This is a genomic window from Oscillatoria salina IIICB1 (genome assembly GCF_020144665.1).
Classification (GTDB): Bacteria; Cyanobacteriota; Cyanobacteriia; order Cyanobacteriales; family SIO1D9; genus IIICB1.
Window position 1 is genome coordinate 1 of the sequence record NZ_JAAHBQ010000014.1, and the last position, 57,671, is coordinate 57,671.

The window sequence follows — 57,671 nt, forward strand, 5'->3', positions numbered from 1 at the left end:
TGCAGGAGAGGGGTTGGGGGAGAGGTTAACGATGTACTCGAATGCGCTTACTTGGATTTTGTTTTCTAATCCAAGAAAGGAATTTTTGCATTTGTGGTTCGCTTTTCAGTTTTTCAATTGTATTGAGGTTTTGGGCTAAATATTTATTATCAAAAAGAGCGTGGATTTGTCGATGACAAGCCGAGCAAATATCCGTAGTTGGACCAGCATTAGCTTGTTTGCGTTTGACGCTTTGTTTTGGGACAAGGTGATGGACTGTCAAATTGTCCGTTTTTCTTTCGCATAACTCGCACTTCATCATTAAAAATTTTATATATATTTTTCTATTATAGCTCATTTGACGAGCCAAAAATTTAAATTTCTGTCAAAATAAAAATGACTTGTGACCAAACCGAGCTAGAGCGAAATTTATTTTCAAGATTGGTAAATTTAACCAGAGTTAAGGACGATTTCGTACTGAAGCTAAATAGAAGTTTGAATTAAACTAAAGACAATTAATAAATAAAATCCCGATCCTGTAACTAAAAATGTATCAGGCGATCGCTGTTAGTCGGGATTGACCCTATCATGAGGAATAAATATTAAAGCGTTTTCTCAGATGGCTCATAAAAATCATTTACTAGCAATCCTGACAGAGCAAATGTACGATACACTAGCTCCTAATTTACACCAAGTTTCACTAAATCGCGGCGATATGCTGCATTTACCAAACGAAACTATTAACGAACTTTATTTTCCGATTGATTGCTTGCTTTCGATAACAATTACCATGTCAAATGGTGCGACAGCAGAAACAGGGGTAGTCGGCAACCGGGAAGTGATTGGAATAAATGCTTTTATGGGTGGAAGAGAAACCACCCAAACTGAATATGTAGTTCAGATTGCCGGAACTGCGATGAAGATCGATGCGGAAATAATGCGTCGAGAGTTCCAGAAAAACCAAGAATTGCGCGACGTAATGTTGCGTTATACCCAAGCTTTCATTGCACAGATTTCCCAGAGTGTTGCTTGTAACCGCCTTCACCAGATCGAACAAAGACTTGCGCGTTGGCTGTTAGAAGTACAAGATCGTATTAATTCGGACGAGCTTATTTTAACCCAAGAATTAATTAGTAATATGCTGGGCGTGCGGCGTTCTGGTGTCACCCAAGCTGCGCAAAAACTTCAGGAGGAAGGTTTAATCAGTTACAGTCGCGGTCATATTCAGATCCTTAACCAACAGAAACTAGAAGCAAAATCTTGTGAATGTTTTGAGGTGGTAAGGGATGAATACGATCGCTTGCTGGGAAGAAAAAACAGGGGTAAAAAATGAGTGTTCCACAAGAGAAATTAAAAATTTTGCTGATTGAGCCAGATGAAGAAGTGCGATCGCTATTAGTCGAAAATCTCAGACTCAAAGGCTATCATGTTTTCCTAGCGATCGACGAAGAAACAGCCCTAGCCCGCACCAGAGATGGATGCGAACGCCCCGATTTAATTTTACTCAATCAGGTAGGCAAAACTATCGACGAGTACATGGAAATGGGTATCCGCATCCGCGAAAACGCTCAGGTATCGGTACTCACGCCAATTGTTGTTATAGCGGAAAAATATGGCATAGAGTTAGAAGGTAGCGATATCAAGGTTGGCGAGAATAAGTACGTTACCTACCCAGAAGATGCCGAACAATTAATGAATCTGCTAGATCGGCTCTGTAATCCATCTTAGAATTGGTAGAGACGCTGCAAGCAACGTCTCTAGATCGCATCTGTGGGAATTTTTATGTGGTAGTTGTTTCCACAGGAGGTAAGATAACTTGGACAGTGTAGTCCTCGAAATCCGAGTCACCTAAATTCGGTAAATCTTCAAAACCAAACGTATTATCTCCTAACAAACGAATATGGTCAGAATCATCCGGGTTAGCATCCAAGAAGGGGAAGTAAGCAACCGGAATTCCCTCTAGGAGTTCATTACCAGGATTTTCATCCAAGAATTCATCCCTGGTACCACCAGCAATAATATAAGGTGCGAGCAAACCTTGTAGAGGTCCGGGTATAGCTTCTTCATCCTCAAAGAAGCGAACCGTATTATTAGCGATCGCTGCTTCAGCGTAACCTTCATCTCCTGGTTCGAGTCCGCTAATTAAAGTTCCATCAGTGTCAGCGACAATATAGAAGCCAATCGTATTATCCAAAGCCGCAAAACTATTCAGGTCAAATTCCGCTTCCACTGTTTCTGGCGATCGCAAATCGATCAATTCAACAATTCCTTGGGGTCCAGTTCCCCTGGGTGCGGGTAAATCGTTCGCCACCTCTACTTCCATCAGCACATCGTTAAAATCTTGGTCACCACCACCTAATAAGTCTTCCCAAGCGAAAGTAAATTTCTCCTCTCCTGCTTCGGGAACGTCGAAGTGAGGGGAACCATCGAGATTAGCTTCCGGAATCGCAAAGAAGACATCAGCCGTTTCTCGTCCCGCATCTAAATCTTGGCGTACTTGGTCGATACTACCATCAGACACCAGGAAGAAAACAATATTTGCACCACCATCAAACGTAATTTGGCGAGTAGATTGCAAATCTTGCAGTACAGTGCGCGGTAAAGCGGTGAAAATCGACCGTCCTTGGTTAATCGCCGCCCGGACATATTCTTCCGAACCCGGAGAAATTCCATTAATCGTTCCTTGTGAGTCATCAGCAATAACATAACCAATTTCATTGACATGGTTCGCATTGCGTTCGGTAAACGTAAACAACAGTTGAGTTTCCCCAGCTTCCTCAGAGATAAAGAAGAGATTATTATCAGTGCGGTTGAAAATTTGGTCATCATCAGTGACTTCCACTTCAACCTGAGTAGGTTCGACTTCTAAATACTCTTCCGCACTACCTTCAGCCACCGTATGAGTAATAATCCGAGTACGATTTCCTTCAGGTTCATTGTCATTTTCCACACTTACACTAATCGTGCGTGGTTGGTCAAAATTTTCCGGAGTAAAGACAATCTCATTACCAGAAGCGCCTTCAATTTCCACCTCATCATCGTCAGCACTAAGCTCAATAGTCACATTAGCACTAGGACGATTAGAAAGAGCCAGGGTATAAGTATCGCCATCACCACCCTCAACAACTTGAGTATTGTTGTCAGATTCATTAACAATCAAACCAAAGTCATTATCGGTGACATTAACAGTAATCTCTTGAGTCGAGACACCATCAACAGCGATCGCCTCATTAGTATAGCGATCGTCACTGCTGCTAACCATGTGCAGAATTGTACTGGTATGTTCGCCTTCTACTTCCTCATCATCTACTCCAGTCACATTCACCACTTGCGGTGTATCAAAGTTCTCCTCGGTAAACACCAGCGAAACCTGATTTCCGCCACCATTACCTAAATCCGTCTCCTCATCCGGGTCAAGAATTACCGTCACTTCACCCACCGGTGCAGTAGTTAAGACCACTGAATAAGTATCGCTAGTACCACCTTCAGCAACGCTAGTATTACCGCCAGTTTGGCTAATCGCCACACCCGCATCATCATCGAGGATATTGACAGTTAATTCACCCAAATTCTCGCCATCAATATTAATCGGGACATCATTGTTGTTATAGTCAGGGTCATCACTACTGAAACTAAACGAAACCGTACCCGTGTGGGAACCTTCAACTAGCGAATCATTGAGCGCCCGCACGGTAAACTCCTGAGAGAAGAAAGCATTATTCGGCGTAAACGTCAGCGTCAGCGTTCCATCTTCCCCTGCATCAACCAGTTCCACCTGGTCATCGGGCGTAACCGTTACCGTCACCTCACTGACAGGAACGCTATTTAACCGCAGCGAGAATGTATCCGTGTCGCCACCTTCGACCACAGTAGCATTACCATCCTCTAAGGCAACGTTCAAAGCGGCGGTATCATCATCGCTGATTTGAACATTAATATCGGGAATCTCAAAATTTTGATATTGAGGGTCATCGCTAGTGACGCGATGGAAAAGAGTAGCACTTCTGTCTCCCCGATTGGTTTGGTCATTCGGGAAAGCTGCCACATTCACCGTTTGTGGGTCAAGGGCGCTTGCGTCATCCTCAAATGTAAGCGTAACTGGTTGACCTGCGCCGTTTCCCAGGTCTACTTGGGCGTTACTAGGAGTGACAGTAACGTTAACTGCGGCTTCAGGAATCGTATCCAGACGAACCGTATAACCATCAGTTTCGCTACCTTCGACAACAGCAATACTTCCAGACTCTGGAGAAGCAATAATTCGCGCCGTATCGTTATCTTGGATTGTTACCGACGCATCATCGATACTAATGTTGTTGAAGCGAGGGTCGTTACTAGTGACAGTATGAGTAATCCGAGAAATTCGTTCGGCGTTGTCTTGAGCGATGTTGTCGTCAAAAGCTCGCACCGTAACCGTTTGCGGATTTAAAGCATTTTCCGGGGTAAAGGTGAGCGAAACAGGTATTCCCGGACCGCGTCCGAGGTCGAGTTCGTCGCTAGGTGCAACCGAGATAGTGACATCATCTTCGGGAACAGAATCGAGGCGAAGTTCGTAGGAGTCAGTACCACCACTTTCGCTGACGATAATTCCTTCGGTTCCCGAACCTACTAAGGCGTTAATAATTACATCGCCAGTGTCATTGTCTTCGATATCAACAACGAGTTGGTTGGTTTGTTCGGAGATTGGTTCACCTTCATCGTCATTTTCCCCGGTAAAGACAGTAAATTGTACATCCGCACCATTGTAGTCAGGGTCTGAGGAATTAACTCGGTGGATAATTGTTCCGGTGTGGTCGCTTTCTAAATCATCGTCCTCGATCGCTTGAACGGTGACAACTTGCGCTTCGTTAAAGTTTTCTGGGGTAAACGTGAGGGTAAGGGCGACCCCAGCACCGTTACCGAGGTCGATTTCTTCGTCGGGGTCAACAGTAACGCGGACGTTAGCGGTAGGTTGACTGTCGAGGCGAATTTCGTAGATGTCAGTATCGCCAGCTTCGGAAACTTCAGTATTACCGAGGGTTTGAATAATACTGACACCAGGAGTATCGTTATCAGCGATCGCTACTTGCAATTCGTTGGTGTCTTCACCATCGACGCTGATATCTACTTCTTCTCCTGAGTAGTCGGGGTCGCTACTCTCGACTTCATGAATTAGTCGCCCAAAGTGGGGTGTATCTTCGGCTAAAGAGTCATCAAATGCGCTGACGTTAACGGTTTGGGGAATATCCCAATCTTGGGGAGTGAATGTTAGCGTCAGGATACCATCATCGTTTGCCCCTTCTAAGAGTAATTCTTGGTCGGGGGTAATTGTAACTGTTACTTCGGCGATCGGTTGACGGTTCAAAACTACGTCATAAGTATCAGTTTCACCTGCTTCTGAAACTTCGGTACTTTCGTCAGTTTGAGTAATACTGACACCAGGAGTATCGTTATCTTCGATTTCAATCTCGAATTCGTTAACTCGTTCGCCATCGATCGTTTGACCGATCGCTACTCCATCAACGCTAATGGGAATTGTACTACGAAGATATTCCGGGTCAGTGCTAGTTACTGTCACGCTGACGATTCCAGGATCGGGATTATCTTCATCCTCTCGTTCCGTATCGTCAAACGCTGTCACTGTAACGATTTGCGGTTCGTCGAAGTTTTCCGGCGTGAAGAATAGCGCCAGAGGATTATCTACTCCTTCACCGAGACTAATTTCGCCATTAGGGTCAAGAGTAACAGTCACATCAGCGATCGGTCGCTTATCGAGGCTAATTTCAAACGTATCAGTCGCCCCATCTTCAGTAATCAGGCTACTTCCTTCAGTTTGGAAAATACTGACACCAGCAACATCGTTATCGCGAACGTTAACCTGAAGTTCCCCAAAAGATTGTCCTTCGGTAGGTTCGCCATCAATCAGGATCGGAGTTCCACTGCGGTTTCCACCAACGATCGCCGTTTGGTAATCTGGGTCATTACTAGTAACAGTATGAACTAAAGTGCTGAAGTGGGGACCTTCTTGTTCTTCATCGTCTACCGCTTGAATATTAACTGCTTGGGGACTATCGAAGTTATCCGGGCTAAACGTGAGAATGATTAAATTACCCGGACCATCACCGAGGTTAGTTTCCTCATCCGGCTGAATCAAGACAGTGACATCATCTGTCGGTGCTGCACTGAGACTAACAAAATAGGTATCCTCTAGCCCATTTTCCGACACATTCGTGCTGCCATCAGTTTGTTCGATCAGTACCGCCGGATTAGTATCGTCAATATTAACCGTGAGCAGAGGAGTAGCCGCACCATTAATTAAAATTGGCGCTACACCCAAGTTATAATTTGGGTCATCGCTACGGAAAGTATGGATAATCGTCCCCGTATGTGGACCCTCAAACTCCTCATCAGCGATCGCCCGCACCCGAACATCTTGGTTGATTAAGGCATTATCGTTAGTAAAAGTAAATGTTACCGGATTACCAGCCCCAGCAAATTCCTCTGTCGCTGGGTCGAATAACTCAATTTCGTTATTCGGATTCAGAGTAACTTCTACCTCAACTTCACTGGAATCATCGCGTCGCGGGAAAGTCGCCAAACGAATCGAATAAGTTCCTTCACTACCCTCATTAATATCCAGTTCTGGATCTTCAGTGATAATTACAGCCGGTTCGTCGTCATCCTCTTGACGCAACTCAATCGTCGGAATTGGCGTATCTTCATTGTTATAATTCGGGTCGCTAGTATATGTCACCGAGACACGGAAGCGATCGATTAAACCATCGCGATCGCGATCGAATGCTCCGACATCTCCATCGTCAATAAAGTCGATCGGTGCATCAAAGTCGAAATCATCGATTGGGAACAGCCAATCAGCAGTTTCAGCGAGAATTGCTTGTTGAAGATTTTCGGGATCGATCTCCGTAAGTCGGACGATATCGTCATCATCAACAGCACTAAGGATAAAGCTATCAAACGTATAGAAAAGAGTCCTTGCTGTCGAAATCGGGTGAAAAAGGAGACTAATCAAATCGCCTTCGTCGCGATTATCCTGCGGTCCTACAGTTAAAGGAATATTCTCTGGTAGTAAAGCCGCCGAACCACGAGGAATAATTCGGTCTACCGGGTCGCCAAAACCAGGATTAGCAGCATTAAGGATATTTTCTACTTCACCAGTTACAGGATCTTCGCGACGAAAGATCGTTTCTGTAAGTCCAGGTAAAAATGCTGATTGTGCTTCTACAAGTTCTCCGGTTTCCGGATTAATAGTTAGGTAGGGTAAATCGATCCGAGTATTTTGATTACTGGGGATGATGCTGTAGAAAAAGTATCCGTCACTATCCCCATCAATGATGGGAATAGTTTCCAGACGAACATTATAGGAACCGCTATTGCCTTCGCTAATAATCAGACTACCATCGGGAATCGAAGTATCGACGGTGGCAAAATCATCATCGAAAATATTGACTGTGAGGCGATTACTGATAGTACCATCTTCAAAGACGATCGGTAGATTTGATAAAGCCGGATTGTTACTGGTGACTGCGTGCTGGATAACGCTGATTCGGTCTGGGGGATTAGGTTCACCTGGTTCTGGGTCAACGTTTTGGTCGATTTCGTCGTTCGATGCGAGGACGTTAATCGTTTCGATGAGGTCATCCGCAGTAAAGGTCACTTCCACTGGTCTACCCAAACCACCGCCGATTTCCAGGTTCGGAAATGAGGTAGGAAATTCGGGGAAAGGATCGAATTGATCGCTTCTACTGGCGACTACACTGACGGTTTCTCCAGGTTCTAAGTCAGCGTTAACCAGTCGGAGACGGTAGCTGAGTAATTCTCTTTCACCGAGATTGACTTCGTTGGTGGAAATTTCTTCAACAATGATTCTCGCTTCGGTGTCGTCGTCGAGAATTTCGACATTGAGAGTATTGCTCAGATTGCCATTAATACTGACTTTACCTTGAGACGCTCCACTAAAGCGGGGATCGGCACTACTGAGGGTTTGGACTAAACTGACAATTTCGTCTTCTTGGTCGGGATCTTCTACTCCCGTGAAAGTAACGGTTTGCGGTGTATCGAAGTTATCCGGGGTAAAGGTAAGGTTGAAAGGAACGCCAGCACCGTTACCTAAATCGATAGCGTCGCTGCTAGGTGTGACGGTGAGAGTAACGTTAGCAGTTGGTTGTAGATTCAGCCTTACTTGGTAACTACCAGTGTTGTCACCACCTTCAAGCACGGCGACATCGGGGTCTTCGGTGGTAATTACTGCTCCGGCATCATTATCGGTGATGTTAACTGTAATGTCACTTACCTGATTGCCGTTAATCAGGAATGGAACCCCCGGACCGTAGTTTACATCAGGAGAAAAAGACGCGATGGAAATGGTGCGGACGCGATCGCCCTCAAGCACGTTATCGTCTTCTGCACTCACCGTCACTGTTTGCGGTTGGTCGTAATTTTCTGGGGTGAAGGTGAGTGTAATTGTTTCTTCTACTCCATCACCAACATCAATTTGAGCGCCGGGAATGAGATCGATTTGTACTTCGTCATCGGGAATTGTAGCTAATTGGATCTCGAAAGTGTCGGTGATTTCGCCTTCAACGATGTTAACGGTTTCACCTGTTTGAGTAATGATGATTCCCGCTTCGTCGTTCTCTTCAATATTGAATCTGACTTCGTTCGTGGTTGAACCATTGACAATGAATGGGACATTTGCTCCTGGTGCGTAGCGAGGATCGGTCAGTATGTTATCCGGAGTAGTAATTTCGTGGGTAATTAACCCAATATCTTCTGGGTCAATAGTGGCATCGTCAAGAGCCGTAACAACCACAGGTTGGCTGAATTGAGCGTTATCAGTAGTAAACCTGAGTCTGATTGCTTCGCCCGGATTAGCCCCATTGAGGCTAATTTCTTCGTTGGGAGTCAGCGTAATAATAACGGTAGCGTCGAGATTGTCATCGCGACGGGGGAAGGTAGCAAGGCGAACAAAATAGGTAGCTGAGTTTCCACCTTCGGTGACAATGCGCTCGTCTTGAGTAATTGTCACTGCGGGTACATCGTTATCTAATTGAGTTACTTCGATTGTGGGAACTAACTCGTTATCGATCAGATCGTCTTGTAGATAGTAGTTGGGGTCAGATTGAATTGTAGTGCTAGCAAGGACTTGGTCTGTGAAACCATCACCATCCCGGTCAAATCTTTGTATTTCATCGGGAGTAATCACAAAATCAATGATGGTTTCATTAATAAATTGATCGATTAACTGTTCAGTGCGCTGGATAATTTGCTCTTGAGGAATTTCTGCATTATCACCGAGGATTTCTCTTAATTCCGCGATCGCTTCGTCTCTAAATCCATTGTCGTTTACTTCTATTTCCTCGGTAAATGTAGCTTCTGGCAAAAAGTCATGAAAAATCCTGGCGATCACTTCGCCTTCGTCGCGCAGGTCGTCTGGTCCGACGCTTACGGGTATAATTCTGGGGTCGAGAATGCCATTTCCCCCGAAGGCTAAATCCTCTGTACCGAGAATTCTCAGAATCCCACCACCAAGAAGATTTTCGGTTCCAGCAATATCAACTACTTCACCAGTTAATAAGCTGATACGCTGATCTGCGACACCAACACCAGTTTTTTGATTGTTAATGTCGATCCTCATGAATATAGGAGCAATGGGAATTGTTTCTAGCCGGATTTGATATTCTCCATTCCCATTTTCATCCAGGACAATTACACCTTCGGGTGGAGAGGTATCTATCTCTGAGAAGTCGTCATCGAAGAAATCAATATTTACTTGACGATTCTGCGTATTTTCAATAAAGATATCTGCGTTAGAGATAGCAATATTAGTGTCAATAATTTCAAACGTTAGCGTTGCAAAACGATCTGGCTCGCTAATATCGTCAAAAATATTATCGATATTCCGGTCAATATCGTCATTGAAATCAAAAATCTTGAGCGTGCGTGTCTGGGAAATATCCTCTGTACGCGAGTTAAAATCATCAATTCGGAAACTAAAATCTTCTCCCGGTCCCGCACCAACATCAACAAAATCAGAATTATTGTTAATCCTAATATCAACAAATTCACCTTCTGCGAGGTCGATATCTTCGATACTGACTTCGTAAGTTAAAACCTGACCTTCATTGAGGTTGATATCGGAACCTAAAAGTAGATTGGAAGTGATACTGTTAATTCTTACTTCAGCCATGATGAGATTTCCTTAGTTAATAGGTGGTAGATGATGGTCAGTTACCAGTTATCAGTTATCAGTTATCCGTTCTTTGTTGGTTGTTGGTTGTCGGTTGTCGGGTGGTGGATAGTTAAGACTCGTCAATAATCGATCGATCTAAGAGTTCCCAATCCGCGATCCGCTGTTACCAATCTCTAGTTCAGTTTATTACTTTCGGTATATTTTCTTGCTCTTGACCTGTTGGTTCATAGCAACCTCGACTTAGCAGTGAGCAATGACAGAGGGGTAAATCTGCCCCAGTTTACTATTTAATAACCAAGCTAGCTAGCTAGTTTTCCGCTCGTCTGGACAATAACTTGAGGTTCGTCGGGGTAAGTCAGCCTCAGTTTACTGTTTAACCACTAAGCTAGCAAGTAAGCTAGTTTTCCGCCCGTATCTACAATAACTTGAGGTTTGTCAAAACAGTAAAATAATTTAAGTGTATCAATTTTAACTTTTTCTGGGAAATGTCAACAACTCACTGTTGGCTTCATTGAACATATTTTTACATTTTTGTCAATGCTGCTGAAGTAAGATATAATAATCTTCAAGCAAAAATGAGCAAGCCTCCCCAGGCTTAAAAACAATTTTTTGTTAGCAAAAATCCGATGAGCGCCTTAATTCCTGATGATATTCTCCAAGCAGCCCGAATGACAGAGGCTGAACTAATAATCGAAGTAGCTATTATGCTTTATAAACAAGAAAAAATTAGCAGTGGAAAAGCTCGTGCTTGGACGGGATTAAGTGTAATTGAATTTCAAGAAGAACTTGCTAAACGTGGACTCACCATTAATTATGATGTTGAGGATTTTCAAGAAGATTTGAAAACTTTACAGTATCTAGATTTGTTGTGATTGTAGTTAGTAATACATCACCAATAACTAATCTAGCAGCTATAAATCAGCTACAGTTGCTACGAGAACTCTACGAGAATATAGTAATTCCAACCGCAGTATACAATGAAATGGTTGGTTTAGATAAGTTAGTACCAGGTGCGGTAGAAGTTTAAACTTCAGACTGGATTCAAATTCAAACAATTGCAGATCGTAGCCGACTTATAGAAGTAGGGGAAAATATAGATTTAGGTGAAGCTGAAGCAATTGTTTTAGCTTTAGAACTAAAAGCTGATTTATTACTAATAGATGAGCGTCGAGGTAGAGAAGTAGCAAAAGCTAATAAACTGAATGTAGTCGGTATATTAGGTATTTTACTACAAGCAAAACGCAATGGCGCGATCGCTGCGGTTAAACCTGTCATGGATCTTTTGATTGGACGGGCAAAATTTAGGATTAGTAGTCAATTGTACGCTGAAATTTTAAAAGCTGCTGGTGAATAGTTTCATTTTCAAAGTAAAAGCGATCTTCACAACGAAGATCGCTTTGATAATTTCTTAGCAAAAACTAGGGTAGTAAATAAACTAAAGTGAAAAGTACCACCCAAACAACATCGACAAAATGCCAATAAAGTTCTGATGCTTCGACACCAAAATGTTCTTTAGCAGAATAGTGTCCGGATTTGCGAGAACGAAAGAGAACAAACAAAATTAGTAATAAGCCGACGGTAACGTGCAAGCCGTGAAATCCGGTTAAAACATAGAAACAACTGGCAAATAAATTAGTTGTTAAACCAAATTCCAAATGGCTATATTCGTACAATTGTCCGGCTAAGAAAATCGCCCCCATGAGTGCAGTTAAAGCGAACCAAACTTGTAACCCTTTGTTGTCATTATTTTTAATTGCACTTTGACCTTTGTGCATGACAAAGCTGCTAGAAATCAGGACGATTGTGTTAATTCCGGGTAGCAAAAGTTCTAATTCGGTTCCTTCTGGGGGAAATTCCGGATACATTACTTTGTAAATGGAAAAAGCAGCAAATAAACCGAGGAAAATCATTGTTTCAGCGATGAGGAAAATGACCACACCAAACATCCTAAAGTCAGGATGTTCTTCGTGATGCGCTCCTGGTTCTACTTCGTGATGGTAATTAAGAGCAGTTTTGGATTCGTCAATTGTTGAACCTTGCATAAATTCCTTTTTTTGCAGTAATTTGACTAAGGAGAAAAGGTAGAAGTTTAATTTTTTGCTGCTAATTTGCCAATCTAAACCTAGGTGTGGGTAGGGGCGCAAATGACTGCGCCCAAATAGTAGAGAAATTAGATTTTAACCTCTACCTTTAGCTAGATTCGCCTTGAACTTCGGTGAGTAATTCTTGAACAGTGCGATCGCCTTCTAAAGTTTTTACGTCGATACCGTAATCGTAGGGACCGGACCACAAAATCGGTTCTTCTTCAAAGTTTTCGATAATGGGTGGTGAAGTTGTTTGCCATTCTAAGGTTAGGGCTTTCCAAGGATTGCGACCTGCTTTTTCTCCTTTAATTAAACTCCAAAAGACGTTAATAATAAACGGCAAAGTCGAAACTGCCAGGACATAAGCACCAATTGTCGCGATGACATTCAAAGGCTGGAATTGGGGGTCATAAAGTGCAACTCGGCGGTTCATTCCTAATAAACCGAGTTCGTGCATCGGCATAAAGGTAAGATGTACGCCAATGAAAGTGAGGGCAAAATGAATAATACCCAAAGGTTCGTTGTACATTCGTCCGGTGACTTTCGGGAACCAGTGATAAACGCCAGCGAATAAGCCTAAAACACTGCCACCAAAGAGAACATAGTGTAAATGGGCGACGACAAAATAAGTATCGTGGACGTGAATGTCAAAGGGTACAGAAGCGACCATTACGCCAGTTAAGCCACCGATGAGGAAAGTAGAAACAAAGCCCAAACCGAATAACATTGGAGAATTGAGACTAATTTTACCGCCCCAAACTGTCGCACACCAGCTAAAGACCTTAATTCCCGTCGGTACGGCAATAATCATCGTCATTGCCATAAAAAACATCCGCAACCAGCCAGGAGTACCGCTAGTAAACATATGGTGCGCCCAAACTAGGATACCGATAAAAGCGATCGCCATACTCGAATAGGCGATCGCGCGATAACCGAAAATTGGCTTGCGCGCATGAACGGGTAGCACTTCGGAAATTACCCCGAAAAAGGGCAAAATCATGATATAAACTGCTGGGTGCGAGTAAAACCAGAACATATGCTGGTAAACAATTGGATCTCCGCCACCACCAGGATTAAAGAAGTTGGTTCCGACAATCAAGTCAAAGGAAAGCAAAATCAAAGCTGCGGCTAAAACTGGTGTCGCAATCAAGATCAAGCAAGAAGTCGCAAAAATCGACCAGCAAAACAAAGGCATATCGTAGATTGTCATTGCTGAGATTCGCATCTTCCAAATGGTGGCAATAAAGTTAATTCCCCCCAAAATTGAAGATGTTCCCAACAATAACAAGCTCAAAATCCAAATTGCTTCGCCCGCTTCACCACTAATTAAGCTTAAAGGAGGATAAGAAGTCCAGCCTGCTTGGGGCGCCCCGACAAAAAAGCTACTCAGCAAGAAGACACCGCCAATAGGAATCAGCCAAAAAGCGACGGCATTCAAGCGCGGAAATGCCATATCTTTTGCCCCAATCATCAGGGGAACCAGATAGTTAGCAAAACCTGCACCTGCGGGAACAATCCATAAAAAGATCATGATTGTCCCGTGCAAGGTAAACATTTGATTGTAAACTTCGGGAGTGACAAAATCGGGGTCGGGAGTTGCTAACTCTGTACGCATCAAGCCAGCTAAAACTCCGCCAATGCCGTAAAAGAAAAATGAAGTAACGAGATATTGAACGGCAATAACTTTGTGGTCGGTATTGAAGGTAAAGAAATCTTTCCAAGTACGTTGATTTTCTACTGCTTCAGCAGGTTTGTCAGTAGATTGAGGTTTTTCGGTTTTTACACTCATAAGAAATTGTTTAAGATGCCAAACTTGGGATTTGCAATTGGCGATCGCACTAGAGAATAAATTGGGGGAAAGCGATCGTCTTTAGTGATGATGTAGCTGGGTTAGCTGGGCGAGAGTTTCTTGGTTAATTCCCATTTCTTCAGCGTAGGGAGCAAGAAATTCGCGATCGCTAAGATTGCTAGCGACTGCTCGATCCCAGTTGTTAGCATTGGCGACTTGGGTTTGTTCTTCAACCCATTTTTGGTAATCTTCTTCACTTTGGACGAAGAGTTGAGATTTCATCGCACCGTGATAGGCACCGCAAAGTTCGGCACAAATAATCGGATAAGTTCCGACGAGAGTAGGTGTAAAGCGGATTTCTGCTTCTCTACCGGGAATAGCATCTTGTTTGATCCGAAATTCTGGCAACCAAAAAGCGTGAAGTACGTCTCCGGCGGAAAGGTTAAGTCTGACTTCTTTTCCCACAGGTACGTGCAATTCTCCGGTAATTACGCCTGTATCGGGATAGGTGAAAATCCAAGCGTACTGAATGCCGTTGACGTTGACATTCAGATAGGGTTCTTTACCTTGATTTTCTGGAGAAGCGCCTAATCCGAGGGCGAGATCTTTTTGACTAGGATCGAGAGCAACGAGTTGTTGAGGTCCGGGATCGTGGGAACTCATGGGATCGAGTCCGCCCATTTCGTTGTAAACCTCAAAGCTGTAAATAGAAATAACCAAAACAATGATGGTGGGGATCGCTGTCCAGACAATTTCTAGCGGGACGTTACCTTCGATGTTCGGACCGTCGGTTTCGTCTCCTTGGCGTCGGCGAAATTTAATCGCTGTATACACCAATACTCCTTGGATCAGCAAAAATAAAGCTGTAGCAACAGTCATCATCAAGTTAAAGATGCTGTCTACGGATTTGGCTTCTTCTGAAGCCGCTATGGGCAGCAGTCCGTGATTTTGACCGTACCACAAACTGGGTAGGACGATCGCGATCGCGACCGCAACAATGATGATTGTGTTTGTTTTTTTCACGGGTTTTTTCCCTTGACGATCTGACTACTTGGCATTTTTCTCGGATGCTTGTGAAACTGCGACTCGTTTGAGTTATTTGTGTTTTTGTCTTATCGCAGCCGTCCCTCTACTAAGGTAAGACATACTCTCCTGGGTTGCGAATATTTCTCGCGATCGCGACCGCAAATAATCTCGCTTTTTTGTCAACTTTTGTTACAGGTATCCAGCCTGATACCTTTGTTTCCCCAAGCAATCTGAAGAATACCTAAAGCAATTTCGCTTACAGCACAGGCTGATTACAGTGTTAGGTAGAAGTCGGCAAACTTTTTAACTAGGATGCTAGTTTGAAAGAGAGTCGTTACTCATTTATATCTTGACACAAAAGGCAAATAATGCTATGGCTGAATCAGTGCTTCCCAAGCAGAGAGAAACCCACTCCCAGCGATCGCGAGCTAGCGATCTTCTACGTGGTTTAGTGTGGAAGATCGCGATCGCGACACTGCTATTAATGGCGATAGGTAGTGCCACGCGAGTGATGAACGCAGGACTTGCTTGTCCGGATTGGCCCCTATGTTACGGGCAGCTAGTACCCACTCAGCAAATGAATCTGCAAGTATTTCTCGAATGGTTTCACCGTCTTGATGCTTCCTTAGTAGGATTTAGCGCGATCGCCTTAGCTGGTTTATCTTGGTGGTGGAGGCGCGAATTACCCAAGTGGCTGCCTGGGGCTGCCACATTTGCTTTATTTTTGATTGTCTTTCAAGGTATTCTCGGCGGACTGACAGTTACCCAGCTTTTGCGCTTTGATATTGTTACTGCTCATTTAGGCGCAGCCTTACTATTTTTCTGCACGCTGATCGTCATCGGAACAGCCCTCGGCGATTATAAAGGAACTGGAACTGCTGGTAAACTATCCTGGGTTAGTTTAACCGCCGCAATTTTAGTTTATCTCCAAAGCTTACTCGGAGCTTTAGTCGGTTCCCGTTGGGCATTACATCAATGTTTCGGCGCAAACCAACTTTGTACCGTGATGAACAGTCACATAATTGGCGTTTTCCCCGCCACAATCGCTACAGTAACAGTAGTCGCGATCGCGTGGCGCACAATGGGATTACATCCAGCCCTAAGAAAACTGGCTAACCTAGCTGGTGGATTAGTTGTCTTGCAAATTCTCCTCGGTGTTGCTACCTTCTACTTGCACCTGCAAGTCGAACCCCTAACCGTCACTCACCAAACCGTAGGAGCAGCATTACTCGGTTGTTTAGTTGCCTTAACAGTTTTAGCACTACGCGATCGCACGATCGCCTCAAGCAAGTTAGCGATCGAAAATTAGCGATCGTCATGCTGCGAACAGTTGACAAGTTTGCCCGATCTTAACTTTCAATCCTCAAACAAAAAAATGTTTAACTGTTCGCCACTAACAAATTTTCCTGTCTCGCTCCTGTTTACTAAAAACTCAGCTCGCGATCGTTTGCTCCCACACAAATAAAGTTTCAAAAATAAGGAATTTGGTACTAAGTAATGACAGGCATCAGTATTGCCCGCCGCAACTTCTTACAAGTAATCAAAAGCTACTACCAATTAACCAAACCTCGGATTATTCCGTTACTGCTCATTACCACCGCAGCCGCAATGTGGATCGCCTCTGACGGACAAGTAGACACTTTTCTCTTATTCTCTACTTTAATTGGAGGTACTTTTGCATCTGCTTCTGCCCAAACTTTCAACTGCATTTACGACCAAGATATTGACTATGAAATGAAAAGGACGCGCAAGCGCCCCATTCCTTCCGGTCAAATTCAACCTCGTCACGCACTCATTTTTGCTCTCATTTTAGCAATTCTTTCTTTTACAGTTTTGACTGTCTTTGTTAACCTCATCAGCGCCCTTTTAGCCATGTCCGGCATTATTTTTTATCTGCTGGTTTATACTCATTGGCTCAAACGTCATACCACCCAAAATATCGTTATTGGCGGTGCTGCTGGTGCAATTCCTCCTCTAGTAGGTTGGGCGGCTGTTACCGGAGATTTAAGTTGGGCTGCATGGCTTTTATTTGCAATTGTTTTCCTTTGGACACCTCCCCATTTTTGGGCATTGGCGTTAATGATTCGCGATGATTATGCTCAAGTAAATGTGCCAATGTTACCAGTAATTGTCGGTGAAGAAAATACCGTTAAGCAAATTTGGATTTACACTCTGATTGTCGTCCCGACAACTTTTTTACTCATTTATCCTTTAGGCGTTTCCGGGATTTTATACGGCGCAATTGCTGCCTTACTCGGAGCAGCTTTTCTTCGCAAAGCATGGCAATTGAAACAAGCACCACAAGATAAAGATTTGGCAAAATCGATGTTTAAATTTTCCATCCTTTACATGATGTTATTGTGTACCGGAATGGTAATTGATAGTTTGCCCGTCACCCATCAGTTAATTGCTGTGGTTGCCGATGTAATTTTTGTCTAAAATTTTTCCTGTAGAGACGTTGTATCCAACGTTTCTACAAGGCAATTTGGTTGAGGAAAAATTAAGGTTTAATTTACTTCAAATTAATTCAGCAAAGATTTAACAGAAAAAGCTTCCCCAAGCTGATCGCAAGTTGCGTCCAGAGATAGTATACTCAAAAGACGATAATCTGGAAAAATGTCATCCTGAGCGAAGCGTTCGCGAACGCTTCGCTCAGGATGACGTAAGATTAAATGAAAAAGAAGTTGTATCTAGATATTTCATTGAGTTAAATATTTTAGTCTCTGTACCCCTACTATATTTAAGTGCAACTTAGTATTATCAGTTTATTTAGCCAAATCTGGTAAATTTGTCAAAAAGATAAGGAGCTTCAGCGATGGCATATAGCAATTTTAGCTTAGCTAAAGTCAAACAAGAATTTAATTTAACTATTCAGGAAATCCCTAACTTATTTAAAGATATTGAAACAGTAAAGCCATCAAAAATTTTAACTGAACTTTTACAAGAATATATTCCATTAGCAACAGCAATTGGCACAGAAAAAGCCCGTTCAGAGTTTCTCATTGCTCCTATTTTAAGTGAAGTCAGAAGACAATTTAATTACCAAATTAGTTTATTTTCTGGTACAGATTTTAATGTCGATCTTGAAAAAGGACTGTTAGGTTATTGTGATTTTCTCATTAGTGCGTCTCAAGAACAATTGTTTATTAGCGCCCCGGTAATTACAATTGTTGAAGCTAAAAATGAAAATATTATTGGTGGATTAGGTCAATGTATCGCCGAAATGTTAGCCGCACAAATATTTAACCAACGTCAAGAAATTGAGATTTCAGTTATTTATGGTGCAGTAACCAGTGGAACAAATTGGCGCTTTTTGACTTTGCAGGAAAACCTGGTTTGTATTGATTTAAGGGAATATTATATTAATCAAATTGAGAAGATTTTAGGGATTTTATTGAGCCCCATTCAAGCTTATTTGTCAAGGGTTAATCAATAAAAAAAGAAAATGATTAGGAGAGTATTTGTTAGAAAATGCTAATCAGTCGAGACAGATCCAGCAACTTATCTAAAAAATTAATTTTTAATGAATATCCCCATAAATTTATTAATTATCTCGATTACAACCAGTTATCATTTCATTGCTAGTATTCTCGAACGGCGAAAATTTCAGCCACCAGGTAAACTAATTGATATTGGTGGTTATAAACTCCATTTATACTCAAAAGGAACAGGTAAACCGACAGTAATAATTGACCATAGTTTGGGTGGAATTGATGGCTATTTTCTCATCGATGAACTTGCGGAAATCACCCAAGTGTGTATTTGCGATCGCGCCGGATATGGCTGGAGTGATTCTAGCCCTAAACCTCGCTCAAGTCAAACAATTGTCCGAGAATTAGATCCATTATTAAACCTAGCTAAAATTGAACCACCTTATATTTTAGTCGGCGATTCTTTTGGTAGTTATAATGTCAGGCTTTATGCTCATCAATTCCCAGAAAAAGTAATTGGGATCGTTTTGGCAGATGGGCTTCACGAAACAGGTATATTAAATATGTCGCTTAGTTTGCGAGCCTTAAAATTATTTTTTATGTCCGGATTTCTGATGTCTATTTTTGGCTCAATTTGGGGAATTGTCAGAATTTTAGGAACAATAGGAATATTTGAATTACTTAAACAAGAACTGCGTAAATTTCCCAAACAAATCTTACAGCCAGTTAAAATTTCCTTTTATCACTATCAACATTGGCTGACAATGTGGCGAGAAATGTGGAATTTAAACGCGAGTAGTCGTCAAGTTAGTCAAGCTAACAATTTCGGCGATTTACCAATTATTAATATCAAAGCGAAAACTTTCTTTAAACGCTCAATTTGGAACTTTTATCTCCCGATTACAGCCGCCGACAAGTTACGCGACAAAATGCACTGCGAACTGCTAAAATTATCCACAAATTGTACTCAAATCCAAGCTAGCAAAAGTAGTCACTTTGTCTGGATAGACGAACCCGAAATTATTCTCGCAGCGATTCAACAACTTCTAGCAAATAGATAAAATCCAGAAAAAATAACTGCAAAAATAAAAGTAGAGACATTGCATTTTAGTCTCTACAAATTTCCCTAGACAAAATCGCCAAATTCTTCCTCCTCACGTCAGTTGACAGAGGTTACCCCTCTAGCAAGCTTCCATTGTTCCGATTACAATTTACAATAAAAGAAAAGATTGTTTAGATTTGTAACTAGGCTGAAGGCATAATTATTTTATGGCATTCGCTGTTTTAATCGAAAACCTACAAAAGAGCTACGGTGAGATCCCAGCCGTGAAAGATGTCTCATTTCAGGTAGAAAGAGGCGAAATTTATGGACTTCTGGGTCCCAACGGTGCGGGAAAAACTACAACGATTCGCTGTCTCTGCACCTTAGCTAAACCCGATCGCGGTAAAATTGAGGTCTGTGGAGTTTCTGCAATTGACAACCCAAGGGCTACCCGACGCAGACTCGGCTATGTCGCTCAAGAAGTCGCCTTAGATAAAGTCTTAACTGGGCGCGAGTTGCTCCAACTACAAGCTGCACTTTATCACCTTCCGGGGGCAACGAGCAAGGAACGAGTTAACCAATTACTACAACTTTTGGGTTTATCAGACTACGCGGATAAGAAAACGGGAACTTATTCGGGTGGTTTACGCAAGCGTCTCGATTTAGCTGCGGGTTTGTTACATCAACCCGACGTGCTAGTTTTAGACGAGCCAACGGTAGGATTAGATATTGAAAGCCGGGTGGTAGTTTGGGATTTTTTGCGTAAATTGCGCGAAGCAGGGACAACGGTACTCATTACTAGCCATTATCTCGAAGAAATCGACGCACTTGCCGATCGCCTGGCGATTATTGACAAGGGTAAAATTATTGCTGAGGGAAGTCCTTCTCAATTAAAGGATAAACTAGGCGGCGATCGCGTAACTCTCCGCATTCGAGAATTTTCTACCCATGAGGAAGCCGAAAAAGCTAAATCTCTGCTTCAAAGTTTACCTTTTGTCGAAGAAGTTATTATTAATTCGGCTCAAGGTAACTCGCTTAATTTAGTCGTAACTCGGCAAAGTAATCCTCTCAGCAAAATCGAAAAGTCTCTCGAAGAAGTGGGTTTACCAATTTTTAGTATGGCACAATCTCGCCCTAGTCTTGATGATGTTTATCTCGCGGCTACTGGACAAACTTTGATGGATGCAGAAATTGCTGCTGCTGGTAATCGCGATTTGAAGAAAGAAAAGAAAATGCAAATGAAGTAGGGATTGGGGACTGGGGATTGGGGACTGGGGACTGGGAATTAGGTAAATTAATAACTACTAACCTTTCACTGGTCACTAATAATTCCGAACTACCTAACACTAAATGCCTAATTTTTGTTCATTTTTCTGTTTGAGATTTTGGTTAGAAAAATAAAATGAGTCAATCAATTACACCAGAAAAATTCAACATTAACTTATCGCCAAATGGTGAAAGCACTGCTGAAGTTAAAGCTGGTAATCCGGTTAGCGAATTTATCCAAGAAACTATAGCTTTAACTAAACGTTTGTTTATCCAATTACAACGCCGTCCTTCGACATTAATAGCTGGCGTAATTCAGCCTTTAATGTGGTTAATTCTCTTTGGTGCTTTATTCTTAAATGCGCCGCAAGGATTGTTTGGGACGGAAATAAGCTACGGCAAATTTTTAGCTCCTGGAGTAATCGTTTTTACCGCCTTTTCTGGAGCTTTAAATGCAGGTTTACCTGTGATGTTTGACCGCGAATTCGGTTTTCTTAATCGTTTGTTAGTAGCGCCTTTAGCTTCGCGATTTTCCATTGTCACTGCTTCGACAATTTACATTATCACCCTGGCATTTATTCAAACAGCAGTAATTGTTGCAGCTAGTGCTTTCTTAGGTGCAGGTTTACCTGGATTAGGGGGATTAAGTGCGATCGCGTTAATCGTTTTCTTGATTGTTTTGGGTGTAACTGCACTAAGTCTCGGTTTGGCTTTCGCTTTACCAGGACATATTGAATTAATTGCTGTAATCTTTGTTACCAATTTACCATTACTTTTTGCTAGTACCGCCTTAGCACCAATGGATTTTATGGCAAATTGGTTGCAGTATATTGCTAGTTTAAATCCTCTGACTTATGCGATCGAACCAATTCGCTATATTTATCTTAATGGCGATTGGGGTTTGAGTAGCACCGTGATGCAAACACCTTGGGGTGGAATTAGCTTCTTGGGAGTGCTTTTGGTATTGCTAGGGTTTGACGCGATCGTTTTATTAGCAATTCAACCTTTACTACGACGGAGATTTGCTTAAAGTTTGATTGGTAATTAGATATTATCTGATGAGAAAGTTACGGAAGTCTTGTAAGGCTTCCGTAATTTTTTTTGCTGTGAAGTAACAGTAAAGTAAAATTGAGTTAGTGTATTCTTAAATTTAGCTATTGAATGCTCAACCATCATTAGGTATTAGACATTCGCCCGGTTGTCAAACATACAAAAGCTGATTAAAAATCTCATCTGCTGTCAGAGTGTTGAGAATAATACCAACTCGTTTAGCAACTTCATAAGCATTATTTTGAGGCGTTATAATAATGCCTGAATGCTGTTGTTTTGTCTGGATGTAACTCAGGTGCAATCTTTCATAGTCTACTCGATTATGGGTCAATAGACAGCGCTTTTCTTCAGCAGCATAAGCCAATTGTTCCGCATCCGAGTAACCTGTCATCTCAGCATCAAGAGTTGTTAAAACATCCAAACCTCTACTTTTGAGAAGAGTGGCGACCAAATTAGCAATATCTTCATCAGTGTAGAGTGACGCAAAGATTTTCATTCTCTTTCTGTTTCTAAGACTTTGCGAACTGCGGGATGAATAAGGTCATCTGGGATGCGGTTTTGTTCGATATAAGAGTTGATTTCAACTTGGTTATCTAAATAAAAACTCAGGGCATCAAAAACTTGAGCGAGGGTAAGCTGAGGATACTGAGTCGGAATTTCTTCAGGAGGAGTCCCATTACGCCACAATCCAACAATAGCTCGTACTGAAGTGCGAGTCCCCATGATAATAGGTTCGCCGCTTAAAATATCTGGATTGCGAATAACGTATCGGGAAATGGCTTTCGTCGTCATCAATAAAACCTCATTGGGAATAGTTAGTTTTCATTGTAGTACAGTGTCTTGTCTGACTAATCTGAAAAGCGAAGAAAGTCAAAGTAGTCTTCTAACAACAAAAGTGTAATTCTCCTAGGGAATCTGAACTAATTGTGCTCATTTTGAGCAATAAATAATTTTAGCAAAATAAAAAACTTGTTGAGGAGGAGGCTGAAATTGCTAAAATTCTACTTATACTCTGAAGAAAATTGTTTGACAAGTTGGTATGAGTAACAGAATCAAGTTTGCTTTATTTACCAGCCAGCAGGTAGCGAAAATCACACTTAGCCTTAGTATTGCTGGTATTTTGTCTTGCGTGGGACAAAGTGCAACTTTGGCTCAAAATGTAGACCCCCAGGAATCAGGAGTCTATCAATCTAACGAAAGAGATAGTTTGTCTGGTAGTTTCGGAGATGGTTCGTTTAATCCTTTCGATTTGATTCACCGAGCAAATTTAAATAGCGATCGCTCTTTGGATGAGTTTCGTCAAGAGTCAGCAGAAAATCTCAACAATGCGGCTGATGAATTTCGCCGCTTGCAATTGGAGCGAATGCGCTCTGGACAACAAAATACTACGGAGAACCAAACAAATCAAAATTAAACTAAATTAGGGTGGACAAGATCCACCCTAATTTATTTCAGCAGACTATTTGCTCATTGTCGCCAGGAGATCCCGAGCGTGAGTGTCAGTCTTGACTTTCTCGTCAGTATGGATGATGGTTCCTTCACCGTCAATAATGTAGGTGACGCGCTTGGAATAACCACCTCCTTCCACATCGTAAGCTTTGGTAATTGCACCGTTGGTATCAACGAGCAACTGGAAAGGTAAGCCGTACTTTTCTTTAAATTTTTTGTGCGATGCTTCGTCATCCATACTTACACCTAAGACGACAATTTCTTTCCCTTGATAATCGCTGTAATTGTCGCGGAAGCTTTGAGCTTCTTTGGTACAGCCAGGAGTATCGTCTTTAGGATAGAAATACAAAACGACGGTTTTACCAGCAAAGTCAGAGAGGGAAACAGTTTTGCCTTCGTCGTCTTTAGTAGTGAAAGACGGTGCTTTAGTACCAACAGATAAAACCATAACTTTTTTTGTTTTGCCGTACAGTAAATTTTCTCTCTAAATTTTACAATAATTAATAAAATTACTCAGTTAAGCTACCTCAAGCATGACTTATAGCCCAAGTAAAACTGTCCAATCGATTCAATATAGCGATCGCGCCATCAAGCGAGGAGAAAGAGCTTTGTGTTGTTCGCCTTTCAAATTGTCTTTATTCGAGGCGATGGCTAGCCAAAGCATTCCTTTATTGCAAATTGTCGGCGAAAATGGATTAGAGCAAAGTTATACGACGCGATCGCTCTCGGAATTAGCGACGGAAAATAATTTACTCTGGCTAATTAATGTCGGTTTACTTAGGCGAGAAGTAGACGGACAAGGAATTACCGATAGTTTTCGCTTAACTCCTTTAGGACGAAAATTAGTCAATAAATGGCAAAATCGCGGCGGTACTTTGCCGAAACCTTCTTGGTTAGATCGCATCTATAATTGGTTAAATCGACGGTTGAGGTTGCCAATTTAAAGTCGAGTAGACTATTTGTGGATCAATAAATTTCTAGCTCCGACACAGCCATTGCCGACTATGAAAGCAATTATGGTCGTGGGAACTACCTCCCACGCAGGAAAATCTCTGCTCACAACCGCTCTGTGCCGCATTCTCTGGCGACAAGGTTGGCGAGTCGCACCTTTTAAAGGGCAAAATATGGCATTAAATGCTTATGTTACCGCTACAGGTGGAGAAATAGGCTATGCTCAAGCGGTACAAGCTTGGGCGGCTGGAGTATCTCCTTGGGTGGAAATGAATCCAATTTTGCTCAAACCTCAAGGTGATATGACTTCTCAAGTAATTATTAAAGGTCAAGTTGTCGGGAAAACGAGAGCTTCTCAGTATTACAAAGAATATTTCGCTCGCGGTTGGGAGGCAATTGTTGAATCCCTACAAAAATTAGCTGGAGAGTTCGATTTAGTTATTTGTGAAGGGGCGGGAAGTCCGGCGGAGATTAACCTCAAACACCGCGATTTAACTAATATGCGGGTAGCTTTGCATCTGAATGCGCCGACTTTGTTAGTAGTAGATATCGATCGCGGCGGTGCTTTTGCTCATGTAGTCGGTACGTTAGAATTACTCGAACCAGAAGAGCGATCGCTGATTAAAGGTGTCGTCATTAATAAATTTCGCGGACAGCGTAGTTTGCTCGAACCGGGTATTAAATGGTTAGAAGAACGTACTAAGATCCCAGTGGTGGGAGTCCTTCCTTGGATCAACCAGATTTTCCCCGCAGAAGATTCTCTGGATTTACTCGAAAGACGATCTCACAAAACGGAAGGGGAAGTAAATATTGCCATAATTCGTTTACCGAGAATTTCTAACTTTACCGACTTCGACCCCCTGGAAGCTGAACCTACTGTAGTCGTTAAATATATTAGCTTAGGGCAATCTTTAGGACATCCCGATGCAGTTATCATTCCCGGTTCCAAAACAACAGTCTCTGACGCGATCGCGCTGCACGAAAGTGGGATGGCAACTCAACTACAACAATACGCGGCTGCGGGCGGTACAATTATGGGAATTTGTGGTGGCTTTCAAATCTTAGGTCAAACTATCTCCGACCCCCACGGAATTGAAGGCGAACCCAACCGATATCCGGGATTAGGTTTATTAAAGCTGAAAACTACGATCGCTCCCCAAAAAATAGCCCGTCAGCGCAGCGCAATTTCTAACTATCCTCAAGCAGGTTTACCCGTTACTGGATACGAAATACACAACGGTCGTACTTTACCACTCTCTTCAAAATATCGTACCGAAATCCCTGATTTTGACTACCTTTTTGACGATCGAGGTTTAGGAGTTGTTAACCACGCACGATCGGTTTGGGGCTGCTATTTACATGGTATTTTTGATAACGGACCTTGGCGACGCGCTTGGTTAAATGTACTACGACATCAACGAGGTTTAACTGCTCTCCCTACTGGCGTTGCTAACTACCGCGAACAACGAGAAGCTACGATCGATGCTCTCGCCGACTTTGTCGCTGCTAACTTAGATTTAACCTCAGTTTTATCCACTGGTTGATAACAGTTATCAGTTACCAGTTACCACCCGAACAGTGACCAGTGACCAGTTATTCGCTAATTGCTTGTTGTCTCCCATCTCTATTGATAAGGTGATAAGGTGAAAACCTCCTCTCCCAGTTCCAATCGCCGCAAAAGCTACAATAAAAAGAAAAAATGACTATCCAAATTCACTTTTTACCAGACGATATCACTGTTTCCGCAGAAGTTGGAGAACCAATGCTTCAAGTAGCACAAAGAGCCGGAATTTTTATCCCTACAGGCTGTCTGATGGGTTCGTGTCATGCTTGTGAAGTCGAGTTAGACGGTAAAACACCGATCTGTGCTTGTATTACTGTTGTCCCCGCCGGAAAAAAGGAACTGACAATTAATCTTTATTCCGATCCGATTTGGTAACAGTTATTAGCTTAACTTAAACAAGAAGCCAAATTAAAAAAGGCGATCGCGCAAGAACTGCTCGACAGTGATATTAAAAGCCTGGGGTTGTACCAAAAATGCCCAATGATTGCCGGGAACTCGAACAATTTGCAATTGTTTGAGATAAGTTCTATAAGGTTTCAATTGCCATTCGGTGCGATTGAGTCCTTCTTCTGGTTGAATGAAGAGAGTAGGAATCTCCACAGCTTCAGTCAGCCCAGCCACATCCATAACATCGGCAAAAATACTATCTCTGGCTGCAACTCCAAACTTACTTCCCCAGCGTCCATCTTCTTTCTGTTCGATACTAGCTTGAAAAACCTCTTCCTGGAGAAGACTCCAACCGCGATCCTGTTTTAAGCAACGGGCATTATTTTCAGCTTCTTCATAACTATCATACGCTTTCATGGTTTGGAGAAAGGGGTTGTTACTGTAACTAAATATCTGGACAAAGCTACCCATCATTAGACTTTTTTGGTAGCTTTTCTCTTGCCATACGCTCTATTACGTCACTGAGGCTATTAGCACCTAACATAGAATTGTTTTCCTGCTAGCCATTGAATAGCAGTATTTGTCAAAGTCACGCGTGAATCTACGTTTTGACTCATTATAGATTTTTTTACCAGCCATGTTGACAACCTCTATCTAACTCATATAGGATACGAGTGTTACACATTTGAGAGGTCGAGTCAAATGCAATTAGTTGACAAACATATAATTAATAAACAGCACAAGTTTTGGAAAGAATGCGATTATCTAGCCTTGCAGTCTAAGCATCTTTACAACTCTGCTAATTATGTTCAGCGCCAATATTTCTTGGAAACTAAGAAATACTACAACTCTATCGACATCTACCATCAAACAAAGAATCTAGAGGCAAGCTCGATATTTACCTACTAAGGTTAGTAAACAAATTGTCAGGAGAGTTTCTGAAGCTTGGAAGGGTTGGTTAGCAGCATTGAAGGATTGGTCTAAACATCCAGATAAGTATCTAGGTAAGCCTAAAATACCTAAATACAAGCACAAAGAACGAGGGAGAAATGTTGTCATTTATCCAGGAGATGCCTTATCAAAACCGGCTTTAGCTAAAGGGATTATTAAGCTTTCTCAGACAGAGATTGAGTTCAAAACTAATGTTAAAAATGTGAACCAAGTCAGGATTGTTCCCAAACTTGACCATTATGTTATTGAAGTTGTTTACACAGTAGATAATGTTGTTAAATCAGACGGCAAATATGTTGCTGGGGTAGACCTTGGTTTAAACAATTTAATGGCTATAACATCTAATCATCCCGGTATTAGACCGCTTTTGATTAATGGTAGACCATTGAAAAGCATTAACCAATTCTTTAACAAAAGAATGGCTAAAGCGCAATCAATCGAAGCTTGGAGACAAATCAAACAGCTAAATAGTAAACGTGATAGAAGGATTGATAACTACCTTCATACCGTAAGTCGTAGAGTTATTGATTGGTGTCAAATCAATAAAATTGGTCAGTTGATTATTGGCAACAATCAAGGCTGGAAACAAAATCTCAATATTGGAAAAAAGAACAATCAAGAATTTGCCAAAATTCCCCACGCGAAACTGATTAGCTTGTTAACTTACAAAGCACAATTAGTCGGTATTGAAGTAGTTTTAACTGAAGAAAGCGATCGCGAGCATTTCAAGTGCTGTAGACGGTGATAAATTGCCTGTATTCAATGCCCCATCAGAAATTAAACCTGTTTTTAGTGGCAAACGTATCAAGCGTGGTCTATACAAAACTGCTACTGGCAGAATAATCAATGCTGACACCAATGGCAGTTTGAATATAGCTCGTAAAGTAATCCCAAACTTTATGGATGGGATAGAGGGATTGCCGTTTATCCCTGTAGTCTTAGAACTTTGGACTAAGACTACAAACATAGATGTCTAGCATTGACTATCTTTGGGTAGCTTTGTCCAGATATTTATGAGCGGTAAAACGCGATACAGCAGAGGAAAAGTTAGTTTGAAAATGGGTGGAATTTTGCCAATAAAAAATGGATCGACTAAAATCAGACTGCGAAACCGTTTCGGATTCTGGGTTGCCCAAATCGCCGCAACTTTAGCACTCCAGGAATGTCCGAGAATGTGAGCATTTTCCCATCCTAAAGCAGCCATGAGATTTTCGAGGTCACCAATGATATCTTGGCTGGTATAACCTGAACTGGGTTTGCTAGTTTCACCATGACCTCGTAAATCAGGCGCAACGATCTGATAATCTTCAACCAGATGAGCGGCTAAACTTTGCCAGACTAAAGCATGATCTGCAAGTCCATGTAAGAGCAGTAAGGGTTCTTTTCCACTGTGCGATTCGAGATAAGATAGTTCTAAGTTTGGCAATCTTTCGGTTTTACGGTTGAGCATCGAGACTAAAGAGAAAAAAATTAACCGATTGGACTGATAATTTTCCTGACGCCTTCCATCCCTAAAAAACCTCAAGCAGGAAATGCTTGAATTCACTCAAAGGCGAGAGGACTGTCGAACATAAGCTTTAAGATATTGCCCTGTAAACGATCGCTCTACCTTAGCAATAGCTTCAGGCGTTCCTTCTGCAATTATTTCTCCACCTTTATTTCCTCCTTCAGGACCGAGATCGATAATCCAATCAGCGCTTTTAATTACGTCTAAATTATGCTCGATCGTCACCACTGTATTCCCAGCATCAACCAGCTTGTTAATAATCTTAATTAGTCTTTGAATATCAGCCATGTGCAGACCTGTTGTTGGTTCGTCCATAATATAAATATTGCCATGATTGTCCAATTCGCTAACAATCTTAATTCGCTGTGCTTCTCCCCCAGAAAGCGTGCTTAAACTTTGCCCCAATTGGAGATAGTCTAATCCGACTTCTACCAAAAGCTTTAGCCGACGTTTAATTGAGCTATCTTCAAAGAAATTGATAGCTTCTCCAACCGTCATTTTTAAGACTTGAGAAATATTTTTGCCTTTATATTTCAGCTTAAGTATTTCTGGCTGATAACGCTCGCCCTCACAGACCGGACAAATCATAGTGACACTTTCTAGAAAGTGCATCTCAACTTCTAACACCCCCAAACCTTTACACCGGGGACAAGCTCCCTTAGAGTTAAAGCTAAATAAACTCGCCTCCTGACCTGTTGCCGAAGCAAACTTGTTTCGGATAATATCAAATACTTTCGTATAAGTAGCTGGATTAGAACGATTAGAACGACCCACTGGTGATTGGTCAATTCTAATAGCTTTGGGATACTTTTGGGCTAATACCTCATCGATCAGTGTACTTTTTCCCGAACCTGCTACTCCAGTTACACAAACAAACACTTTTGTCGGTATCCTAACAGAAACATTTTTTAAATTGTGAAGATTAGCATTATTAATTTCTAAAAATTCACTTGTTTTTCTTCTAGTCGATGTACTCTTAGATTGCTCAACAAGACATTTTCCAGTGATTGTCGAGGCTTTTTTTAATTCCTCAACTGTCCCCTGAAAGACAACTTTACCTCCATTTACACCTGCATAAGGTCCCACATCAATAACATAATCAGCACTTTCAATAACAGTAGGATCGTGTTCGACCACCAGAACAGTATTACCTTGGTCGCGTAGCTTACTAAATATATTGAGTAATTTAGAAACATCTCTGGGGTGCAGTCCAATGCTTGGTTCGTCTAAAATATAGATTAAATCTACCAGATTGCAACCTAATTGTTTCGCCATTTTGACCCGTTGCGATTCACCACCAGACAGCGTTGCTGTTGTTCGATTTAGGGATAAATAGCCAACACCAATATCAATCAAATATTTCAGGCGATCTTGCATAGGTCGAACGATATGATTGACTACTTCTCCAGACAAAGAATCTAAAAATGACTGAAGTTCAGTAAGTTCTATTTTACATAACTGGGCAATATTTTTATCCTTAACTTTGACCGATAAAGCTTTTTGATTGAGTCGCGCGCCCTGACAAGTTTGACAAGGAACTTTTTTCAGAAAAGATAGTTTATTCTTTTTCTTTTTATCTGCGCTATCGGCATCTTTTTTATTCAAATAACGTCTTTTTAAGCTAGTGATAATTCCTTCAAAACTAATTTTATAGAGCCGATTTAATTCGTGTTCTTCAAGATGAGTTTTTTCCGAATATAGCAGTTGATTTAATTGGTCAGGTGTAAACTCCTTTAAGGGTTTTTCCATATCAAAAAGATTAGTTTCCGCAATCAGCCTAGTCAGCAATCCACCAACTTTATAATCTGGATGTCCGATCGCACCTTCGGCTAAAGATTTATTCCAATCGATCAGGGCATTTTCGTCAACCACAATCTCTTTTCCCAGTCCTTGACATTGAGGACACATTCCTTCTGGACTATTGAAAGAAAACAAAGCTGATTCCCCAATTAGAGGTTCTCCAACTCGGGAAAATAATAACCTCAAATAAGTATAAATTTCGGTAATTGTACCGACAGTAGATCGACTTCCACCACTAAGACGTTTCTGATCGATAATAATGGCAACAGAAAGATTTTTTATTTCATCAACATCTGGCTTGCCTATTTTCGGTAGGCGGCTACGAGCATAGGAACTGAAAGTTTCTAGTAATTGGCGTTGGGCTTCGGCATAAATTGTATCAAAAACTAGCGATGATTTTCCCGAACCAGACATTCCTGTAAAAACTACTACCTTATACTTAGGAATTTCTAGACTAACATCCTTGAGATTGTGTTCTCTAGCTCCGATAATTACGATTTTCTCTTCCATCACAAGCTGACCTTCTTTCTCAGGTTTCCTATCTTATATTAGCCCAACCTGAATAGGATATAAGCTATTGTTCGTTTAAACTCATAATTCTAGACGATGTTTAAATAAAAATCACCAACCTAATGATAGATTGTTTGAGCATTAATCCTCTCATTGATTCATGCTCCCTTCCCTCAAGCTTGTTTCGGTCAAAGAATCATAACAAATGTACTATTAACCACTGATTTACCAGTTACTTAATTTTAATCGATCCGTAATTAGACATTGTGCTAGAATTCTATGTCGGCTTGCAATTTTTGGGGAATAATTCAGGTATTAAGCATTGTTAAAATTTTGCATTTAAACTGTTTTCGAGTTAAAATCGATTGCATAGTATCAAAGACCAGTTTTAGCTCTCTATTAGTAGTACGCAAGTTGACTTTGTTACTGCAATCTATAAAATGCTCAAACTGTCTTTGATTACTACATTCGAGGAAATTTTTTCAAGCCCTAATTTCCCAATCAAAAATAGAGGAATGGGTCAGAAAAAAAATATTCTCTAGTCAGTTTGTTCTCTTTCCGCAGTCTTTTAGTTTATTGAGGTCAGAAATATGGCGTTAACCGAATTACAACAAAAAAAGCTCAAAAAAATGTTTGATGCTTATGACTACGATTCCAGCAAAGCTTTGACAAAATCAGACTTTGATGCAGTTATAGATCATTTATCCAAGCAACTTGGTTATTCCAAGGGAAGCCAAGATTATCAAAAAGTCGAATCTCAATTTTCAGGTTTTTGGAGCAGTTTGCACAAAGAAGCTGATTTAAATGAAGATGCGAATGTAACCCTAGAAGAATGGCTTGCTTATTTTGATAAGCAGTTGAATGATGCAAATTTCAAATCAACAGGACTTTCTTCAGGTGTTGACGTAATTTTTAGCTCCCTGGATAAAGATGGTAGCGGCTCAATTTCCGTGGAAGAGTATACAGCTATGCTAACAGCTTGGAAAGTTAGTGAGTCTGAAGCAAATGCGATTTTTTCTAAATTAGACATTAATGGGGACGGCTCTTTAAGTAAAGAAGAGATGAAAGAACTTTACAATCAGTTCTATTACAGTGATGACCCCGAAGCTCCTGGAAATTACGTGCATGGGCTAGTTTAAGAGTCCGCGAAAATAGTCTTGTCGTTTAGTTTTTTTGCTTATTTTGGTAGGAAAAGTTATGCCATTTTGGGGTAGTTGTCATTCCATCCAATCCCCAAAAAGATTGGCTGTTTTTTTGATCAAGAAAAAATTGCATAATTGATACTTTTCCTACCATTTTATTTGATGTTAGTTAAATAAAAATATTCAGCAAAATATGAGTCAGAAAGATCGTATCGATTTAATAAATATTTATGAGAAACCGATCGAAAAAGAGTGGTGGATGGAAGATGGTGGCTTCTTTGGTCGTCGTTATATAGAGGGCGATAACTCTTTAGATGGCTATCTTTCAATACCACAAAATCTTAACGAGAGGTCTCAGTGTGAAATTGAAGGTGTAATTAGGCTTCTCGATCTCCAACCAAAGCAAAGTATTCTTGACATCCCCTGTGGTTATGGAAGGCATTCCCTAGGGCTTGCTCGTCAGGGTTTAAGAGTCGTAGGCGTCGATATTAATACTCAGGAACTGGAAATTGCTGAAAAACATTCCCAAGGACTGACGAATGTCCAATTCATCAAGCAGGATATGCGCTTGTTGAACTACGATCAAGAGTTTGATGCTGTCGTCAATCTTTTTTTCTCGTTTGGCTTTTTCCAATCTGAAGAGGAAAACTTTCAAGTTCTGAGGAATTTTTATCAAGCCTTAAAACCAGGTGGGAAATTTTTAATGCACACCGATGTGAATATCCCTCGTGTTTTAAGCGGTCAATATAAACTTGCAGAAATCCGCTCTCTTCAAAACGGAAAAAAACTGGAAATAATTGAAAGCTATGACCGAGTTAGTAAACGAATTAACGGTCAATGGATATTTATAAATGAGGATGGGACAAAAGAAGAAACAAGTCCTTATTCGGTAAGAGTCTATTCATTTGCGGAATTTTCCGATCTCTGTCAGCAAGCAGGCTTTCAAGTAATTAGTGGATATGGAGATTGGATGGGTTCGCCATTAAGCGATCGCTCAGAAGATATGATTGTTATCGCGGAAAAGTAAGTATTTTTTCTTAATCCTCAAAAAAAAAGCCCAAAATTCTTGGTTTTATTGAAGTCCTGAAATCGAATGCACTATAAAGCTCCTGTAATTAAAGCCGAAACTCTTGTCAATCTTCTTCGTCGTCGGGCTATTGAACAACCTCAACAACTAGCCTATACATTCTTAACCGATCGCTTGAGTGAAGAAGCAAACATAAGTTACGGAGAACTCGATCGATATGCTCGTGCGATTGGAGCTAAACTGCAATCTCTCGACCTGAGAGGAAATCGTGCATTGCTTTTATACTATCCAGGAATAGATTATATAGCGGGATTGTGGGGATGCCTGTATGCAGGTGTAGTAGCAGTAACGGTATATCCACCAAAATTTTCTCGCTCCAATCGTAAGCGATCGCGACTTGAAACCATTCAAACGATTGCTCTCGATGCTCAACCAGCGATCGGCTTAACTACCTCAACCCTTTTAGGACGTGCCGAAGAATTCATCGCCCAGTCATCTTGCTTAGAAGCTTTCCCTTGGATATGTAGTGACGAGCTGCCAAGGGAAGCAGCATCTAATTGGCAGATGCCTTCCCTAGACACCAACAGTTTAGCATTCCTTCAATATACATCCGGCTCAACGACCACACCAAAAGGGGTAATGCTCTCTCATGGCAATCTCTTGCATAATTTGTCCTTAATTCGCCACAACTTTAGGCTAACTCCAGCAAGTCGAGGCGTGATTTGGTTGCCCCCATATCACGATATGGGATTGATTGGCGGCATTCTCGAACCAATTTTCGTCGGTTTTCCAGTCACGCTGATGTCGCCGATGACTTTTTTACAGCGTCCTTTAAATTGGTTGCAGACCATCTCCCAAAAGAGTGCTACTTGTAGTGGCGGTCCAAATTTCGCTTATGAGCTTTGCTTGCAAAAGATTACTCATCAGGAGAAAAAAAACCTTGATTTGAGTTGTTGGGATGTCGCTTTTTGCGGTGCCGAACCAATTCGCCCGCAAACGGTAGAAAGATTTATCGCGGCATTTGCCGCTTGTGGTTTTCGTCAGGAAGCTTTTTATCCTTGTTATGGGCTAGCTGAAGCAACCTTGTTGGCTTCAGGGGCGCAGAAAGCTCAGTATCCGACGATTAAATCTTTTCAAAAAAAGGAACTCGAACGCGATCGCGTTATTGAAGTCGGAACTCACGACGAAGAGAGTAAAAAGGTAGTTGGGTGCGGTCAAGCGGTACCCAGTCAGAAAATAGCGATTGTCAACCCACAAACTTTGCAGGTTTGTGAGTCTAACCAAGTTGGTGAAATTTGGCTATCAGGAGCTAGCGTAGCGCAAGGCTATTGGAATCAGGAAGAGAATACCCAACAGACTTTCTTTTCCTCTTTACCAGACAGCACTCACGAAGCTTATTTACGCACTGGAGACCTGGGATTTTTACATCAAGGAGAACTGTTTGTCACCGGTCGATTAAAAGACTCGATCGCGATCGCCGGACGCAACTATTATCCCCAGGATCTTGAACTAACCGTCGAGCAAAGCCATTCGGCTTTGAAGATGGGAGGATGTGCAGTTTTCTCTGTAGAAGTAGATCGCGCCGACTCAGAAAAAATTGTTATTGTTCAAGAAGTCAAGCGCTCTGTCGGTCACGATCGTTGGGAGGAAATAAAGAGTGCGATTCGCCAGTCAATTGCCGATCGCCATAGCTTACAAGTTTATGCTGTAGTCTTGATTAAGTTCGGGAGTCTTCCCAAAACTGCTAGTGGCAAAATTCAACGTCATACTTGCAAAGCCAAATTTTTAACCAATCATTTGCAGGTTATTGCCACCAGCATTCATAACACTGAGAGTATATTAGTTCCGGAAAACTCATTATCGCGCCAAGAACTTGGGAAAGTACCAGTCAAGCGCAGAGAGGATGTATTAATTGAATATCTTCAAGAGCAAATAGGAGGTATGGTAGGGGTTTCACCTCTTAGTTTAGACCCACTACAACCATTAGGTGGGTTAAGCCTAGATTCATTAATCTTGGTAGAAATCAAGCATCGTATTGAAGCTCAATTGGAAGTGAATCTTTCCCTGGCAACTCTTTTTGAGTCCAACATCACTCAATTAGCAGACGAGATTCAGCAAAAGATTGTTAAACAAGAAGCGATCGCGCCCAAATATTTTCCTAAAATTCAGAAATCCGATGAGAAATATGCCCTGGCTTACGGACAAAAGGCACTCTGTTTTTTGGATTCATTAACTTCATCCGCCGAACCTTCGCCCTACAACATTGCTCGTGCTGTCCGCATTCGAGGTGAATTGAATATTAGCGACTTGCAACAGGCTTGGCAAAAATTAATCGAGCGCCATTCTGCACTACGCACAACCTTTCCTTCAGAGCCAGAGGGACAAGTCCAGCGAATCCATGCACAGATAAATCTCGACTTTGATGACGAGAAATTATCAACAGATGATTTTCGCACTCTTGACCAACGTTTACAGCAAGAAGCTAATCGTCCGTTCAATTTAGCACAGGGACCGCTTTGGCGGGTTAGAGTATTCTCGCGATCGCCCCAGGAACATATCCTGCTACTAGTTTTGCATCACGCGATCGCTGATTTTTGGTCCTTAGCAGTGCTGGTAGAAGAGCTGAATATTTTCTATACTGCTATCCGAGAAGGTACACCTGCCTTTTTGCCGAGTTGTGGGCAATATTTTAATTACACGCAATGGCAGAACGAACTGTTAGCCACCGAGCGCGGCGATCGCCAGTGGGCTTACTGGCAAAAACAGATGTCCGGAACGCTGCCTATTCTCAATCTTCCCACCGACAGACCCCGACCGCCCGTTCAGACATATCAAGGCTCCACAGAGAAATTTACCCTGAATTCCGAGTTGAGTTGCCGCCTCAAACAATTAGCTCAAGATAATCAAGTTACGCTTTCTACACTGCTGCTCGCAGCTTTCCAAGTGCTATTATCTCGACTGAGCGAACAAGAAGATATTATTATCGGTTCTCCTGTAGCTGGAAGAAGCCAGCATCAGCTTGCCAACATTGTCGGATACTTAGTTAATACAGTACCCCTGAGAGCAGATTTATCAGGGAATCCATCTTTTTTAACACTTCTGAAGCGAACCCAATCAACAGTAGTTTCCGCTCTCGAACATCAAGATTATCCTTTCTCATTACTCGTAGAACGCTTACAACCAAATCGCAGTGCCGAGCGATCGCCAATTTTTCAGGTAATGTTCGTGTGGCAAAAGGCACATCGATTAGACCACGAGGGTTTGACAGCTTTGGCTCTGGGTCATCCGGGAAAACCGATCGATCTAGGCAAATTGGTGGTTGAGGCGGTCGATTTCGAGCCAAAAACCAGTCAACTCGACATGACACTTTTCCTCGGAGAAATCGAGCAACAGCTAGTAGGGACTTGGGAATACAATACAGACTTATTTGAGGCTGCCACCATTCGCCGGACGATCGCTGGTTTTCAAACATTACTCGAAAGTATTGCCGAGCAGCCAGCGCAGCCGATCGCCAACTTACCATTATTAACCAACTCAGATCGCCAAAAACTGCTAGAGGAATGGAATCAAACAGGAAAAGATTATCCCCAAGATATCTGCCTGCATCAACTGTTTGAAGCACAAGTTGAGCAAACCCCCGAAGCGATCGCCCTCGTCTTTGGCGAGCGAAATTTAACCTCTAGCGAGCTAAACCATCGGGCGAACCAATTAGCTCATTACCTGCGATCGCGAGGAGTAAAACCCGATACCTTAGTTGGCGTATATCTAGAGCGCTCCATAGATCTAGTCGTCGCACTCCTCGGCATTCTCAAAGCAGGGGGAGCCTATTTACCATTAAATACCAGAGAACCCGCCCAAAGGTTAGCTTATATGTTGGCAGATGCGAGAGTAAACCTCCTGCTAACTCAAAAAACACTCCGCGAACAAATTCCTGAAACCCAAGCCCAGATTATTTGCTTAGATACAGATTCGAGCGCGATCGCCTCAGAAAGCGAAGCCAACCCTCTCAATATTACATTGCCCGATTGTTTAGCCTATGTGATTTACACTTCCGGGTCTACGGGCAAACCCAAAGCCGCGATGAATACTCATCAAGGAATTAGCAACCGCTTATTCTGGATGCAGCAAACCTACCCCATCGATTGTACAGATCGGATTCTCCAAAAAACCCCAATTAGCTTTGATGTCTCCGTCTGGGAAATTTTTTGGCCGCTAATGACCGGAGCGCGCCTAATTCTAGCCAAACCAGGCGGTCATCAAGACAGCACCTATTTAAGCAACTTAATTGCCCAACAGCAAATCACCACCATCCATTTTGTGCCCTCCATGCTGCGAGTTTTTCTCGAACAAGAAAATCTCGAAAACAACTCTCAGAGCTTAAAGCGAGTAATTTGTAGCGGAGAAGCCCTAACCCAGAAACTCACCACACGCTTCTTTGAGCGTCTCAACTGCTCCTTAGAAAATCTTTACGGACCCACAGAAGCCGCAATAGACGTTACCTTCTGGCACTGTCAACCCCAGAACCAATCAAACATAATCCCCATCGGACGAGCGATCGCCAACACCCAGATTTACATCCTCGATCGGCATTTACAACCCGTTCCCATCGGTGTTTTTGGCGAAATCCACCTTGGCGGTATAGGACTAGCGCGAGGATACCTCAATCATCCCGAATTAACCGCCACCAAATTTATTCCCAACCCCTTCAAAACCAATTCTCGCCTTTATCAAACCGGAGACTTAGGACGCTTCCTACCCGACGGTGCGATCGAGTTTGGAGGGCGCATCGATCGCCAAGTCAAAATACGCGGTTTCCGAATAGAATTAGTCGAAATTGAAGCTGCACTCAGCCAACACCCTACAGTAAAAGAAGCCGTCGTCTTAGGACGAGAAGATTTACCCGACGAGCGGCGGCTCGTCGCTTATCTCGTGCTTCGCAACCAACAAACTCCCACAATCAGCGAACTACGTCAGTTTTTGCAAAGCAAATTGCCCAATTATATGCTCCCTGTCGCCTTTGTCTTCCGAGAAGCTTTGCCTTTACTGTCCAATGGGAAAATTAACTACCGCGCACTCTCCATCCCAGACAAGCTTCATCCGGAACGAGAACCAGGCTTTGTCCCCCCCCAAAATCCCGAAGCCGAATCCTTAGCTAATATTTGGGCAGAAGTATTAGGGCTGGAAGAAATTGGCATTCATGACAACTTTTTTGAACTCGGAGGGGACTCGATTCGCAGCATCCAAGTCTGTACCCTAGCGCAAAAAATCGGTCTGAAACTTTCTGTCGAACAACTTTTTCAACATCAAACCATTCACGAATTAGCAGGACAAATCGGTGTCATCGAGTCGAAGACAGTATCTGTTCCTCAAACAGCAAACTTTAGCCTGATTTCCGAGCAAGATCGTTTAAAACTGCCAGAAAATATCGAAGATGCCTATCCCCTGACTCTCCTACAAGCAGGCACGATCTTCCACAGCGAATATAATCCAGAAAGCCCCGTATACCACGATATCTTTACCTATCATCTGAAAATTCCTTTTCAGCGCAACTTCTTCAGTAGTGCGATCGCGCAACTACTCGCTCGTCACGAAGTGCTGCGAACTTCATTCGAGGTAACAGGTTTTCAAGAACCCTTACAACTAGTGCATCAAACAGTCAAAGTTCCCTTATCGATAGAAGATTTGCGCCATCTCTCATCCGAACAACAAGAAGAAATCTTAGCCTCTTGGATAGAAGCAGAAAAAAAACATCGGTTCAACTGGAACTGTCCCCCACTCTTGCGCTTCCAGGTTCACCACCGCACTGATGAGACATTTCAACTCACATTAAGCTTTCACCACGCCATTCTAGATGGATGGAGTATCGCTTCCCTACTCACAGAATTATTTCAGCACTACTTTTCCTTATTGAACCAGGAAAGTTATGCGATTCCATCCTTACCTGCAACCAAATTTCGGGACTTCGTCAGCTACGAACAACAAATTCTGCAAAGTACAGAACACCGTCAATACTGGCTTGAGAAACTGAGCGAACCAACGATTACCAGGCTCCCCCGTCTTGCCAAACCATCCCCAGAAGTTGAATTACCGCAGCATCAAATCCAAGAAGTTTCACTCTCACCTGAAGTATCCGAGGGCTTAAAACGCCTAGCGCGAAAGGCAGGCGTTCCTCTCAAAAGCGTTCTCTTAGCAGCACACTTACGAGTATTAAGTTTCCTCAGCGATCGCGCAGATATTATCGCTGGCTTAGTTACTCATAGCCGACCCGAACAAATTGATGCCGAAAGAGTATTAGGGCTATTTCTCAATACCTTACCATTTCGCTTACAGTTACTTGGAGGCACTTGGATAGATTTAGTCAGAGAAACCTTTAAAGTTGAGCGAGAATTACTCAAGTTCCGACAATATCCTTTAGCTGAGATCCAGAGACTCTCAGGTGGACTTCCTCTGTTCGAGACCTTATTCAACTTTAACCACTTTCACATTTATCGAGAAGTATTTAGTAGCGAAGGGAAAGAATTTTGGGGAGGTAAGTTTTTTGAAGAAACGAACTTTACCTTCGTCGCCAACTTTGGACAAGATCCCTTCTCATCCCAAATACAACTGTCTCTTAACTATGATGCGAATCAGTTAACGCAAGCGCAGGTAAACCAGTTTGGCGCTTACTATGCCAAAACTTTAGCAATAATGGCAACCAGACCCTTAGAGCGTTATGAAGATCGTTGTTTGCTCTCCGCATCAGAAGAAAAACAATTACTGAGAGAGTGGAATAATACCCAGGTTAACTTCTCCCCCGAACAAGACGTTCAGCAATTAATTGAGTTACAAGTCGAGAAAACACCCGATGCTATTGCAGCTACCTTTGAAAGCCAACAACTGACTTACCAACAGTTGAATCAACAGTCAAACCAGTTAGCGCATTATTTGCGATCGCTAGGAGTTAAAGCAGAAACTCCCGTTGGCATTTGCGTCGAGAGATCCCTCGATTTGCTCGTCGGAGTACTCGCCATCCTCAAAGCTGGAGGAGTCTACGTACCGTTCGCTCCGGCTCACCCATCCCCACGTATTGCCTTCATGCTTGAAGAAGTCAAGCCCTTGGTACTACTAACTCAGCAGCACCACAAAGGTTTAGCAGCAAACTCCCAAACAACTGTCTATTTAGACTTAGATAAATCCGAAATCGCCGCACAACCCGACACCAACCTGACACGGGTTTCTACCCCCGACAATCTCGCTTATATCCTCTACACTTCCGGTTCCACAGGCGTACCGAAAGGGGTAATGGTAACGCGCAGATCGCTGGTAAATTTCTTACATTCCCTGTCTAGAGAATCTGGTATGACCGCAGATGAGGTGCTTCTGGCAGTCACAACACTTTCGTTCGATATTGCAGCTCTGGAATTATATTTACCCCTGATTCTCGGCGGCTCTGTAGCGATCGCCTCACAAGAGCAAATCAGCAACGGACAGCTTTTAAAACAGAAACTCAGTGAAGTAGGCGCAACCGCAATGCAAGCAACTCCAGTTACCTGGCGCTTGCTAATTGAAGCAGGTTGGCAAGGACAAGCCGGGTTCAAGGTATTTTGTGGCGGAGAAGCCTTAGACGAGAAACTAGCACAGCGTTTAATGGCTAATGGCGCATCAGTCTGGAATCTCTACGGACCAACTGAAACCACAATTTGGTCTTGTTTGCAACAACTAAAACCCACAGACTCAGTAACGATCGGACATCCGATTTGCAACACCAGAGTGTACGTTCTCGATCGCCACTTACAACCCGTTCCAGTAGGGGTTCCTGGGGAACTTTATCTAGGTGGAGCAGGTGTAGCTCGCGGTTATCTCGATCGTCCTACCCTCACGGCAGAACGGTTTATCCCCGATCCCTTTAGTTCTTCCCCAGGTACGCGCTTGTATCGCACTGGTGATTTAGTACGTTACTGTCCCGACGGCAGACTTGAATTTCTAAATCGGCTGGATCGCCAGATTAAGCTTCGTGGATTTCGCATCGAACCCGGAGAGATTGAGGCAACTCTAGAAAAACATCCCCAAGTACGCAAGGCTGTAGTTTTAGCCGCTCGCGCTGAAGAAAAACTGGTAGCTTATCTCGTGCTAGATTTGGCTGCCGAAGAGAACTTTGTGCCTCAGACATCCTCCCAGGAAAAGGATTCACAAACGAAGACTTTACTCAACGAACTGCGGACTGACCTCCGTCAGCAGTTACCCCACTACATGATTCCCTCCACCCTAGTCTCGATCGCGACTTTACCCCTAACCCCTAACGGCAAAATCGATCGGCAAGCACTTGCCGCGATCGATACCCCACAACCGACAAGCGATCGAACTTATGTAGCACCACGTACCCCAACAGAAGAACAAATCGCTCGTATTTGCGCCGATTTACTGAAGTGTGAAGCCCTAGGCGTGTATGACAACTTCTTCGATTTTGGCGGTCACTCCTTGTTAGTGGCACGCCTAATTGCTGAAGTTAGCGATCTTTTCCAAGTTCATTTACCAATGCGTGAAATTTTCCTTGATGCAACCGTGGCTAACTTGGCAGCAGTAGTTGAAAAATCGCGGGAAACGGCTGAGTTAACCAAAAAAAATGATGAGGAGCGTTTGCAAACATCCCTAGCAAATATTTCCGAGGAACAGTTAGACTTTCTACTCAGCGAAGCACTACTTTTACAAGAATTAGAAAAAGGAAAAGAATAAAAATGAGTTTAAAAGACCTCTCCGAGTTGTCTGTAGAAGAGAAACGGAAATTTCTCACACAGTTTTTACAAAAAGCACAAAGCACAGGTACTTCTAATCTGTCCTTTGAGCAACTGCGACTTTGGGCGATCGCTCAGTTAGATCCCACTGTACCAGCTCATAGCTTTGCCGCCTTAAAACTATATGGCTCGTTGCAGATAGAAATCCTTCAGCGCAGTCTTTCTCAAGTAATACAGCGTCACGAGTTACTGCGAACCACTTTAATCGAGTTGGAAGGTCAACCGCTAAAAGTCGTCACTCCAACTCAATCGCTTCAGTTATCCGTCATAGACTTGAGCGAGATTTCTCAAGAGGAGCAAGCTAGCAAAATTCAGGAAATTGCCCAAGCAGATGTACAACAACCTTTTGCTCTGAATCAAAAACCTTTGTTTCGGGTCACTGTGGTGCGACTTAGGGCAGCAGAATCGTTACTATTGGTGACAATGCACCAGATTGTGGCAGATTCCAGTTCGGTCGAGATTTTTGTGCGCGAGCTAATCGCTTTATACGACGCTTTTGTGAATAACTTGTCACTTCCCTTACCGAAAGTGAAATCCCCATTCGGCGATTTCGTAACTTGGGAAAAAAAGTGGTTACAAACACAACCAGCAAAGGAACAGCTTGATTATTGGCGCACCCAGCTTGCGGGGCTGAGTGGCTTGAAACTAGCTATTGCTCGCTCTCAACCTACAGGGAAGACTTATCGTAGTGAAGTTCGTTGTTGCAAGTTACCCAGCGATTTAGTCAACCAACTTGAAGCGCTAGGGAAGCAAGAGGATGTAACTTTGTTCGTGACTTTGTTAACGGCATTTCAAGTCTTATTAGCACGTTATTGCCAACAAGAAGATATTGCTTTAGGGACTTTAGTTTCTCATCGGGTGCGTTCCCAATGGCAAGATGCGATCGGACCTTTGACAAATACATTAGTTTTGCGCACGGATTTATCGGGTAATCCTTCTTTAAAAACACTCTGGCAACGAGTACGTCAAGTTTGTGTAGAAGCTTACGCTCATCAAGATTTTCCCTTTGCGAAACTGGTTGAAATTCTCCAGTTACAACAACGTCTGAACGAGTTTGCGCTCATCATGTTCCAGTTTCAAGAGCGCTCTGTGGATGATTTGGGAGAGTTGTCGTCTTTGAGTGTAACGCCCCTGGATCTACCAATCAAGACCACACTTTTTGACCTAACGCTTTCAGCTATAACCACAGAGGAAGGAATAGATTTGCAAGTCGAGTTCAACACAGATCGATTTGAGTCAGCCTCGATCGAGCGAATGTTGGGACATCTGCAAGTGCTTTTAGAAGCTATGGTTGCCGACTCTAGCCGATGTTGGTCAGAAATTCCCATGATTACAGAGCCAGAGCGTCATCAGTTGCTAGTGGAGTGGAATCAAACCAGTTATGCTTATCCCCAGGTTTTAATTCAGGAACTAATTGAAGCTCAAGTTAAGAGATCGCCCCAGACGGTGGCTGTAGTTTGTGACAATCGACAATTAACCTATTCTCAACTGAACGAACAAGCAAACCAACTAGCACGTTATCTGCGCTCGTTAGGTGTGAGTCAGGAAACTAGAGTGGGAATTTGCCTAGAGCGATCGCCAGATCTGGTAGTGGGATTACTCGCCATTTTCAAAGCAGGTGGTGTTTATGTTCCCCTCGATCGAGACTATCCTCGCCAACGGATTCAATATATGTTGGCAGATAGCCAAGTCCAAATTCTGGTGACGCAACAATCATTTTTAGATATTTTACCGGAGTCAAGTCCCCCTACCGTTTGCCTGGATCGGGATGCGGGCGCGATCGCCCCATTTCCCGCCACCGATTTACTCCCCAACACAACTCCCGATTCTCTGGCTTATATTATTTACACGTCCGGCTCTACCGGAAACCCCAAAGGCGTAACGATCGCCCATCGCAGTGTCGTCAGCGATCTCGGTTGGCGACAGCGCCAATTCCCCCTCACAGAGCGCGATCGCGTCTTACAAAACTTTTCCTATTGCTTCGATCCCTCCATCCCAGCTACATTCTGGCCGCTAACTGTGGGAGCGCAAGTTGTCATTGTTCCTTCCAGCGAACTCTATGACAGTATAATTTTGATGAAGCGGATGGTAGAACACCAGATCTCAGTTTACGCGGCGGCTCCCTCTCTCCAAACAGTGTTATGGGAAGAACCCAATCTTGTCCCCACCAGCCTGCGTTATATCCTCTGCGGCGGCGAACGTTTAAGCGGAGAACTGCAACAGCGCTTCTTCAAATACTTATCCGCAGAAGTCTATAACATTTACGGTCCGACAGAAACCACCGTTGAAGCCACCTTCTGGCGTTGTCCGCGTGTGGACAACCCCCAAGTTGCTCCCATTGGTCGTCCGATTGCCAATCTTCAAATCTACTTACTAGACCACCATTATCAACCTGTTCCCATTGGTGTACCCGGTGAGATTTATATTGGCGGTGTGGGTTTGGCGCGGGGATACCATAACCGCCCCGACTTAACGGCAGAAAGATTTGTTCCTCACCCCTTTAGCTCAGAACCAGGGGCGCGTCTTTACCGCACAGGCGATCTCGGAAAATACCGCGAGGACGGCAGTGTTGAGTTTCTCGGACGTATTGACGATCAAGTAAAAATTCGCGGTTTTCGCATTGAAATCGGCGAAATTGAGGCAGCGATCGATTTACATCCGGCGGTACGCGAAGCAGCCGCGATCGTTGACAAAGATCGCTTTGGTGAACTGAGATTGCTGGGTTATGTTGTTCTCAAAAATACTGCAACTCTCTCGCCAGAAGCACTCCGCTCTTTTTTAAAAGAAAGTCTACCGGACTATACGATCCCCAAATTATGGGTATTCCTTGATGAACTACCACGAACCCCCAATGGCAAAATTAATCGCCAAGCCCTCCCCTCTCCTGAAGTTCGCCAGTTTGAGGACGCGAAAGTAATTACTTCCCCACGAACACCTCTCGAAATTGAGATTGCTCAAGCTTTTGCTACTGTGTTGGGTGTTGAACGTGTGGGGGTGAATGAAAACTTATTTGAGCTTGGTGGTACTTCCTTGATCGTGGCGCGACTGACTTCACGTTTGTCTAACAAATATAATGTTTCCATTCCCCTAGATTATTTTTTCAAAGTCCCTACTGTAGAAGGTGTAGCTCGTGTAATTGAAATGTATCAGCAAGGGGGACTAGAAGGAGCGATCGCTGATAGTACCGCCGCACAACTTGAATCAGAAGCTGTCCTCGATCCGGAGATTACCCCAGCAGGGCTGTCTGTTGCCAACTATTGCGACCCCAATTCGGTTTTGGTAACAGGGGCTACTGGATATCTGGGAGCATTTATAGTTCAACAATTACTCAAAAAAACGAAAGCAGATGTTTATTGCTTGGTACGAGCAGCCAATCCTGAAGAAGGCAAAAGACGACTGGAAAAAACACTACGGTTGTACTTAATTTGGGAAGATTCTTTTCAGACTAGAATTCATCCGGTTATTGGTGACTTAGAGAAACCTTTACTTGGTCTTTCTGCTCAGCAGTTTTTAGATTTAGCGGCGGCTGTTGATACGATTTATCACAGTGGGGCATTAGTAAACTTTATTTATCCTTATTCCCGCTTAAAAGCACCCAACGTTCAAGGAACACAAGAGATTCTGCGCTTAGCCTGTCAGGTCAAACTCAAATCCGTTCACTTTGTCTCGACCCTTGATGTGCTGCTCTCTACCCATGCACCTCGTCCTTTCCTCGAAAATGACCGCGCGCTCCACAATCCCGTTCAAGTCCCTTATGGCTATCCCAGAAGTAAATGGGTCGCTGAAAAAATTGTCACCCTCGCTCGCGATCGCGGCATTCCTGTTTGCATTTATCGAGCGGGACTGATGATGAGTCACAGTGAAACTGGAGCAACCCAAACTAACGACTATTTGTTAGTAGCTTTAAGAGGTTTTATTCCTCTAGGGATCTTACCGGATTATCGGCGGATTATCGATCCAATTCCCGTTGATTATGCGGCTCAAGCTATTGTGCATCTTTCTCGGCAAGAAAGCTCGCTCGGAAAACATTTCCATCTTTGGAATCCTTATCCAGTTCCTTTGAGTAAGTTATATGAGTGGATTGATTCTTTTGGTTATCGACTCAAAATGGTTTCTTTTGAGGAAGCTCGCCAACAAGCGATTAAAGTTGAATCATCCCATCCTTTGTATTCTCTTGTTCCTCTGATTCGCGATGAAGATGAAGAACCTCCCGTCGCCCTCGATCCACAATTTATTGATACCCATCATCCAGAACTAGAATGTCAAAATACGTTAAAGGGGCTTGAAGGAAGTGGTATTGAATGTCCGCCGATGAATGAAAAGTTGATGCACCTTTGTCTTGCTTATTTGGTTGAAATCGGTTTTCTGGAAGCACCGACAAGCAAATGATGCGCTTCGCTCTCTAAGGCTAAAAATAGACGATCGGAAATGTGATGGAACAATACTCAAAGTTATATTTAACAAGACCCGAAAAATTACCTCGTCATCGTGGGGAAATTAGCCAAAACTGTTCTCTGGAAGTACAATCGGCGATCGCCGATTGTACTTATAAGCTACGCTCGTCTAACGATGCTGACGCACTCAGACACATCCGCGAAACGTTCAATTGGATATTGCTTAATTTCCCATCTGTTGTCGCTCGCCATCAAACCGTGACAAAATCGGTCGAACGTAATGAAAAAGATTACTATGTGGAAATCGTCGATAACTATATGGGTGTGGTGCGAGTTGATGGCGATCCTTTTTTTGTCCTACTTCAGAGCATCCTTCAAGCTTACTCGGAGCTACTCGAAGAAGCTCTGAGCGTTGGCACCTCTATTAAAGCCCCCAAGTGGCGCAACCTTCGCCATGCTTTTGAGTCTATCCTGAGTTACCTCGCCCAAGAATCGATCGCTCCCTCTGCCGATCCTTGCCTAACTATTTCTCGGCGCTCGAATCCAGCCGATAACAACTATAATCCATTACGTCGTTGGGTTATCGGCCACCATGTCTTTTATGTCCTGATCCAAAGTTTAATCGTTGCTCTCAATTGCTTCCACGCGGAGATGAGAGCGGAAAACTTTCAGGAAGCAGAAGTGGCGATCGCGATCGCTACTTCTTTGATGTGGGGAGCTGAATCAGCATTGCGTTTTACTGGTGATTTTTCATCGAGTCAATTCCAAGATGTAGTCCGTCCCTCGATGATGCCCCCTAATGCACCATCGGGGCTGAGCGGTCAGTTTTCAATGGATCATTTATATTTAGTCAAGTTGCTGTCAAAATTAAAGCCTATGCTCGCGAATTTAAATCACTCTTTAATGACTCAACATCAGCAGTTTACTAAAGCTTTTGAAGCTACCTATGAAGCACATAAATTTGTTTGCGGTAAATTTGTAGGAATTAACTCGCAAAGTTTGCGGATGAATTCAAGTTCCAAAAAATCAGCCGTAGATGTTTTAAATGATTTAAAATTTTTGCGCCTAAAAAATCTCAAAAATTGAGATAATCATAGTTTAAAAATTACTTTTAATGGAGAGCTTAAATGTTCAAAAATTGGTTGCTCGACCAAGAGATATATAACTATGTACTCGCAGTATCGCTCCACGAAAATGAAATTTTACGCCAACTGAGAGAGGAAACAGAACAACTGCAAGAATCAGCTATGCTGATTCCCCCAGAAGAAGGTCAATTTATTGCCTTTTTAATACAGCTTATTGGTGCGAAAAAAACCCTGGAAATAGGGGTTTTTACAGGTTACAGCACGCTCTGGACTGCCTTAGCCCTACCTCCAGACGGGCGCGCGATCGCCTGCGATCGCAACGCACAATGGACGGCGATCGCTCAACGTTACTGGAAACAAGCAGGTGTAAACCACAAAATTGATTTGCGCTTAGGAGAAGCTTTACAGACACTGGACAACTTACTTGAAAACTCTCAGGCAGAAACTTTTGATTTTATTTTTATCGATGCCGACAAAGAAAACGATCTAGAATATTTTGAAAAAGCCTTGCAGTTGGCACGCCCAGGTGGATTAATTGCCATCGATAATGCACTTTGGTCTGGACTTGTCGTCGATTCCACAGTTCAAGATCCTGAAACAAGAGCAATTCGTACGCTCAACCAGAAACTATACAGCGACGAGCGCATTCAACTGAGTCTTTTACCCATCGCTGATGGATTAACCTTGGCACGCAAGAAGGAATGAGACTCTCCAGTTAACCCTAACGGAAAAGAGAACATTGAAAAATTTGGCAACTCAAAGGGAAAATATGCAAGCTCAGATAGGGTTTCGATCGCCAACCCCCCAATCAATGTACAGCGAAGTCGCACAGCGCTACGATCTTCTACACTCGATCTTGACTTTTGGGTTAGCTCGACAATGGCACCACAAGGCAGCTAGACAACTGGAACTTCCGCCAAAAGGACGCATTCTTGACCTTGCCACAGGTACGGCAAGCTTAGCATTAGCGATCGCTACAGTTGCACCCCAAGATTCGGTCATTATCGGCGGTGACATTAACGAGCAAATGCTCGCAGTTGCTCGCAAACGTCTGCAAAAGTCTCGTTCCCAAACTGCGATTGAACTGAAAAATTTCTCCGCAGAAGCTTTGCCTTTTCATGATTGTCTCTTTGATGCAGTGACCATGGCTTTTGCCCTTGACGACCTCAAAAATAGTCAAGTTTGCCTACAAGAAATTTTTCGCGTACTTAAACCCGATGGACAAATTTTAATCCTCGATCTTTCCCTTCCCGATGCCCCTTGGATGTTGAGTTTATACCGAATTTTTTTATGGTTTCTCCCGAGGATTTCTCACTTATTTTCTGAGGGTAACTCTAGTAATCTCTCAGAAGAGATTCTCGCCTATCAAGGACGATTAGCCAGGGAAGAACTAATCAAGAATACGGGCTTTACTCAATATCAAGCGCACAGTCTTTCTGGTGGGCTTGTCACCATCCATTTAGCCAGAAAACCAAAGTAAATATGGTAGGTAACTAAACAATGTCAATTTCTTAGTAATGGATTTGCCCTGTAGCGATCGCCAAAAATCAAATACTACTCACCCCCATTACTTGACCACCAAACCAGAATTGCAAAAAGTCTATCTATCAGGTATGAAAATGACTAACTCGGTTAAAAAAGACGAAAGTCCTCTAGAAATGAACGATCTGAATCTGCTACTTTTTGGTCACGCTGCCTTTCAGTATCTCTATGCTGGTTGTGAACTAGGAGTATTTCAATTACTCTCAAAACAACCTAATCTCTCCAAATCTGAAATTGGCAGTCTACTCAAGTTAGAACCCTATCCCAGCAAATGTTTACTCTTTGGCTTAACTGCCTTAAAACTTATTATTAAAACCGGAGAAACTTATCAAAATAGTTCAATAATTCAAAAGCTATTTGAAGATGAAACTTGGCAGGAATTCTTTGATATAGTTCTTTTCGAGGCTCGCATTGTTTATGTCGGACAATTAGATTTTGTCGAGTCCCTGCGCCAAAATAAAAACGTCGGACTTCGTCAATTCCCTGGCAAAGGTGCTGATTTTTATCATCGTTTAGCAGAAAACCCAGAAATAGAAAAAATCTTCTATCAATATATGAGTTCTTGGTCGAAACTAACCAATCCTTTATTGTTAGAAAAAGTAGACTTTTCTAAATTCAACAAAATCGTAGATGTCAGTGGCGGCGACGCAACCAATGCCATTGCTATAGCTAATAAATATCCGCACCTCCAAATTTCTCTACTCGAAATTCCTGATAGTTGTCCTATTGCTCAAAAGAAAATCGATCGACATGGTTTAACTAATCAGATTCACGTTCGCGGATGTGACATTTTTGTTGACGATTTTCCCCAAGAACAAGAGTGCTTTCTCTTTATTCACGTACTAGTGATTTGGACTTTAGCAGAAAATACATTATTACTCCGTCGCGCTTACGAAGCACTCAAACCTGGGGGAAGCGCGATAATTTTCAATTCAATTTCCTCAGATCGCGAAGATGGACCCGTTATGAGCGCTCTTGATTCAGCTTACTTTGTTTCTTTACCTGCGACAGGGGGAATGATTTATACTTGGAACGATCACGAACAGTGTCTTAGAGAAGCTGGATTTACAAAAATAGAGCGAATTCCCTGTAATTTCTGGACTCCTCACGGAATCATTATTGCCACCAAATAGGAAACAACATTCTCTTTCAGTAAATTTTATGGAGTAGTAAAAATGAGTACATACGAACAAGAGAACGCAACAATTTATAAAGTTGTCGTCAATCACGAAGAACAATATTCTATCTGGCCCGTAGACCGTGAAAATCCTCTAGGTTGGAAAGATGCTGGGAAAAGTGGGAAGAAGGAGGAATGTTTATCCTACATAAAAGAAGTATGGGTTGATATGAGACCCCTTAGCCTACGTCAAAAAATGGCAGATATGGAAAATTAGGTCTGCTCGCAAAAATTAACTTAAATATTGTTAATTGCGACCTATCTTTTACCTCATTGTTCCCACAGAGAAGCACTCGTGAAAATAAACCGACAGCAAACAAAAAAAGAATAACTATGGATACTTATCAAAGTTTTCAACAGAACCCATCAGATTCTGTCGAGAAATTACTCGAAGAAAGCGAGACATTCCAGTGGACGAAACAATGGTATCCGTTAGCTGTTGTAGCATTTTTAGATCCAACCCGTCCCCACAGTATCCAATTACTAGGTAAGGAACTTGTCTTCTGGCGTGATGGAGGAAGTCAATGGCGTTGCTTTGACAATTTCTGTCCTCATCGGGGAGTCCCTTTTTCTGAAGGTCGTATCGAGTCTGATGGTACTTTATTATGTGCTTATCATGGCTGGCGCTTTAACGGAGAAGGAAAATGTGTCAGTATACCCCAGTCTCTCGATAAGTTAACTGAAGCCAAACATTGCTCGAATCCGAAGTCTTGTGCTATAGCTTATCCAACCCAGGAATGTCAAGGTTTGCTCTGGGTATGGGCAGAATCTGGCGAACAAGCTTTGTTGGAAAGTCAGTTAAGGAAACCCCGAATTATTCCAGAGCTAGAAGAATACTCAGATAGAATCCAGAGTTTAACTCCTTACGTGCGAGATTTTCCCTATGGATGGGATTTCTTTATGGAAAATCTCTCAGATCCCGCTCACGGACCAATTTCTCACCATAACATTGTCGGAAATCGGTATAAAGATGCCAAGTATTTCGACATGGTTCCAGTTAAAAAAATCTCGACACAGGAAGGTTTTTCCTTTGAAATTACTCCATCTATCTATTCAAAAGTTAAGCGATTTTTTCATGATTTTCAGCCTCCCTGCTGTTTAAAAATCACCTACACCTATGAGGACGATAGCCGCTTAATTTTGGCATTCTATGCCAGTCCCACTCGTCCGGGCTGGTGTCGTCATATTGGATGTCAGATCTTGGTTAAAAATGAGCAAAAGAAACAACCGAGAAGTTTGTTTTTGTTTGGTTTTCCCTTACCAGCTTGGTTCAGTCACATCATGTCCTCGCTTTTTGCTCAACAAGATTTAGTATTTCTTCATTATCAAGAGAAATTTTTAACTAAATGGGAGAAAAGTCAATGGCTGGAAGAACTCTATCTGCCCAATCCTCAAGATAAAATGGTTGTTACCTTCCGGAAGTGGTTAGAGTATAGAGCTGGAGGTGAGATTCCTTGGGCTTCAGGATGCAACCCGGAACTCCCACCACCAGAGCGGGATAAGCAGAAGCTTTTCGATCTCTGGACAACTCATACACAACACTGCCTTGTTTGCCAAAATGCTTTAAAAAATATCAATCGCTTGACTGTGTTAGTTTATCTTGCTTCTATTGTTTGTTTGTGCTTGGGTATACTTGTGGATGCTCGTTCTGTAGCGGTTCAAATACTTGCAGGACAAATGAGAACCTTTTCCTCAGCTTTAGTTGTTCCTCCTAGTGGCTTATTTTGGTGGGCTGTTGGCAGTGCAATCTTTTTTGCTTTAGTGGGGTATATGTTAAAAAAATTCAGCCGCTTTTTCTATGTTTATGAGTTTGAGCATTCTCAGAATGATTGAGATGCGATTGGCTGGTTAGATATTAGCAAATAAGAGGGGAAAGTGAGGATGAAGCGAGTCCACTTGTTTGAGTTTGTAGATCAACGATGGTTTCCGAAAACGGTCCGCGAACTGAACACTGACTATTTACAATTTCTCTGGAAGATGTATCGGGTTTATGAGCCTGTTGTTCCCTATATTACCAAAGTTATGAGACATATGAAGACAAGAGAAGTTCTTGATTTGTGTTCTGGATCTTCAGGCCCTTGGACTCAACTTCTTCCTATTTTTGCAGAGCAAAATTATCCTGTTTCAGTAACGCTGACAGATAAGTATCCTAATATCCCAGCGTTTGAGAAAATATCGGCACAAACTACTGGACAAATAAAGTACATTGCGGATGAAGTCGATGCTACCGCAATTCCTGTTGAGTTGCAGGGAGTACGAACAATTTTTGCGAGTTATCATCATCTGCCGCCGAAACAAGCTAGGTTGGTTTTACAAAATGCGGTGAAAAATCAAACAGCAATTTGTATTTTTGAATCGACAGAAAGGCGCTGGGAAAATTTGGTACTTAATACACTTTTTAGTCCTTTGACAGTGTTATTTCTGACGCCATTTATTAAACCTTTTAATTGGAGTCGATTTTTTTGGGCTTATATGACTCCAGTAGTGGTATTATCTTTTGTTTGGGATGGTTTTGTGTCTAATATGAGAACCTATTCGGAACAGGATTTAAAAGAGATGGTAAGTGCGATCGCCAGTGAGGGATATCATTGGGACATTGGCAAAATTTATCCTCCTCACTTGAAATCTTTACCGATCGCCTATCTGATTGGATACCCCGAACAACCGAATGCAGCATAGCCGACTTGAGTAGTATGGGGAGAAATTAAGATGAAATTCCCAGAAGGACCGCGATCGCCAGAGTTAATCCAGACAATCGAGTTAATTACTAATTCTCTAAATTATTTGGAGCGGTGTAATCAACGCTATGGTGACATTTTCACGATCCGCTTTCTGAGCTATCCTCCGTCTGTGATTGTGAGCAATCCCCAGGCGATCGAAGAAATTTTCACCGCCGATCCCAAAATATTTAACTTAGAACAAGGTAATAAGATTTTACCTCCAGCGTTACTGGGAGCGAACTCAGTTATCTTTATGGATGGCGATCGCCATGAGGAGCGACGACGGTTGTTATCTCCTCCGTTTCGCGGGGAGCGAATGCGGGTTTATGGTCAACTGATTTTTGATATTACTCAGCAAATTATTAGCCAATGGACAATAGGTAAACCATTCCAAGTTCGGTCTGCGATGCAACAAATTTCGATGCAGACGATCCTGCGTGCTGTCTTTGGCTTAAATGAGGGAAACCGCCTGCAACAACTTGAAAATTTACTAACTTCAATGATGAATATATTTAGTTCTCCTTGGCGATCTAGCTTTTTATTTATCGAAGCATTACAGCGAGATTTGGGACCCTGGAGTTTGTGGGGAAACTTTCTGCGCACCCGCAAGCAAGCTGACGAACTCATTTATGAAGAAATTCACCAGCGACGAAACGATCCGAATTTGTCTGGTGAAGATGTCCTCAGCTTGGCGATCGCCGCTCGTGATTCACAAGGTCAATCAATGACCCCTATAGAATTACGGGACGAGTTGATGACTTTATTAGTAGCAGGTCACGATAATGTTGCCTCAAGTTTAGCCTGGGCTTTGTACTGGATTCATCGTCTACCGGAAGTCCGCAAAAAGCTACTCACAGAAATAGAAACTCTTGGTTCTCATCCCGAACCCCTGGAAGTTACTCAACTTCCCTATTTAGAAGCAGTTTGTCAGGAAACGTTACGAATATGCCCGCCTGTTTTGTTTACTTTTCCCAGAATTTTACAAGCACCATTTCCAATCATGGGCTACGATTTAGAACCAGGAACTTTGATCTCGCCTTGTATTTACTTAACTCATCAACGACCAGACTTATATCCTGAGCCTAAATCTTTTCAACCCGAACGTTTCTTGGCAAAGAAATTTTCTCCTTTTGAATTTTTTCCTTTTGGGGGTGGTAATCGTCGCTGTCTTGGCGTGGCTTTTGCCCAATTTGAAATGAAGTTGATTCTGGCAAAAATTTTATCTCATCTGCAACTCACCTCAACAAATCTTGATTCAATTAAGCCTCAACTTCGAGGCGGTACTCTTGCTCCTTCAGAAAATTTTTACTTAATTCCTACCTTAAAATAATGAGTAAGAAAATCCTTCTAAGTTGGTTGTTGATTATCTTTTTAGCTTTTTTTTCCGTCTTTCAAACTCAACCGCCCGCAGTACAACCATTAGATGCTCCTCTCACCGAATTTTCTGCAAGTCGAGCCTTGAAACACTTGGAAGTCATTGCCGAAAAACCTCATCCTATTGGTTCAGCAGCAAACCAAAAAGTTCGAGACTATCTTGTCCGAGAGTTAACTCATTTAGGACTTAACCCTCAAATTCAAACAACCACTGCTATTAACTCAATGTGGGACGAGATTATTCTCGCAGGAACTGTCAATAATATTATTGCTAAGTTAGAAGGAACAGAGAATACCGAGAATGCTATCTTACTAGCAGCTCATTATGACTCCGAGCCAAACAGTCTTGGAGCTAGTGACGATGGCGCCGCAGTAGCAGCAATCTTAGAAACAATCAGAGCTTTAAAAGCAAGTTTACCTCTCAAAAATGATGTAATTGTTCTCTTTACAGATGGCGAAGAAGTTGGACTGCTAGGAGCAAAAGCTTTTGTCGAGCGACACCCCTGGGCTAAATATATCAAACTAGCAGTAAATTTTGAAGCTCGCGGTACTAGTGGAGCCAGTTTCATGTTTGAAACCAGTAAAAATAATGATTGGTTGATTCAAGAATTTGCTAAATTAACTACTCATCCGTTTATCAATTCTTTTGCTTCTAGTTTAGCAAATCTCTTACCTAATGAAACCGATATGACCATCTTTAAAAAGGTGGGATTAGCTGGCTTAAATTTTGCTTATATCAATGATAGTTTTAACTATCATAGTGCCTTAGATAATCTTGACAATCTCGATCGACGGAGTCTTCAGCATCATGGTAATTATGCCTTAGCGATCGCGCGTCATTTTGGCAACCTGAATTTAGAAACTCAGTCAAAAGTTAATGCTATTTACTTCGATCTCTTTGGTTTAACTTTGATTCATTACTCTGAAGCCTGGGTTATCCCTTTAGCAATTTTAGTCATTTTATTATTTATTCTAGTTGTAATCTTAGGTTTTAGACAAGGACAGTTAACCTTCTCTGGCATTACTTGGGGCTTTTTAGCTTGGTTATTCAGCATGATTTGCGCTGAAATTGCGATCCTCTTAACCTGGTGGGGAATATGTAAAATCCATGATGCTTATAACTGGTCATCTTTCTACGACTACAGTTTTTATTATTACCTCAATACCTACAATAGCAATTTTTATATTAGTAGTTTTGTAGCCCTTACTCTTGGCATTAGTTCAGGCATTTACATTTGGCTATCTCAAAAACTAAATGGGGATAATTTGGCAATAGGGGCAACGCTCTGGTGGTTGATACTCGCGATTTTAAGTAGTTGGTATTTACCAGGTACGAGTTATCTATTTACCTTGCCCTTATTATTTCGACTTATTGGCTTTATATTTACTTTTAAATCCCCGCCCAAAGAGCTGATTTCTTGGCAACACTTAATTATCATTTCTTTCTGTACTATTCCCGGAATCGTACTTTTAATTCCGACAATATATTTGGCATTTATTGCTTTAACGGTCAACTTTGCTGCCTTAGTTATAATTCTCTTAATGCTCCTCTTAGGATTATTGATTCCCCATTTTTATTTACTCGATACACCCCCAAAATGGATTTTACCTACAAGCTCATTGTTAGTCAGTATAATTCTTATCATTATCGGGCTTGTCAAAGCAGATTTTAACGCGAATCATCCTTTAGCAAATAGTATATTTTATGAATTAAATGCCGATACAAACCAAGCAGCTTGGGTAAGTTTTAATGCACCTACAGACAAGTGGACATCTCAGTTTTTTGTCGAAGATGTTAAACGAGGTAATCTAATTGAACAATTCGATATCGCTGAATATATACTCGTAAATTCAGAATATTATCCCCCTAATGAAAGGTATATTTTTAAAGTTAAGGCTCCTCTTGTCTCTTTAAATCCTCCAACTATTGAGATAGTTAACGAGCGAGTAAATAATGAAACTAGAACTTTAGATTTTCATATTAGTTCATCTCAGAAAACTAGAGTTATGAATATTTATCTAAATTCTCCCACAACAGTTTTAGTTTCTCAAATTAATGGACAAATAATTACCGATCCTAATTCCTTGATGTCTAACGAGCTAAAAAATCAGTGGAGATTACAATATCAGGCTTTTCCTGATGAGGGAATTGACTTAACTTTAGTAATTAATTCAGGTCAACCTATATCTATTAAGCTAGTAGAAGAAATGGATGGATTTCCTCAAATTTTAGAGACTTCTCTCGAACCCAGAACTAACGCAATGATGCAAATGCCCTTTGCAATTAGCGATCTAACTTTGTTAAGTAAATCTTTTAAGTTTTAAGCCTTATCTAACCTTCACTTCGTCCCTCAAACAAAAAGTTATTCTCCCGAGCATGATTGTTGTATACTAAAGATCGTCACTCGCACCCAAATCTGTTTGTTACTTCGTAAGCGATCGTCAGGAAAAACTCGCTTAATTTAGCTATAATTGAGTAAGTTCAGTCCCGGTTATCTCTAAAAAAATCTATGCCCAAAATAATCTTATTTATAACTTGTAGTTTGGATGGATATATTGCTAGAAAATCTGGCGAATTAGACTGGTTATCTAGCAAGCGAGATTCCGATCGAGATCATGAATATACTGAATTTTTCAATCAGATTGATACAGTATTGATGGGGAAGAACACATATCAACAAATTCTCGATTTTGACGAATATCCTTATGAAGGTAAACAAGGCTTCGTCTTTTCCCGTACTCTTTCAGGAAAAAAAGATGAGAATGTAGAATTCGTTCAATTGAGCGAAAAGTTTATTAACGATCTCCGTAAAAAAAATCAAGGTGATATTTGGTTAATTGGAGGTGCAAAAACAATACACTATTTCCTCAAACATAATGCGATCGATCGCTTGATTCTTGCCATACAACCAATTATCCTTGGAGATGGGATTCCTCTGATTATTAAAAATTCCAGTCTGGAGTTAAAGCTTGATTTGAAAAAGGTCGCAAGCTATGATTCTGGATTATTGCAACTAACTTACGATACTAATAGTTAGTTCAACAAAACTCACTTAAGACATCTTTCTTATTTTCAATTTGCTGCGAGCGATCGCCGATCGCTCGATTTAGTGTATCGCTGCTGAAGAGCCAATTGTCAAGCAACAACTCCTTTTATATTACTCCTCTTAGACGTACCGGAAATAGTAAAATCTCGAAACCCTGATTACCTGCTACTGAAGCAAAGGAATATTTGAGCGATCGGATTTAATACTTGCTCTCACCACTTAATTACATCAAATCTATCATCTTTATAAATCTTCACGGCAGCTCATTGGGGAATCCAAACTACTCAACAAAAACAAACTCGCTTTTCTAAACATTAACTTTTGTAACAAAATTCGCCCACTTGCATAAAAACCGCAAACCCCGACCGAAACCCCAATAGGAAGGTAGAGAAAACAAAAATCCCCACAAAAATAGCAATC

Annotated in this window: 42 protein-coding genes; 30 read left to right on the forward strand and 12 right to left on the reverse strand. The window is 42.1% G+C overall.

All coding sequences use genetic code 11. The annotated features are described in order from the left end of the window. Positions 1-25: 25 nt before the first annotated feature. Positions 26-301: a hypothetical protein gene (locus G3T18_RS05240; RefSeq protein WP_318013932.1), complete on the reverse strand. Its 276-nt coding sequence runs from the start codon at positions 299-301 to the stop codon at positions 26-28. Positions 302-598: 297 nt separating this feature from the next. Between G3T18_RS05240 and G3T18_RS05245 the strand changes: the two genes are divergently transcribed. Together G3T18_RS05245 and G3T18_RS05250 are read left to right on the forward strand one after the other, a co-directional pair. Beyond that, a complete protein-coding gene (locus G3T18_RS05245) occupies positions 599-1,312 on the forward strand; it encodes a Crp/Fnr family transcriptional regulator (protein ID WP_224409483.1) in 714 nt (237 codons plus the stop codon). Further along, positions 1,309-1,707, forward strand: a complete 399-nt coding sequence (locus G3T18_RS05250) for a PleD family two-component system response regulator (protein ID WP_224409484.1) — start codon at positions 1,309-1,311, stop codon at positions 1,705-1,707. The genes G3T18_RS05245 and G3T18_RS05250 overlap by 4 nt, the downstream gene beginning before the upstream one ends. Before the next feature lie 52 nt (positions 1,708-1,759). Here the strand turns inward: G3T18_RS05250 and G3T18_RS05255 are convergent, their stop codons facing one another. Beyond that, positions 1,760-10,162: a DUF4114 domain-containing protein gene (locus G3T18_RS05255; RefSeq protein WP_224409485.1), complete on the reverse strand. Its 8,403-nt coding sequence runs from the start codon at positions 10,160-10,162 to the stop codon at positions 1,760-1,762. A gap of 629 nt (positions 10,163-10,791) precedes the next feature. Here G3T18_RS05255 and G3T18_RS05260 point away from each other — a divergent pair. After that, on the forward strand, positions 10,792-11,037 hold the full coding sequence (locus tag G3T18_RS05260; RefSeq protein WP_224409486.1) for a UPF0175 family protein: 246 nt from the start codon (positions 10,792-10,794) through the stop codon (positions 11,035-11,037). Then, the gene (locus G3T18_RS25710) at positions 11,034-11,192 is read left to right on the forward strand and encodes a hypothetical protein (RefSeq protein ID WP_224409487.1); all 159 of its coding nucleotides are present in this window, start codon (positions 11,034-11,036) and stop codon (positions 11,190-11,192) included. The genes G3T18_RS05260 and G3T18_RS25710 overlap by 4 nt, the downstream gene beginning before the upstream one ends. Positions 11,193-11,212: 20 nt before the next feature. On the opposite strand, the gene G3T18_RS25715 is transcribed toward G3T18_RS25710, so the two are convergent. After that, positions 11,213-11,440, reverse strand: coding sequence for a hypothetical protein (locus tag G3T18_RS25715; protein ID WP_224409488.1), 228 nt, complete (start codon positions 11,438-11,440; stop codon positions 11,213-11,215). On the opposite strand from G3T18_RS25715, the gene G3T18_RS25720 reads away from it, so the two are divergent. Beyond that, positions 11,418-11,519, forward strand: coding sequence for a DUF3368 domain-containing protein (locus G3T18_RS25720; protein WP_318013934.1), 102 nt, complete (start codon positions 11,418-11,420; stop codon positions 11,517-11,519). The genes G3T18_RS25715 and G3T18_RS25720 overlap by 23 nt on opposite strands. A gap of 64 nt (positions 11,520-11,583) precedes the next feature. On the opposite strand, the gene G3T18_RS05280 is transcribed toward G3T18_RS25720, so the two are convergent. The 3 genes from G3T18_RS05280 to G3T18_RS05290 form a co-directional block, all read right to left on the reverse strand. After that, positions 11,584-12,207, reverse strand: coding sequence for a cytochrome c oxidase subunit 3 (locus G3T18_RS05280; RefSeq protein ID WP_224409489.1), 624 nt, complete (start codon positions 12,205-12,207; stop codon positions 11,584-11,586). 148 nt (positions 12,208-12,355) lie between these two features. Beyond that, a complete protein-coding gene (ctaD, locus tag G3T18_RS05285; protein WP_224409490.1) occupies positions 12,356-14,038 on the reverse strand; it encodes a cytochrome c oxidase subunit I in 1,683 nt (560 codons plus the stop codon). Positions 14,039-14,119: 81 nt separating this feature from the next. After that, a complete protein-coding gene (locus tag G3T18_RS05290; RefSeq protein ID WP_224409491.1) occupies positions 14,120-15,061 on the reverse strand; it encodes a cytochrome c oxidase subunit II in 942 nt (313 codons plus the stop codon). Positions 15,062-15,437: 376 nt separating this feature from the next. On the opposite strand from G3T18_RS05290, the gene G3T18_RS05295 reads away from it, so the two are divergent. The 6 genes from G3T18_RS05295 to G3T18_RS05320 all read left to right on the forward strand — a co-directional run bounded on the left by G3T18_RS05295 (position 15,438) and on the right by G3T18_RS05320 (position 21,833). Beyond that, a complete protein-coding gene (locus tag G3T18_RS05295; protein WP_224409492.1) occupies positions 15,438-16,373 on the forward strand; it encodes a COX15/CtaA family protein in 936 nt (311 codons plus the stop codon). Between the two features lie 188 nt (positions 16,374-16,561). Beyond that, the gene (locus tag G3T18_RS05300) at positions 16,562-17,503 is read left to right on the forward strand and encodes a heme o synthase (RefSeq protein WP_224409493.1); all 942 of its coding nucleotides are present in this window, start codon (positions 16,562-16,564) and stop codon (positions 17,501-17,503) included. Positions 17,504-17,879: 376 nt separating this feature from the next. Next, the gene (locus G3T18_RS05305) at positions 17,880-18,500 is read left to right on the forward strand and encodes a hypothetical protein (RefSeq protein WP_224409494.1); all 621 of its coding nucleotides are present in this window, start codon (positions 17,880-17,882) and stop codon (positions 18,498-18,500) included. An 87-nt stretch (positions 18,501-18,587) separates the two neighbouring features. Then, the gene (locus G3T18_RS05310; RefSeq protein WP_224409495.1) at positions 18,588-19,556 is read left to right on the forward strand and encodes an alpha/beta hydrolase; all 969 of its coding nucleotides are present in this window, start codon (positions 18,588-18,590) and stop codon (positions 19,554-19,556) included. 208 nt (positions 19,557-19,764) lie between these two features. After that, positions 19,765-20,784, forward strand: coding sequence for an ABC transporter ATP-binding protein (locus G3T18_RS05315; protein ID WP_224409496.1), 1,020 nt, complete (start codon positions 19,765-19,767; stop codon positions 20,782-20,784). Positions 20,785-20,939: 155 nt separating this feature from the next. Next, positions 20,940-21,833: an ABC transporter permease gene (locus G3T18_RS05320; protein WP_224409497.1), complete on the forward strand. Its 894-nt coding sequence runs from the start codon at positions 20,940-20,942 to the stop codon at positions 21,831-21,833. A 171-nt stretch (positions 21,834-22,004) separates the two neighbouring features. Here G3T18_RS05320 and G3T18_RS05325 read toward each other — a convergent pair whose 3' ends face one another. Continuing rightward, positions 22,005-22,349, reverse strand: a complete 345-nt coding sequence (locus G3T18_RS05325; RefSeq protein WP_224409498.1) for a DUF5615 family PIN-like protein — start codon at positions 22,347-22,349, stop codon at positions 22,005-22,007. After that, positions 22,346-22,645: a DUF433 domain-containing protein gene (locus G3T18_RS05330; RefSeq protein ID WP_224409499.1), complete on the reverse strand. Its 300-nt coding sequence runs from the start codon at positions 22,643-22,645 to the stop codon at positions 22,346-22,348. The genes G3T18_RS05325 and G3T18_RS05330 overlap by 4 nt, the downstream gene beginning before the upstream one ends. A 247-nt stretch (positions 22,646-22,892) precedes the next feature. On the opposite strand from G3T18_RS05330, the gene G3T18_RS05335 reads away from it, so the two are divergent. Next, positions 22,893-23,267, forward strand: coding sequence for a hypothetical protein (locus G3T18_RS05335; protein WP_224409500.1), 375 nt, complete (start codon positions 22,893-22,895; stop codon positions 23,265-23,267). Positions 23,268-23,312: 45 nt separating this feature from the next. Here G3T18_RS05335 and G3T18_RS05340 read toward each other — a convergent pair whose 3' ends face one another. After that, entirely contained in the window at positions 23,313-23,750 is a 438-nt protein-coding gene (locus tag G3T18_RS05340) for a peroxiredoxin (protein ID WP_224409501.1), read from the reverse strand. Between the two features lie 85 nt (positions 23,751-23,835). Here G3T18_RS05340 and G3T18_RS05345 point away from each other — a divergent pair, with 85 nt between their 5' ends. The 3 genes from G3T18_RS05345 (at position 23,836) to G3T18_RS05355 (ending at position 26,192) form a co-directional block, all read left to right on the forward strand. Continuing rightward, complete coding sequence (locus G3T18_RS05345) at positions 23,836-24,246, forward strand: Npun_F0494 family protein (RefSeq protein ID WP_224409502.1); 411 nt, start codon at positions 23,836-23,838, stop codon at positions 24,244-24,246. 60 nt (positions 24,247-24,306) lie between these two features. Further along, entirely contained in the window at positions 24,307-25,797 is a 1,491-nt protein-coding gene (gene cobQ, locus G3T18_RS05350) for a cobyric acid synthase CobQ (RefSeq protein ID WP_224409503.1), read from the forward strand. Between the two features lie 155 nt (positions 25,798-25,952). Then, positions 25,953-26,192: a 2Fe-2S iron-sulfur cluster-binding protein gene (locus G3T18_RS05355; protein WP_224409504.1), complete on the forward strand. Its 240-nt coding sequence runs from the start codon at positions 25,953-25,955 to the stop codon at positions 26,190-26,192. A 33-nt stretch (positions 26,193-26,225) separates the two neighbouring features. Here the strand turns inward: G3T18_RS05355 and G3T18_RS05360 are convergent, their stop codons facing one another. Beyond that, positions 26,226-26,621, reverse strand: a complete 396-nt coding sequence (locus G3T18_RS05360; protein WP_224409505.1) for an alpha/beta fold hydrolase — start codon at positions 26,619-26,621, stop codon at positions 26,226-26,228. A gap of 505 nt (positions 26,622-27,126) precedes the next feature. On the opposite strand from G3T18_RS05360, the gene G3T18_RS05365 reads away from it, so the two are divergent. Beyond that, positions 27,127-27,900, forward strand: a complete 774-nt coding sequence (locus G3T18_RS05365) for an RNA-guided endonuclease InsQ/TnpB family protein (protein WP_318013935.1) — start codon at positions 27,127-27,129, stop codon at positions 27,898-27,900. A gap of 228 nt (positions 27,901-28,128) precedes the next feature. Here the strand turns inward: G3T18_RS05365 and G3T18_RS05370 are convergent, their stop codons facing one another. Both G3T18_RS05370 and G3T18_RS05375 read right to left on the reverse strand, forming a co-directional pair. Next, a complete protein-coding gene (locus G3T18_RS05370; RefSeq protein WP_318013933.1) occupies positions 28,129-28,605 on the reverse strand; it encodes an alpha/beta fold hydrolase in 477 nt (158 codons plus the stop codon). 96 nt (positions 28,606-28,701) lie between these two features. Further along, positions 28,702-30,972, reverse strand: a complete 2,271-nt coding sequence (locus G3T18_RS05375; protein ID WP_224409507.1) for an ATP-binding cassette domain-containing protein — start codon at positions 30,970-30,972, stop codon at positions 28,702-28,704. Positions 30,973-31,562: 590 nt separating this feature from the next. Between G3T18_RS05375 and G3T18_RS05380 the strand changes: the two genes are divergently transcribed. The 14 genes from G3T18_RS05380 to G3T18_RS05445 all read left to right on the forward strand — a co-directional run bounded on the left by G3T18_RS05380 (position 31,563) and on the right by G3T18_RS05445 (position 57,242). After that, positions 31,563-32,111, forward strand: coding sequence for an EF-hand domain-containing protein (locus G3T18_RS05380; protein WP_224409508.1), 549 nt, complete (start codon positions 31,563-31,565; stop codon positions 32,109-32,111). A gap of 196 nt (positions 32,112-32,307) precedes the next feature. Further along, positions 32,308-33,141 carry an SAM-dependent methyltransferase gene (locus G3T18_RS05385; protein WP_224409509.1) on the forward strand — a complete coding sequence of 278 codons (834 nt, stop codon included), beginning with the start codon at positions 32,308-32,310 and terminating at the stop codon, positions 33,139-33,141. A 66-nt stretch (positions 33,142-33,207) separates the two neighbouring features. Continuing rightward, the gene (locus G3T18_RS05390) at positions 33,208-41,853 is read left to right on the forward strand and encodes a non-ribosomal peptide synthetase (RefSeq protein WP_224409510.1); all 8,646 of its coding nucleotides are present in this window, start codon (positions 33,208-33,210) and stop codon (positions 41,851-41,853) included. 2 nt (positions 41,854-41,855) lie between these two features. After that, positions 41,856-46,301: a non-ribosomal peptide synthetase gene (locus tag G3T18_RS05395; RefSeq protein WP_224409511.1), complete on the forward strand. Its 4,446-nt coding sequence runs from the start codon at positions 41,856-41,858 to the stop codon at positions 46,299-46,301. A gap of 44 nt (positions 46,302-46,345) precedes the next feature. Continuing rightward, complete coding sequence (locus tag G3T18_RS05400; protein ID WP_224409512.1) at positions 46,346-47,392, forward strand: hypothetical protein; 1,047 nt, start codon at positions 46,346-46,348, stop codon at positions 47,390-47,392. A 41-nt stretch (positions 47,393-47,433) separates the two neighbouring features. Beyond that, on the forward strand, positions 47,434-48,096 hold the full coding sequence (locus tag G3T18_RS05405; protein ID WP_224409513.1) for a class I SAM-dependent methyltransferase: 663 nt from the start codon (positions 47,434-47,436) through the stop codon (positions 48,094-48,096). Between the two features lie 64 nt (positions 48,097-48,160). Next, positions 48,161-48,871, forward strand: coding sequence for a ubiquinone/menaquinone biosynthesis methyltransferase (locus tag G3T18_RS05410; protein ID WP_224409514.1), 711 nt, complete (start codon positions 48,161-48,163; stop codon positions 48,869-48,871). Between the two features lie 37 nt (positions 48,872-48,908). Next, complete coding sequence (locus G3T18_RS05415; protein ID WP_224409515.1) at positions 48,909-50,066, forward strand: acetylserotonin O-methyltransferase; 1,158 nt, start codon at positions 48,909-48,911, stop codon at positions 50,064-50,066. Positions 50,067-50,108: 42 nt separating this feature from the next. Continuing rightward, on the forward strand, positions 50,109-50,327 hold the full coding sequence (locus G3T18_RS05420) for an MbtH family protein (RefSeq protein WP_224409516.1): 219 nt from the start codon (positions 50,109-50,111) through the stop codon (positions 50,325-50,327). 116 nt (positions 50,328-50,443) lie between these two features. Further along, positions 50,444-51,943, forward strand: coding sequence for an aromatic ring-hydroxylating dioxygenase subunit alpha (locus G3T18_RS05425; protein WP_224409517.1), 1,500 nt, complete (start codon positions 50,444-50,446; stop codon positions 51,941-51,943). 48 nt (positions 51,944-51,991) lie between these two features. Further along, positions 51,992-52,789 (forward strand): class I SAM-dependent methyltransferase, encoded by a 798-nt coding sequence (locus G3T18_RS05430; RefSeq protein WP_224409518.1) that lies wholly within the window; start codon positions 51,992-51,994, stop codon positions 52,787-52,789. 30 nt (positions 52,790-52,819) lie between these two features. Next, positions 52,820-54,160 carry a cytochrome P450 gene (locus G3T18_RS05435; protein ID WP_224409519.1) on the forward strand — a complete coding sequence of 447 codons (1,341 nt, stop codon included), beginning with the start codon at positions 52,820-52,822 and terminating at the stop codon, positions 54,158-54,160. After that, entirely contained in the window at positions 54,160-56,529 is a 2,370-nt protein-coding gene (locus G3T18_RS05440; protein WP_224409520.1) for a M20/M25/M40 family metallo-hydrolase, read from the forward strand. Before G3T18_RS05435 ends, G3T18_RS05440 begins: the two co-directional genes overlap by 1 nt. 185 nt (positions 56,530-56,714) lie before the next feature. Then, positions 56,715-57,242, forward strand: a complete 528-nt coding sequence (locus G3T18_RS05445; protein ID WP_224409521.1) for a dihydrofolate reductase family protein — start codon at positions 56,715-56,717, stop codon at positions 57,240-57,242. The last annotated feature ends 429 nt before the right edge of the window (positions 57,243-57,671 follow it).

What these genes read in the sequence shown, in the direction of transcription:
- G3T18_RS25715 (WP_224409488.1), bottom strand. Translation starts at nt 11,440, where the DNA reads ATGACAGGTTTAACCGCAGCGATCGCGCCATTGCGTTTTGCTTGTAGT.
- G3T18_RS05250 (WP_224409484.1), top strand. Translation starts at nt 1,309, where the DNA reads ATGAGTGTTCCACAAGAGAAATTAAAAATTTTGCTGATTGAGCCAGAT.
- G3T18_RS05315 (WP_224409496.1), top strand. Translation starts at nt 19,765, where the DNA reads ATGGCATTCGCTGTTTTAATCGAAAACCTACAAAAGAGCTACGGTGAG.
- G3T18_RS05355 (WP_224409504.1), top strand. Translation starts at nt 25,953, where the DNA reads ATGACTATCCAAATTCACTTTTTACCAGACGATATCACTGTTTCCGCA.
- G3T18_RS05340 (WP_224409501.1), bottom strand. Translation starts at nt 23,750, where the DNA reads ATGGTTTTATCTGTTGGTACTAAAGCACCGTCTTTCACTACTAAAGAC.
- G3T18_RS05420 (WP_224409516.1), top strand. Translation starts at nt 50,109, where the DNA reads ATGAGTACATACGAACAAGAGAACGCAACAATTTATAAAGTTGTCGTC.
- G3T18_RS05280 (WP_224409489.1), bottom strand. Translation starts at nt 12,207, where the DNA reads ATGCAAGGTTCAACAATTGACGAATCCAAAACTGCTCTTAATTACCAT.
- G3T18_RS05360 (WP_224409505.1), bottom strand. Translation starts at nt 26,621, where the DNA reads ATGAAAGCGTATGATAGTTATGAAGAAGCTGAAAATAATGCCCGTTGC.
- cobQ (WP_224409503.1), top strand. Translation starts at nt 24,307, where the DNA reads ATGAAAGCAATTATGGTCGTGGGAACTACCTCCCACGCAGGAAAATCT.
- G3T18_RS05405 (WP_224409513.1), top strand. Translation starts at nt 47,434, where the DNA reads ATGTTCAAAAATTGGTTGCTCGACCAAGAGATATATAACTATGTACTC.
- G3T18_RS05425 (WP_224409517.1), top strand. Translation starts at nt 50,444, where the DNA reads ATGGATACTTATCAAAGTTTTCAACAGAACCCATCAGATTCTGTCGAG.
- G3T18_RS05380 (WP_224409508.1), top strand. Translation starts at nt 31,563, where the DNA reads ATGGCGTTAACCGAATTACAACAAAAAAAGCTCAAAAAAATGTTTGAT.
- G3T18_RS05440 (WP_224409520.1), top strand. Translation starts at nt 54,160, where the DNA reads ATGAGTAAGAAAATCCTTCTAAGTTGGTTGTTGATTATCTTTTTAGCT.
- G3T18_RS05335 (WP_224409500.1), top strand. Translation starts at nt 22,893, where the DNA reads ATGAGTAACAGAATCAAGTTTGCTTTATTTACCAGCCAGCAGGTAGCG.
- G3T18_RS05410 (WP_224409514.1), top strand. Translation starts at nt 48,161, where the DNA reads ATGCAAGCTCAGATAGGGTTTCGATCGCCAACCCCCCAATCAATGTAC.
- G3T18_RS05385 (WP_224409509.1), top strand. Translation starts at nt 32,308, where the DNA reads ATGAGTCAGAAAGATCGTATCGATTTAATAAATATTTATGAGAAACCG.
- G3T18_RS05255 (WP_224409485.1), bottom strand. Translation starts at nt 10,162, where the DNA reads ATGGCTGAAGTAAGAATTAACAGTATCACTTCCAATCTACTTTTAGGT.
- G3T18_RS05400 (WP_224409512.1), top strand. Translation starts at nt 46,346, where the DNA reads ATGGAACAATACTCAAAGTTATATTTAACAAGACCCGAAAAATTACCT.
- G3T18_RS05300 (WP_224409493.1), top strand. Translation starts at nt 16,562, where the DNA reads ATGACAGGCATCAGTATTGCCCGCCGCAACTTCTTACAAGTAATCAAA.
- G3T18_RS05415 (WP_224409515.1), top strand. Translation starts at nt 48,909, where the DNA reads ATGGATTTGCCCTGTAGCGATCGCCAAAAATCAAATACTACTCACCCC.
- G3T18_RS05330 (WP_224409499.1), bottom strand. Translation starts at nt 22,645, where the DNA reads ATGACGACGAAAGCCATTTCCCGATACGTTATTCGCAATCCAGATATT.
- G3T18_RS05310 (WP_224409495.1), top strand. Translation starts at nt 18,588, where the DNA reads ATGAATATCCCCATAAATTTATTAATTATCTCGATTACAACCAGTTAT.
- G3T18_RS05435 (WP_224409519.1), top strand. Translation starts at nt 52,820, where the DNA reads ATGAAATTCCCAGAAGGACCGCGATCGCCAGAGTTAATCCAGACAATC.
- G3T18_RS05245 (WP_224409483.1), top strand. Translation starts at nt 599, where the DNA reads ATGGCTCATAAAAATCATTTACTAGCAATCCTGACAGAGCAAATGTAC.
- G3T18_RS05320 (WP_224409497.1), top strand. Translation starts at nt 20,940, where the DNA reads ATGAGTCAATCAATTACACCAGAAAAATTCAACATTAACTTATCGCCA.
- G3T18_RS05395 (WP_224409511.1), top strand. Translation starts at nt 41,856, where the DNA reads ATGAGTTTAAAAGACCTCTCCGAGTTGTCTGTAGAAGAGAAACGGAAA.
- G3T18_RS05305 (WP_224409494.1), top strand. Translation starts at nt 17,880, where the DNA reads ATGGCATATAGCAATTTTAGCTTAGCTAAAGTCAAACAAGAATTTAAT.
- G3T18_RS05260 (WP_224409486.1), top strand. Translation starts at nt 10,792, where the DNA reads ATGAGCGCCTTAATTCCTGATGATATTCTCCAAGCAGCCCGAATGACA.
- ctaD (WP_224409490.1), bottom strand. Translation starts at nt 14,038, where the DNA reads ATGAGTGTAAAAACCGAAAAACCTCAATCTACTGACAAACCTGCTGAA.
- G3T18_RS05240 (WP_318013932.1), bottom strand. Translation starts at nt 301, where the DNA reads ATGATGAAGTGCGAGTTATGCGAAAGAAAAACGGACAATTTGACAGTC.
- G3T18_RS05445 (WP_224409521.1), top strand. Translation starts at nt 56,715, where the DNA reads ATGCCCAAAATAATCTTATTTATAACTTGTAGTTTGGATGGATATATT.
- G3T18_RS05370 (WP_318013933.1), bottom strand. Translation starts at nt 28,605, where the DNA reads ATGCTCAACCGTAAAACCGAAAGATTGCCAAACTTAGAACTATCTTAT.
- G3T18_RS05345 (WP_224409502.1), top strand. Translation starts at nt 23,836, where the DNA reads ATGACTTATAGCCCAAGTAAAACTGTCCAATCGATTCAATATAGCGAT.
- G3T18_RS05325 (WP_224409498.1), bottom strand. Translation starts at nt 22,349, where the DNA reads ATGAAAATCTTTGCGTCACTCTACACTGATGAAGATATTGCTAATTTG.
- G3T18_RS05390 (WP_224409510.1), top strand. Translation starts at nt 33,208, where the DNA reads ATGCACTATAAAGCTCCTGTAATTAAAGCCGAAACTCTTGTCAATCTT.
- G3T18_RS05375 (WP_224409507.1), bottom strand. Translation starts at nt 30,972, where the DNA reads ATGGAAGAGAAAATCGTAATTATCGGAGCTAGAGAACACAATCTCAAG.
- G3T18_RS05295 (WP_224409492.1), top strand. Translation starts at nt 15,438, where the DNA reads ATGGCTGAATCAGTGCTTCCCAAGCAGAGAGAAACCCACTCCCAGCGA.
- G3T18_RS05430 (WP_224409518.1), top strand. Translation starts at nt 51,992, where the DNA reads ATGAAGCGAGTCCACTTGTTTGAGTTTGTAGATCAACGATGGTTTCCG.